The organism is Mesorhizobium sp. f-mel (assembly GCF_053850215.1).
Genome location: NZ_JBSPTO010000029.1, coordinates 1 through 56,972, shown reverse-complemented (window position 1 = coordinate 56,972; position 56,972 = coordinate 1). Strand labels below are relative to the sequence as shown.

Below are 56,972 nucleotides of genomic sequence, written 5' to 3'. Positions count from 1 at the left end.
CGCGAGGAGACGCCGCAACAGAGCCCGTGGTGGCTGACGCTGCTCAGGCTGCTGATGGCGGCTCTTATCGTTACGGCGCTGGCCGAACCCGTCTTCAACCCGCGTGAAAGACTGCCGGCCGAGGGTGCCGCTCTTGCGCTGGTCATCGACAATGACTGGGCAAGTGCCGCCGACTGGGGCCAGCGCGTCGCCACTGCCGAACGGCTGATCACCGATGCCAGCTCCAACGACGTGCCCGTTATCATCGCCTTCACCGCCGAGATGCCGAACGCCGAGATCGGTCCCTTCGACGCCGCCACCGCGCTCGACCGGCTGCGCGCGGCAAAGCCGCGGCCGATCCCGACCGACCGCCCTGCTGTCTACGCCCGCGTCGCGGCAACCCTGGAGACCTTGCCGGGCGCCAGTGTCGCGGTGCTCGCCGACGGTCTGGCGGCGGAAGGCGACGAGGCCGCCTTCAACACGCTTTTGTCGAAGAACGCCGCCCGTGTCGTCTGGGCCGCCTCCGACCGGCCTAGCTTGATCGGCCTGACCGGCGCCGACAACCAGGTGGACGGCTTCGAGCTGACCGCCATCCGCGCGCTGAGCGATCCGACCCCGGCTCAGGTGACCGCCGGCGCCTTCGACGACAAGGGCCGCCGCATCGCCGACGCCACGCTGACCTTCTCGCCGGGCGAATCCACCGCCACCGGCACGATGGCGGTGCCGTTCGAACTGCGCAACGACTTCGCCTCAATCGCGCTCGACGGTCAGCGGCAGGCCGGCGCCGTCCGCGTGCTCGATGAGAATTCCAAGCGCCGTCGCGTCGGACTGCTGTCGCAGGCCGAAGCCGACCAGGCGCAGCCGCTTTTGTCGCCGCTGTACTACATCCGCCGCGCGCTGCAGCCCTTCGCCGATCTGGCCGAAGCGTCGAGCGCCGACCTTGCCGACGCCATCCCGCAACTCCTCGACCAGAAGCCGGCGATGATTGTCATGGCCGATGTCGGCACCATTCCGGAGCAGGTGCGGCAGAGGCTGGTCGACTGGGTCGACAATGGCGGCACGCTGGTGCGGTTCGCCGGCTCGCGGCTGGTGGCCGCCGGCAATGACGACGACCTGCTGCCGGTCAGGCTGCGTACCGGCGAGCGTTCGCTCGGCGGCGCGCTGTCATGGACGACGCCGCAGCCGGTCACCGACTTCCCGAAGACCGGTCCCTTCTCCGACCTCGCTCCGCCCGCCGAAGTCACCGTCACCAGGCAGGTGCTGGCCGAGCCGACGCCCGACATCGTCGAGCGCACCTGGGCCACGCTTGCCGACGGCACGCCGCTGGTGACCGGGATGAAGAAGGACAAGGGCACGCTCGTCCTGTTCCATGTCACGCCGGAGGCGACCTGGTCGAACCTGCCGATCTCCGGCAGCTTCGTCGAGATGCTGCGCCGCATCGTGCAACTGTCACGCAATCAGGGTGCAGCGGTCGCCAATGCCGAAGCCGCCGCCACCTCGCTGGCGCCCTACCGCATGATATCAGCCGACGGCACGCTGGTGCCGCCGACGCCGGATGCACGGCCGCTGGTGCCGGGCGCCGGCCCGCTGCCGGTGACGTTCGAGAACCCGCCTGGTCTCTACGGCTCCGAAACCGGCGTCCTCGCCCACAATCTGCTCAATGCTGAAAGCAGATTCGCACCGCTGGTCCGTCCTCAGATCACCGTGCCGGTCACCACCATCCAGTACGCCTTCGACGAATCGCACAATTTGAAGGGCTCGCTGGTGGCGACAGCCCTTTTGCTGATGGTGCTCGACACGCTGGCCGTGTTCTGGATGGGCGGCCTGTTCTCGCGCCGGCCGCGCCGCGCCGGCACGGCTGCTGCAACCACAGCCGCTCTGCTGATTGCGCTCGGCGCACTGGTCGGCCACACCGACATCGCCCGCGCCGACGATTCCAAACCCGGCGACGAGCGGGCGATCGAGGACATTTCGAAGACCCGGATCGCCTATGTGCAGACCGGCGAACGGAGCGTCGATTCGATCAGCCAAGCCGGGTTGGAGGGCCTGACCCGCTTCCTGATCGAGAAGACCGCGCTCGAGCCGGGGGCGCCGGCGAGCGTCGATATCTCGAAGGACCAGCTGTCCTTCTATCCCCTGATTTACTGGCCGATCGACCCTGCCGCACCGATGCCGAGCCAGGCCGCGATCGGCCGCGTCGACGCCTATATGCAGCAGGGCGGCACGGTGCTGTTCGACACGCGCGACCAGTTCGCCACCGGCATCGGCGCGGACTCGGCTAGTCCGGCGACCGAGCGGCTGCGCGACATCCTCGGCAATCTCAACGTGCCGCCGCTGGAACCGGTGCCGTCGGATCACGTACTGACGAAATCCTTCTACATCCTGCCTGAGTTTCCCGGACGTTTCGCCGGCGGCCCGCTCTGGGTCGCGGCGTCGCTCGAAGCCACCAACACCGAGAACCGCCCGGTGCGTACGGGCGACGGCGTCTCGCCGATCATGATCACCGCCAATGATTTCGCCGGCGCCTGGGCGGTCGACGAGAATGGCGACCCGCTTTTGCCGACCGTGCCGTCAGACCCGATGCAGCGCATTTATGCGCTACGCGCCGGCGTCAACATCATGATGTACATGCTGACCGGCAACTATAAATCCGATCAGGTGCACGTGCCGGTGCTGCTCGAACGGCTGGGGCAGTAAGCCATGAACTGGTCGCTCGCCTTCGAACCGCTCATCTCCTGGCCGCTGCTTGGCTTGGTGCTGGCGCCGCTGTTGCTGCTGGCATTGGTCGGCCTTTGGTTTCGCCAGCGCGGCGCGGTCTTCCGTCTCGCCGGCCTGCTCGCGCTGGGTGCGGCCCTGCTCAACCCGGTGTTCCTCGACGAAGAGCGCGAGGCGCTGAAAAGCGTCGTCGCCGTCGTTGTCGACCGCAGCCAGAGCCAGGACATTGGCGAGCGCACCAAGCAGACCGACGAAGCGCTGGCCGGGCTTCAGCAGCGCCTTGGCCGCTTCAAGCAGTTCGACGTCCGCGTCGTCGAGGCGGGCAAGTCGGAAGCCGCCGAGGAGCGCACCGAAACGCGGCTTTTCGGCGCGCTTGAAAGCGCTTTCCGCGACGTGCCGCCTTCGCGCATCGGCGGCGCCATCATGATCACCGATGGCGAGGTGCATGACGCCCCCGCCGGCACACCCGACTTCAACGCCCCGCTGCACGCGCTGATCACCGGCAACGACCAGGAAAAGGATCGCCGCATCCGCTTCGAGAATGCGCCGCGCTTCGGTCTGGTCGGCAAGCCGCTCGAAATGACCTATCGCGTCATCGGCACCAACAATGAGGCCGGCTCGGTCGACGTGCGCGTGTCGGTCAATGGCGAGCAGGTTTCGGTCGAGCGCGCCACCATCGGTCAGGCCATGCCGCTGCAGGTGACCATTCCCGGCGCCGGCCGCAACATCGTCGAACTCGCTATCGATCCCGAGCCCGACGAACTCACCGACACCAACAACCGCGCTATCGCGCTGATCGACGGCATCCGCGAGAATTTGCGCGTGCTGCTGGTCTCCGGCGAGCCGCATGCCGGTGAGCGCACCTGGCGCAACCTTCTGAAATCTGACGCCTCGGTCGATCTGGTCCACTTCACCATTCTGCGGCCGCCGGAAAAGCAGGACGGCACACCGATCAACGAATTGTCGCTGATCGCCTTCCCGACGCGCGAGCTGTTCGTCGAGAAGATCAAGGATTTCGACCTGATCATCTTCGACCGCTATCAGCACCGCGACGTGCTGCCCATCCTCTATTACGACTACATCGCCGAATATGTCGAAAAGGGCGGCGCGCTGCTGATCGCGGCAGGCCCCGAATATGCCGGCGAAAGTTCCATCGCCCGCACGCCTTTGATGTCGGCGCTGCCGGCGATGCCGACTGGAGAAGTCGTCGACAAGGCCTTCTATCCGCGCCTCACCGAGCTCGGCCAGCGCCATCCGGTGACGCGCGGGCTCGACGGTTCCGCCACCGAGCCGCCGCACTGGAGCCGCTGGTTCCGCACCATCGGCGTCGAGAACCCCGAGGGCGAGGCGGTGATGAAGGGCGCCGACAACCGTCCGCTGCTCCTGCTCGACCGCAAGGGCGAAGGCCGCGTCGGCATGTTTCTGTCCGACCAGGGCTGGTTATGGGCGCGCGGCTTCGAGGGCGGCGGCCCGCATGTCCAGCTCTATCGCCGCATCGCCCACTGGCTGATGAAGGAGCCTGAACTCGAGGAGGAGCGGCTGACCGCCGACGGCCGCGGCATGATGCTGGAAATCCGCCGCCAGACGATGAGCGACGATCCCGGCCCGGCGCAGATCATCACCCCGTCCGGCAAGGCGATGACCGTCAAGCTAGAGAGAGCCGAACCCGGCGTCTTCCTGGGCAGCATCGAAACCAGCGAGATCGGCCTCTATCAGGTCGGAAATGGCGATCTGAAGGCGCTTGCCCATGTCGGCCCGGTCAATGCGCCGGAATTCACCGACGTCGTCTCCACCGAGAACCGGCTGAAAGCGCCGGCCGAGGCCACCGGCGGCAGCGTGCGCCGGCTGGCGCAATCGTCGGCCCTTGGCAACCTCACCGGCGGCGTGACGCTGCCGTCGGTCGTCCCGGTCCGCCCCACGGGCGCGGCCGCCGGCGACGACTGGATCGGCCTGCGCACCACCGACGACAGCGTGCTGAAGGCCGTCTCGCGCGTGCCGCTGTTCGGCGGGTTCCTCGGCCTCGGCCTGCTGCTTCTGGCATTAGGCTCGATGTGGTACCGCGAGGGGCGGTAGCGCAGCGGTTTATCCTTCTCCCCTTGTTGGGGGAGAAGGAGAAAACGGCACTACTCCTCCGGTTCCGTCGTGAACATCAGCGGGTAGCCCTTGGCCTTGCCGGCATCGGTCGCCCGCATCGCCTTGGTCTCGGCGACGTCCCTGGTGAAGACGGCGACGACGCAGACGCCGCGCTGGTGCGCGGTGATCATCACCCGCCGCGCCTGGTCTTCGCTCAGCTTGAATTCGCCCTTGAGCACCGTCACCACGAACTCGCGCGGCGTGAAATCGTCATTGAGAAGGATGACCTTGTAGAGCTTCGGCCGTTCGATTTGCGGCTTCGTTTTGGTGCGGGGTTTGGTGACGATCTCAGGCATCGGAACCGGCAACTGCGCGCAAGAAACTTCGCGTTTATTCTGGCATAGGGAAAAGCGGGCGTCCATTTGAGCCGCGCACAAACCGCCTTTCCGGCGGGCGCGCCGTTCACAAGTCTGAGATTGCCGCTGGCGGCTTAGGGTCGACCTCCCTCCGATGAGAAAAGCTTACCTTCTCAACACCGCCGACAGCACGTCCCTGATGCCGATGGCGCCGACGAAGCGCGACTGGTCGTCGAACAGCGCCACGGGTGCGGTCTGCGAGCGGTGCATGGCCAGCATCACGGTCTTCAGTGAGGTGCCGGGATTGGCCCAGAACACCTGCGCCGTCTCCTCCGGCTGCGCCTCGACATCGGCGCAGGACACCCAGAACGCCGGCTTGCCGTCGCGCTCGGCAGCCGCCACCAGCCCGTGCTCGTCGATCTTGAAACGCGTCGTCTTGCGGCGGTCGAGCCACACCCAGCCGTCCTCGCCGTGCTCGAGGTCGCGGCGGTCGCGCATCACGTTCCAGGCGGTCAGCACCGAGAGCGGATTCACATTGGCGATGAAGTCGCGGACATAGTCGTTGGCGGGGCGCAGCACGATGTCTTCCGGCGCGCCGGTCTGCACAATGCGCCCGCCTTCCATGATGGTGATGTGACTGCCGATCTTCAGCGCCTCCTCGAGGTCGTGGCTGACGAAGATGATGGTCTTTTTCAGTTCTGCCTGAAGCTGCAGCAACTCGTCCTGCAGCTTGGTCCGGATCAGCGGGTCGAGCGCCGAGAACGGCTCGTCCATCAGCAGGATCGGCGCTTCGGTGGCAAACGCACGCGCCAGCCCGACGCGCTGCTGCATGCCGCCGGAAAGTTCGTGGGCGTATTTCGACGCCCACTGGTCGAGGCCGACGAGCTTCAACTGGCGCTCGACGCGCGCCTTGCGCTCGGCGTCGGGCACGCCGGACAGCTCGAGGCCGAAGCCGACATTTTCCGCGACGGTGCGCCAGGGCAGAAGGCCGAACTGCTGGAACACCATGGCGACCCGCGTCTGTCGGATGTGGCGCAGCGTGGCGGCGTCGCAGGTCGCGACATCGACCATGCGGTCGCCGTCCTTGACCATGACATTGCCCCGCGCCGGCACGTTGAGCAAGTTGACGGCGCGGAGCAGCGTCGATTTGCCGGAGCCGGAGAGGCCCATCAGGACGGAAATCTCGCCCTCGTTGACGGTCAAATTGGCGCCGGCGCAGCCGAGCACGGCGCCGGTCTTCTCCAGGATTTCCTGACGCGTCGCGCCGCTGTCTACGAGCGCCAGCGCTTCCTTGCGCGCTGCGCCGAAGACGATGTCGACATTCTTGAAATCGACCGCGGCGCTCATTTGGCGGCTCCCGTGCCGATGCGGCTGATGCGGTCAAGGATGATGGCGAGCACGACGATGGCGAGGCCGGCCTCGAGCCCGAGCGGGATGTTGACCGAGTTCAGCGCGCGCACCACCGGCTTGCCAAGGCCGTTGGCGCCGATGAGCGCAGCGATCACGACCATGGAGAGGCAGAGCATGATGCACTGCGTCAGCCCCGCCATGATGGTCGGCAGCGCCGCCGGCAGCTCTACTTTCCACAGGAGCTGGCGTTTTGTCGCGCCGAAGGCCTCGCCGGCCTCGATCATCGGTTTCGGCACCGAAGTGATGCCGAGATGGGTCAGGCGGATCGGCGCGGGAGCGGCGAAGATGACGGTGACGATGAGGCCGGGAGCGATGCCGAGGCCGAAGAGAATTAGCACCGGGATCAGGTAAACGAAGGTCGGCATAGTCTGCATCAGGTCGAGGATTGGCTGGAGATAGCGGTAGCCACGCTCGTTATGCGCCGCCCAGATGCCGATCGGCACGCCGATGGCCATGGAGGCCGCAGCGGCGGCCACGACCAACACCAGCGTCTCGACCGTTTCCTGCCAGAGATCCTGGTTGACGATAAAGAGGAGGCCGAGCGCGACGGCAAGCGCCAGCTTCCATGATTTCTGCAGGTACCAGGCAAGCCCGGCTATGGCGGCAACCAGGAGAACCGGCGGGACGAGCAGCAAAAGATCGACCAACCCGTCGAGAACGACGGTGAGCCCGTCGGCGATACTGTCGAAAAACCATTCGAAATTGGTGGTCAGAAAGTCGAAGAAGGTCTTGCCCCACCGCCCGATCGGGATCTTGAAGCTCGAAATCAGTTGCGAAACCGGATCCATGGCAAATGTCCCCTCATTCTACTTCGCCCTCCCCCTGGCGGAGTGGGTCGAACCGCGCAGCGGAGTGGGGTGGTCACGGTTATGCTCCGTTCTGCACCACCCCCACCGCGGCGCGTGCCGCGCCGACCCTCCCCTCAAGGGGGAGGGTGTATAAATCTGCTACGAACCCAGCGCAGTTTTCACGGCGGCCGCCGCGTCGCCGCCGTCGAAGGTCGTCACACCGGCGAGCCATGGGGTAATCGCGTCCGGATTGGCCTTGAGCCATTCGGTAGCCGCGACCTTCGGGTCGGCGCCATCATTGAGGATCGCACCCATGATCTCGTTTTCCATCTTGAGCGAGAACACCATGTTCTTGAGCAGCGCGCCGACGTTCGGGCATTCGGTGGTGTAGCCGGCCCGGACATTGGTGGCGACGGTCGCGCCGCCGAAATTCGGGCCGAACACCTCGTCGCCACCCGACAGATAGGCCATCTTGATGTTGGCGTTCATCGGATGCGGCTCCCAGCCGAGGAAGACCACGTCTTCGCCTGATGCGGCAGCCTTCTGCACCGCCGACAGCATGCCGGCCTCCGAGCTTTCGACGAGCTCGAAATCCTTCAGGCCGAACTTGTTGGTGGCGATCATGTCGAGGATCAGGCGGTTGCCGTCATTGCCGGCTTCGATGCCGTAAATCTTGTTGTCGAGCTTGTCCTTGAACTTGGCGATATCAGCGAAATCCTTGAGACCGGCGTCATAGGTGTGCTGCGGCACGGCAAGCGTATACTTCGCGCCTTCGAGGTTGGTCACGACCGTCTCGACCGACTTGTCTTCGAGATAGGGCTTTATGTCGGCTTCCATGGTCGGCATCCAATTGCCGAGGAAGACGTCGACGTCCTTGTTCTTCAGCGAGGTGTAGGTGACCGGAACCGACAGCACCTGCACGTCGGGCTCGTAGCCGAGCGCTTCGAGGATGACGCTGGCGGTAGCGGTGGTGGCGGTAATGTCGGTCCAGCCGACATCGGCAAAACGCACCGGCTTGCAGCTTTCCGGCTCGGCGGCGAATGCGCCGGCCGCGGAAAGAAATGCCGCCAGACCGAAGCCGGCGGCGAATAGTTTCATACGCGACATTATGTATTCTCCCATTGTGATCTATCGGCGAAGCGAAGTTGCGGTTTTGTCTCCGCCTTGTTTCGTCAGCCAAACACCATTCTGGTGCGGTTTCAAGCGATAAGACAATCGCGGTCAACGGCGCTGGCTGGCCGATCAGCGACACGTTCGCCGCTTTTCCGGTGGAATGTAGGGACGCCCCTCCCCGCGCCGGGACAACTCGGCTTAAAAGGGCGGCATGGCCAAGCTGTACTTCCACTACGCGACGATGAATGCCGGCAAGACGACGATGCTGCTGCAGGCCTCGTACAATTACCGCGAGCGCGGCATGACGACGATGCTGTTCGTCGCCGGCCACTACCGCAAGGGCGATACCGGGCTGATCTCGTCGCGCATCGGCCTGGAGACGGAGGCCGAGATGTTCCGCGACGGCGATGATCTGTTCGCCCGGGTCGCCGAGCATCACGACCACACGACCGTGCATTGCGTCTTCGTCGACGAGGCGCAATTCCTCGAGGAGGAGCAGGTGTGGCAGCTTGCCCGCATTGCCGACCGGCTGAACATCCCGGTCATGTGCTACGGCCTGCGCACGGATTTCCAGGGCAAGCTGTTTTCCGGCTCGCGCGCGCTTCTGGCGATAGCCGACGATCTGCGCGAGGTGCGCACAATCTGCCGCTGCGGCCGAAAGGCGACGATGGTCGTGCGCCTCGGCGCGGACGGCAAGGTGGCGAGACAGGGCGAACAGGTGGCGATCGGCAAGGATGTCTATGTCTCGCTCTGCCGCCGCCATTGGGAAGAAGAAATGGGCCGCGTCGCGCCCGACGATTTCATCGGCTTCACCAAAGCCTGACCAGCGCTATTCCGCGTTGCGTGCGCATGGATCGAACGGTGCCAGGACAGAGGGGGAAGAACTGCGGCGAGAAAAACTGCGATCGGTGAGCTTCGTTGCTTTGCGACGGCAGTTATGCTATTAGTTTGAGTATGGTGCTGACCGCGCCAACGACCCGCCGCCGAGGCGGGTTTTTTGTGTCGGGTTTCGGCGCTGTCCTTCGCAAACTCCTAATCTTCCGCCTTCCCTTCCCCCTATGCCGCACATATATTCGCGGCGGTATCGCGACACGAACAAATGCCGAAGCGGGAGGCCCCAATGGCGACATTGCAGAATTTCGATGCCGAAATTGCCAAGACCAAGCAGGTCGTGCAGGACATGCGCACCAAAATCGAGCAGTCCGGCACGGTGCTCGACACGCTCGCCAAGACCGACAAGAAGATCGGCGACGCCAATTTCGACCTCGAGAACGCCCGCATCGAGGATGTGCTGAAGCAGCAGAAGGTGATGGAAGGCAACATCGCCGACCTGATCATCGGGCTGGAGGACGCCACCAACGTCTTCGGCGCCGAATTCGAGAGCATGAAGAACTACACCGGCTGGGAAAGCTTCGTCGGTATATTTTCCGACCAGAGCAAGCAGCGCATGCGCACCGACCGCGTCCGCAACATGTCGCTGGCCGGCAATCTGCAGGAGCTGCTGGCGAAATCCGACACCATTGTCGGCATCCTCAAGGCGCAGAAGCAGATCCTCGACCAGCGTTACAAGACCTCCGAGGCCAGCCTGTCGCAGGTGATCGAGCGCCGCAAGGCAACCATGTCCAATCTGGAGACCGTGCAGAAGCGCATCGAGGAGCTCAATCCGATGCTGCTCGACATCGAGAACAAGATCGCCGCCTCGACCAGCCAGAAGGAGCGCACCGAGCTCGAAGGCGAACGTTCGAAACTGGCCACGGAGTACAACGAGAAGCAGGCCAAGGAGCAGGAACTGCTGGCCGAAAGCCAGACGCTGGAGCGCTACACCTCGATGTTCCAGACCTTCGTCGATTCGCTCAACAACCAGATCGCGGCGCAGTCGACGCTGATCAACAAGCTGACCATCGATACCGAGCAGCGCATCGTCCTCTACAAGGCGTTGGAAGACTCGCTGAAGACCGCCGCCCAGCAGGACGTCGCCCACAAGATCAACACGCTGGGCAGCCAGGTCGACAACACCGCCGAGGAGACCATGGCCGGCATCGGCGCGGCCTCGCAGAAGCACATCGGCGATCTCCTCGAAATGCACGAGAAGAACATGGTTGCGACCGCCGACATCCAGCGCCGCAAGAAGCTGGCCGACGATGCCTTTGCCCGCCGCTTCGACGACGTGCTGAAGAAGCACAATGCGGCAAACTACGTGCAGTCGTAATTGCTGCACTCGCATCGCTCCGAAGGGCTGGCTGCATGACCCCCGAAAACGAAGCGGCAACGCGCTATTTCTCGGCGATCACGGCGGCACTCAGCGGCCTCGAAGTGTTCATGCGCGACGACCGCTCGCCGCTCTACCGGCACGGCATCGTCGCCAAGATCGTCGCCGAATATATTGCGCGGCTCGACAACTCCTTTTCCTGCTGGCGCAACCGGCTGGGCTTCATGGAGACGTTCCGAATTTCGCGCGCCGAAAGCGGCTTTCCGGTCTTCCAGAACGTGCTCGAGCTGGAGAACGATCGCCGCCAGGCCGATACGCGTCTCGCCAACATACCGCTGGCCGACGAGCTGCGCGAGGAAATGGCCGACTTCATCCTGCGCCACAAGGAATTCCCCGAAGCGCTGCAGAAGTCGATGGCTGAGCGGCTCTATCTGGAGGGTGTCAGGAGCGAGACGACCTTCGGGCCGTTCACCTTGGCGCAGACGGCAAAAGTCTCGGTCAATCCGAAGACCGGGCGGCCCTACTACCTCGTCCACTGGGCCGCCTTCGACGGCAGCGCCAACCTGCCGCTGGTCTACATGGTGACGGTCGAGGATTCCTCCGAAGAGATGATCGGGCAGCTTGTCGACCGCAACGGCAAGCTCAACGACAAGGTCGACATTCCGCTCCCCGTCGAAGGCCTGCTCAATCCCGAGCTAGCCCACCGCTTCGACGACTTCACCGAGAAGAATTCCGCCTATACGCTATCGCCGGCCACGATCGCCGTCAACCTCGACAAGGATTTCGACGAACTCCACCCCAAGCAACTGCGCCGCGTCGTGCTCGGCCCGTTTTATTCGGCCGGGATTACCGACAACAATTCGACGGTCAGCGACGTTCTGGACAAGGTGCGCAAACCGGAAAACGCCTGGCTGCTGACCTGGACCATCCAGGAGGTCTACTCCAAGGCCGAAAAGCCCGGCCGCAAGGGGTTGTTTTCGAGCGAGAAGACGACGCAGGAATTCTTCATCGACACCGACGATCTCGAGGCCGCGCGGCAGGGCGTGTCGAGCTACGAGAAGCATGCGCTGATCCCGCATGAGGCCTATCAGGCGCTCTACGCCGCCGGCGAGGCGCAGAAGATCTTTTCCGGCTACAAGGTCCACATCCTGTCCAAAGGACAGGTCATCAGTGACGTCTGACCGTCAAACCGCGGAGCATCCTTCATGGACACCGGCCTGACCACGATTTCGGAAGCGGCAATCGAAAAGCACCGCGCCACCGCGCAGAGCTTCATCACCCGCATCGTCGTGCTCGAGGACCCGTCGCGGGAATCCGGGACCGCGCTGGCCGGCACCAACCGCCGCTTCGTCTCGACCGTCTCGGTCGGCTCGGTTCGCCGCACGCGCGAGGTCGAGCTTTCCAAGACCGTCGCCGCCGTCCATCCCGACGACCAGCTGCTGAGCATTGCTCAGCACATGCTGCTGTTTCGCACCCGGCGCGGGCTGGCGATCGCACTGGCCATTTCAGACGTCTTCGCCGAAGGCTCCGACCTCGAAAGCCTGCAAGCGAAAAACGCCCGCGCGCCGCTCGAAGGCGACGAAGCTGCCACCTTCAAGAAACTGCTGTCGGCTTCGGCCTATATTTCGGCCTTCAGCCTCGCCTCCTATCTGTTCCAGCTGATCGACAGCGACGGCGAGGCCCCGAACGACACGCCGGAGCCGGACTTCTTGTTCGACACGCCGCAGGATGCGGTGAAGTCGATCGTGGCCGGCCTCGACAGGGCGATATCAGGCGCGAAGGACGACGCCGATCTGATGACCCGGGCGCGCGCCTTCGCCCGTGTCGCCATCGACGGGCTTTTGGCGCGAAAGGGCCGCTTCGACGGCATAGGTCCGTTCGAGAACGCGCATATCCGCATCGACGTCGACGACTTCACCCTTGACGGCTTCGACGTCGCGCCGGGCAAGCGGTCGAAGCCGCTGGTAATGACCTTCAAAAAGCCGGAAGAGGTCGTCGGCAACCACATCGCCAAGTACCAGTCGGTGAAGCTCGCCAAGATGCTGATGGCTTACGATTTCGAGCGCGAGCTGAACCCGTTCGTCGAGCTCGGCGGCTTCCTGTTCACCTTCATCGGCGACGGCGCGCCCGGCACCGGAAAAACGACCCTGATCCAGATGATCGCCGGTCTCGTCAACGGCTACTGCCAGGTCGCCGGCTATCCCTTCGCCTACGAGAATTTCGGCGTCGACCAGATCTCCTCCTACCAGGGCAAGTCGGGCCAGAACTGCCGCCAGTTCATCAACAATGTGCTTAACCCGCGCGTCATCGGCTTCGGCACCATCGACGATATCGATCAGGTGGCGGCACGCCGCTCCGACGATCGCGCCTCGGCAGGCCAGCAGGAAATCACCGGTGTCCTGATGGACGCGTTTGCGGGTGCCGGCACCGTGGTGCGCGGCAACTGCTCCTTCGGCATGTTCTCCAACTATCCCGAAAACGTCGACGACGCGCTGCGCCAGCGCGCCGGCGCCCGCTGGCTGGTCGATGGGCCACAAACGCGCGACGACTACATCGACATTTTCGTGCTGCTCGCCGGCAAGAACCACAAGATCCCGCTCGGCGACCACAAGCTTTATGCCGCCCAGGAAATCCAGCGCGCGGTGATGGAAGCATATGAAGAGCATGAACAGCCCAAAGAAGACGGGCTGATGAAGGTCTATGAGCGCTACATGAAGGAGAACGGCGCACCGAAATCGATGGCCGACATCGGCACCTATCTGCACATGATCAAGGAGGCCGAGCCGCGCTTCACCGGCCGCGCCATCAAGAACGTCACCGATGCGATCAAGATGCGCGCCATGGATATCGAACTGCCGGACGAATGGTTCGAGAAGCCGGAAGTCTTCATGCACAAGGGCTACGACGACAAGAAGGCGATGATCGAGGAACTGCGCGGTCCGTTCTCGATGGATATGGTCATGCAGGAGGTCAACCGCTATGCCGACTCGGAGTTCCGCTATTCCGACAAGTCCGACGACGCGGCGGTGACCAAGATGATCCGCGACACCCGCCTGCGCGACCGCGCGGTGCGCGAGATCGAGGAATTGAAGAAGAAGGGCCTGTGGAATGCTTGAGTTTGGCTGTCCTTCCTTCTCCCCGTTCACGGGGAGAAGGTGCCCGAAGGGCGGATGAGGGGCAGCGCGATGCGTGGTGGAAACGAGCCCAAAGTAGCAAGAGCCCGGCAACTTCGGAAGGTTGAGAACGATGCCGAGGAAAAGCTCTGGAGCGAACTGCGTGGACGGCGATTGAATGGCCATAAATTTGTCCGCCAACTGCCGGTCGGTCCATATTTCGCAGACTTCGCCTGCCGTGAAGCCAATCTTGTCGTGGAAGTTGATGGAAGCCAGCACGTAAATCGATCGCAGGATCGGTACAGGGACGAAACCATGAATAGGAATGGCTGGTCGGTTTTGAGAGTGTGGCATGCCGATGTCCTGGCAAGCCGTAAGAGCGTGCTGGACACGATCGTGGCGGTACTTGATGGTCGGCTGAATCGGAAGATGATCGGCACCGACGCGAAGTTTCTGCCCTCATCAATCGTAGAGAAAAGATGATGAGCGTTTGCGCCGCCCCTCATCCGCCCTTCGGGCACCTTCTCCCCGTGAACGGGGAGAAGGAAGCGTGAGCCCCGCCAGGAAATCCGATCTGCTGCGCGAGAACGAGCTGATCTATGGCCGGCTGCTGACCATCGACGAGCCGCATCTCATCCAGCGCTACAACAAGGCTTTGGTCGCCTTCGGCCTGAAGCCGACGAAGCTGAAGAGTTTCGAGATCGACCGCACCGGCTTCTCGCCGCAGGTGGCCGAGGAATGCGGCGACTACAACTATCTCGATCCCAACGAGATCAACCGCCGTTTCATCATCCTGACGCCGTCGCAGATCGACCTGCCGGTGGTCCACACCGCCTTTTCCAATACCTCGCAACTGATGTTCGAGTTCATGTCGACGAACCAGCGCGCCATCGACGCGCTGACCATCAAGGATGTCATCTATGGCGAGATCGAGGATTCGGTCCCCAAGGTCGACGACATCGAGGATCTGCTGTCGATTAACCAGGTCGAGTTCAAGGTGCTGTCGGCGGAAGACGTGCTCGGCAAGGCCGCCGAACTCGGCAAGCTCGTCGACCAGCTGAAGCAGGAGCCGAACGCCTGGCGTGACAACGCCATGCTCACCCACATGGTGGAGCTGGCCAAGATCTGCGGCGACATCCGCGAGAACGCGCTGGTGCCGGATCAGGTGATCTTTCGTCACAGCGCCTATTGGACCAGCCATTTCGGCGGGCTCTATGTGTTCATCGACCCGGACATGACGACAGTGATCAGCGACCCGGCAGCCCCAGGCTTCCGTCGCTCGCGACCGTGGCAAGTGAGCTACCTCTCGATCAATGATGCCGACCGGGTGTTCAAGTTCCTCGCCGCGACCGGCCGCATCGAACTGCCGCGTGCCTCATGGATCGAAACATCAGGCTATCTCGAACATCGCGCCGAAATGGTGGTGCGCGCGCTGATCCGCGATGCCGAGCCCGACCGTAATCTGACCGATGTCGACAAAGTCTGGCTGCAGACCTGGATCCACGGCCATGCCGACCTAATCACCAGGGACGGCAATTTTCCCTTCCTCAACGCCGCCAAGCGCGAGATCGCTCACCTTGGCTATCTAAAGATCGAAGACGTGTTCCCGCACCAGCGCTTCCTGGTGATCCGGGCCAAGCCCGGCCATCCCGACGCCTGGCTGACCAACCAGCTGATCTCGGATTTCGTGCCGCAGGACTTCGTCTCTCGCTACGTCTTCAACAAACCGGGATTCTACAGGGACTATGACGGCTTCAGCGACGCCTGGAGATCACATGTTGTGGACGTTCTGAAAACCACATATCTGAAAGACAAGGTGGCGTTTCGCACACGCCTCTACGGCCTTACCGATTGAGTGACCGGCTGACTGACGAGGGGGTGACATCGCCATGCTTGATCCGATCGTGAATTTCTTCACACGGATTTTCCAGTGGACCGGCCGCGGCATCGGCTTCGCCGTCGGCGTCATCCTGTGGCCGTTCATGTGGGCCGGGCACTGGTATACGCAGCGCGGCTGGATCCTGAAGGCGGTGCTCGGCCTCGCTCTGCTCATGCTGATCGGCCTCTACGGCTACTTCATCTGGAACACGCAGGTCTGGAGCAATTTCAATCCCGCGTATGCGGAGGCATATAATTTCACGCAGCCGGCCGGAACCGCCCCGGCGCAGCCCGCTCCTTCCGCCACCGGGGAAACCGCCGGTGTCGAGGGAGAGGTCAAGACCTGCACCAACTCGGCCATTGTCCAGGTCGCGGCCGATCTCATCGATTTCAACGTCAACGAGAACGCCTGGATCTCGTCGATGATACTCTACAAGCTCGGGTTCTTCGGCATGGACTGGGACCGCACGCCGTTTCTCGACAACAAGGCCTCCTTCCAGCGCGGGGTCAATCAGGCCATCCGGCGCACCGCTGTCGAGCTTGTCGACACGCTGGGCCGCGTCCGCGGCACCAGCCAGATAGATCAGAACCTGCAGGATGCGCGCGGCGCGATCACCTTCGACGAGGAAACCTGGTATTTCGGCCTCAGGCCCTTTGGTCCGAAAACCCCGACGCCGAGTTTCTATCGCACGGCGGCGAGCAGCCTTCGCGCCTTCAACGACCGGCTCATGAAATGCGAGGTTGTCTTCAACGCGCGCGCCGACAATCTGTTGCAGTTCGTCGACCGGATCGCGAGTGACATAGGCTCGACGTCGGACCTGATCCGCGACCGTTCGCAGAATTTCAACAGCGGCTGGTTCGACACGCGGGCTGACGACCGCTTCTGGTTCGCCTACGGCCAGCTCTACGGCTATTACGGCATCCTGACGGCGGCGCATCACGACTTCCAGCAGATCCTCGACAATCGCGGCCTCACACCACTTTGGAACAGCGTGGAAGGCCAGCTCAAGGCGGCGCTCGCCATCCAGCCTTTGATAATCTCGAACGGCCGCGAGGATGGCTGGATCATGCCCACCCACCTCACCACGATGGGTTTCTATGTGCTTAGGGTGCGATCGAACCTCGTCGAGGTCAGGTCCGTTCTGGATCGGTGAAGGGCCAATAGTGAAAGACGTCCTGGCTTGAAATCACCGCTGTCCCTGGTCGAAATCGGCTACTTGTCGAGGCAATAGCTCGGCCGCATGTCGCGGAGAGCGGAACCTGACTGCCTCGTCGTCGTTCAACCGCTGGGCGGCGGCCAGCGAGGACACGAGATGGATATCCAGGAAGTTGCTCGAAATTTCTACGCTACGGTCGACACGCAAGACTGGGACAAACTGGCCAGTCTGGTCTCTCCAGATCTCGCCGTTCATCTCGGCAGTGCCAACCCGATCGGCTTCGATGACTGGCGCAAATCGCTGACCGAGTTCTTTGTTGGATTTCCGGACGGACATCACGTCGTCGACGACTGTGTCAGCGACGCCGACAAGGTGGTCACGCGCGGCCGCTTTCAGGGCACGCACACCGGCGTCTTCCATGGTGTCGAGCCGAGCGGAAAATGCGTATCGGTTGGTGTGATTCACATCGATCGCGTTGAGAACGGCATCGTAGTCGAACATTTCGGCCAGCTTGACGGCTTGGGGCTGATGCACCAGATCGGCGCATTCTAACGCGGCCGTTCGAAGCGCCGACCGGGGCTCGAAACCCTGTCGCATTCCGTGCATTCCGCGGCTGTTTTGAGACGGCAGGACGGCGCGTGCTCTGGCTTTTATACGGCGCGACAACCGGGCGCGAAGATCCGGGAAAGGTCGACCGGGAAACAGAGAGCTGCCTTTCTTCATAGGAAACATAGTTGCATGCAAGTTGACGCCACGGCAGCGACAGGGTTAGAACGTGCCCTCGCCTGAAGTGCCAGGCTGTTTCGAACAGGCTTGCGACCGACCACACTGATCAAACCCGTCCCCTCCACCGTCCAATCCAGAGGAAAGCCGCCATGGCCGAAGTGAAGTCCGACATCGAGATCGCGCGCGCCGCCGACAAGAAGCAGATCCAGGCTATCGGCCAGAAGATCGGCATTCCAAGCGAGCACCTTTTGCCTTACGGCCACGACAAGGCGAAGATCTCGGCCGAGTTCATCAAGTCGGTGAAGACAAACAAGGACGGCAGGCTGATCCTCGTTACCGCCATCAACCCAACGCCGGCCGGCGAAGGCAAGACGACAACGACGGTGGGCCTCGGTGACGGTCTCAACCGCATTGGCAAGAAGGCCATCGTCTGCATCCGAGAGGCCTCGCTCGGGCCGAATTTCGGCGTCAAGGGCGGTGCTGCCGGCGGCGGCTATGCGCAGGTCGTGCCGATGGAGGATATGAACCTCCACTTCACCGGCGATTTCCATGCCATCACCACGGCGCATAATCTGCTTTCGGCGCTGATCGACAACCATATCTACTGGGGCAACGAGCTCGGCATCGACATCCGCCGCGTCGTCTGGCGCCGCGTCATGGACATGAACGACCGCGCACTGCGCGAGATCATCTGCTCGCTCGGCGGCGTCGCCAACGGCTTTCCGCGCGAGGGGGGCTTCGACATCACCGTCGCCTCGGAAGTCATGGCGATCCTGTGCCTTGCCACCGACCTGAAGGACCTGGAAAAGCGCCTCGGCGACATCATCGTCGCCTATCGCCGAGACAAGTCGGCCGTCTACGCCCGCGACCTCAAGGCCGACGGCGCCATGGCCGTGTTGCTCAAGGACGCCATGCAGCCCAACCTCGTTCAGACGCTGGAGAACAACCCGGCCTTCGTCCATGGCGGCCCCTTCGCCAACATCGCGCATGGCTGCAACTCGGTCGTCGCCACCACGACGGCGCTGAAGCTCGCCGATTATGTCGTCACCGAAGCCGGTTTTGGCGCCGATCTCGGTGCGGAAAAGTTCTTCGACATCAAGTGCCGCAAGGCCGGCCTGAAGCCCGCGGCCACGGTTATCGTCGCCACCGTGCGCGCCATGAAGATGAACGGCGGCGTCAAGAAGGAAGACCTCGGCAAGGAAAACGTCGAGGCGGTCAAGAAGGGCTGCGCCAATCTCGGCCGTCACATCGAGAATATCAGGCAGTTCGGCGTGCCGGCCGTGGTCGCCATCAACCATTTCTATTCCGACACCGACGCTGAAATCAGGGCGATGAAGGACTACGTCGCCTCGATGGGCGAAGAGGCGATCCTGTGCAAGCACTGGGCCCACGGCTCGGCCGGCATCGAGGAACTCGCCAACAAGGTGGTGGCGCTGGCCGAATCCGGCTCCTCGCAGTTTGCGCCGCTCTATCCCGACGCGATGCCGCTGTTCGAGAAGATCAACACCATCGTCCAGCGCATCTATCGCGGTTCCGAAGCGATCGCCGACAAATCGGTGCGCGACCAGCTCCACGCCTGGGAGCACGCCGGCTACGGACACCTGCCGGTCTGCATGGCCAAGACGCAGTACTCGTTCTCGACCGACCCGAACCTGCGCGGCGCGCCGACCGGCCACACCGTGCCGGTGCGCGAGGTCAGGCTATCTGCCGGCGCCGGCTTCATCGTCGTCATCTGCGGCGAGGTCATGACCATGCCTGGCTTGCCCAAGGCGCCGTCCTCGGAGAAGATCTTCCTGAACGAAATGGGCCAGATCGAAGGTCTGTTCTGAGATTTTGAAGGCCGGAATGATAAAGGCGCCGCATCGCGGCGGCGCCTTTTGCTTATCCACGACAGACTTCTAAGCGGCGTTCCGTGCCAGCGCGCGCTGGTTGGAAGCGTGGATCGTGTCGCGTTCGGGCAGCGTGCCGGTCTTCAGACAGTCGATCCATTCGGCGGTCTTGAGAACGGCAGCGAAGCGCGACTGCAGTATGATAGTCACCACGCGGTGGATGTCCTCGGCCGAAGCATAGCCGGCGCTGTTGGCATAGGGCACCGAGCCGGTGGCGTCGGACAGGAACTCCACCGCAAAACCCATATGGACTGCGTGGATAACGGTCGAGAGATCGCAATTATGCGTCATGTAGCCAACGACGGTGATCGTATCGATGGCGTTGGCGCGCAACCAGTCCTCGAGGTCCGTACCGGTGAAGGCGCTCGGCAAGGTCTTTTCGACGTAATGATCGCGGCTACGCCTTGATATCTCGGGATGCAATTCGGCGCCGTGGCTCCCTTTGGCGAAAATCGGCGAGGTTTCGGGCGCCAGCTGCTTGATGACCACGACCTTGACGCCTGCCTCGGCGGCTGCGTCCATCGCTCGTGCTGCGTTGACGACGCTGTCGCGAAACGGCGGATATTGGATGGCCAGGTTGCCGCCATCATAGTCGTTCTGGATGTCGACGACGATGAGGGCGCGGCGTGGCGCCTTGCCTTTGACTGGTTCAGACACTGAGCTTTCCTTTCCCGTTTGGCTTTGATTGGTCGAGGATACGCCTGCTGCCGGATTGCAAAAGTGTCCCAATTGACATTATTCAAAAGGATTGGGACAATTCGGATCTAACCCTTATTGGTGCTCAGGATGGTCGATCCGATCGTTGCCGCCATCGCCTTCGATGGCATCAGTCCGTTCCACCTTTCCGTGCCGTGCCTTGTATTCGGCGAAGACCGCGCCGCGCTCGGCCTGCCGCGCTTCGACTTCCGCATCTGTGCAATCGAAAGCGGGCCTATCCATACCGAAGCAGGATTGACCGTGACTGCGCCGCAAGGGCTTGGCAGCCTCGATGGCGCGGACATCGTCATCGTCCCAAGCTGGCGAGATCTCGAAAATCCGCCACCTGCGGTTCTGGTAGAGGCGCTGCTGCGAGCGCACCGCAACGGCGCATTGATTGTCGGACTGTGCCTCGGCACCTTCGCTGTTGCGGCGACCGGACTGCTTTCGGGGCGGCGAGCCGCGACGCACTGGGCCTATACCGGGCAGCTGCAGGCGCTTTATCCCGACATGATCGTCGATCCGGACGTGCTCTACATCGACAATGGCGATGTCATGACATCTGCCGGCGTCGCCGCCGGGCTTGACTGCTGTCTCCACATCGTGCGAGCCCGCTACGGCGCCGAGGCGGCTCTTCGACTTGCCCGGCAGATCGTGCTTTCTCCCCATCGGCAAGGTGGGCAGGCGCAGTTCATAGAACGTCCGATCGCCAGGACCGGCAACGCGGATCGCTTCACACAGGCCCTCGACACGGTGCGCAAAACGCTTGGCGATCTGCACAGTCTGGACAGCGTCGCCGACGCCGCCGGTCTCACCCGCCGGACGTTCACGCGCCGCTTCCAGAAAACGATCGGCACCAGTTTCGGCGACTGGCTGATCGATCAGCGCGTCGCGCTGGCGCAGCGGCTGCTGGAAGCAACGGAAAAATCGATGGACACGGTTGCCTTCGAGGCCGGGTTCGGTAGCGCCACATCGCTGCGCCAGCACTTCGCGGCACGGCTCAGGACCTCGCCCGCGCAGTACCGTCGCGAATTCTCGAAGAGCGCTGATCAGGACGCGCACGCCGCCTCGCGTTGATCCGGATGCTCAGCCGCGCCTGACCGGCCGCGCCGGGTTGCCCACAACCGTGGTGTTTGGCGGCACATTGCGCGTCACCACAGCACCCGCTCCGACAATAGCGCCAGCGCCGATGCTGATCCCAGCGAGGATGACCGCACTGCCGCCGATCCAGGCATTGTCGCCGATCTCGACCGGCTTGGCGATCTCCAGCCCGGCCTGTCGCCCCGCTGCCTCTTTGTGATGCTCGGCGCAGTAGATCTGCACGTTGGGGCCGAGTAGCGTTCCCTTGCCGATGCGGACTGGCGCCGTATCGAGGATGATGCAGCCGGCATTGAGGAAGACGCCGTCGCCGAGAAAGATGTTGAAGCCGTAGGCGCAGTGGAACGGCGCTTCGATCCGGGCGCGCTCGCTCGCAGCGCCGAGCAGCGACTTCAAGGCAGGTCCGACGTCGCCACGTTGCCGGGGCGGCAAGCTGTTGTGTTCGAACACCGCGTCGCGAGCAAGGATGCGCAGCGCCTCCAGCTCTGAGTCGAGGCAAGCATACCACTCGCCCGCGGCCATTTTTATGCGCTCGCTTCCGTTCAAGGCGATGCCCTCCTGTCTTACCCTGCTGTTTCAACGTGGTGTCAAGGCACAGTCCATAAAAAAACGGGTAACGCAGAGATCGCAGGCCTCTGGTCAAATGCCGATCCTATGCTAGCCTGCCCCGGCTGGGCCATCCCATGCCGTGTGATCGAGGGGGATCAATCATGCTGTACATCCTTGCACTTCTGATCGGCGTCGTTGCCGGCCTTCGCGCCATGACCGCGCCCGCCGCCGTCGCCTGGGGCGCTTATCTCGGCTGGCTGCCGGTCGCCGTAACCTGGGCTGGTTTCATGGGCCATTGGATCACCGTCGGCATCTTCACCATCCTGGCCGTCGCCGAGCTCGTCACCGACCAGCTGCCGTCGACCCCGAGCCGCAAGGTCCCACAGCAGTTCGGCGCACGCATCGTCATGGGCGCCTTCACCGGCGCAGTGATCGGCGCGACCGGCGGCGCCACGATCGGCGGCCTGATCGCCGGTGCCATCGGCGCGGTGATCGGCACGCTGGGCGGCGCCGAGCTGCGCAAACGCCTGGCGATCGCTTTCGGCAAGGACCTGCCAGCCGCCCTTATCGAGGACGCGGTGGCGATCATCGGTGGCCTGCTGATCGTGGCGGCGGTGGCATGACGGCAAAGACATTCGACGCCATCATCATCGGCGCCGGACAGGCCGGCCCGTCGCTCGCCGGCCGGCTGACGGCGGCCGGCATGAGCGTGGCGCTGATCGAGCGAAAACTGGTTGGCGGCACCTGCGTCAATACCGGCTGCATGCCGACCAAGGCCATGGTGGCAAGCGCCTATGCCGCGCATCTTGCCCGCCGCGCCGCCGACTACGGCGTGACGCTCTCCGGCCCGGTCGGCGTCGACTACAAGGCGATCAAGGCGCGCAAGGACAAGGTGTCGAACGACGCCCGAGGCAACCTCGAAAGCTGGATCGCCGGCATGGACAAATGCACGCTTTATCGCGGCCATGCGCGCTTCGAATCGGCCAATTCCGTGCGTGTCGGCGACGACCTGCTGAGCGCCGAGAAGATATTCCTCAACACCGGCGGCCGCGCCTCGGTGCCCGACCTGCCCGGTGTCAACGACATTTCGTACCTGACCAATTCGTCGATGATGGATCTCGACGAGTTGCCGCGCCATCTCGTCGTCGTCGGCGGCAGCTACGTCTCGCTCGAATTCGCGCAGATGTTCCGCCGTTTCGGATCAGAGGTCACGGTGATCGAAAAGAGCCCGCGGTTGATCGGCCGCGAGGATGAGGATGTCTCAGCCGCCATCCTGTCCATCTTCGAAAACGAAGACATCACGGTCCATCTCGGCGCCGATGACATCGGCTTCGCCAGAAAGGGCAACGAAATTGCCGTGACCTTCTCCGCCGACAAGGCGCCGGCGGTCGGCTCGCATGTGCTGCTGGCGCTGGGCCGAACGCCCAACACCGACGATCTCGGCCTCGACAGAGCCGGCGTCGAGGTCGACAAACGCGGCTTCATTGTCGTTGACGACCAGTTGCGCACCAGCGTGCCCGGCATCTGGGCGATGGGTGACTGCAACGGCAAAGGCGCCTTCACCCACACCTCCTACAATGACTACGAGATCGTCGCCGCCAATCTGCTCGACAACGATCCGCGCAAGGTGAGCGACCGCATCGAGGCCTATGCGCTCTATACCGATCCGCCGCTCGGCCGCTGTGGCATGACGGAGACAGCGGTAAGAAAGTCCGGGCGTCGCGCGCTGGTCGGCCAGCGGCCGATGACCCGCGTCGGCCGCGCCGTCGAGAAAGGCGAGACGCAAGGTTTCATGAGGATCCTGGTCGACGCCGGCACCAAAGAAATCCTCGGCTGTTCGGTGCTCGGCCCCGGCGGCGACGAGGCGATACACTGCGTGCTCGATCTGATGTACGCCAAGGCGCCGGTCAGCACGCTCGCGCGGGCAACCCATATCCACCCCAATGTCTCGGAACTTCTGCCCACCATTGCCCAGGAATTGAAGCCGCTGGCATAGGCCGGGCAGGCGTTTGGAACCAGTAGTGTCCACCGCACCCCTTCGGGAGCCGGCCGAGAGAGTCTTGCGCCCATAGCGCGAAAAGCTGGACCAATCGACAGCGTATCGGCGAAAGGGCATGTGTTCGGCCTCTTTCTTGGAGGAATATCATGCAAAAATCGATCGAGCGCATCGCCGGCGACAGCGAGGGCGTTTCCTATGAATTCCCGGTGTTCCGCTTCGAGGGAGCGGACAAATCGGCATCTTCGGCCTATCTGCAGGCAGCGCTGCATGCCGGCGAACTGCCGGGCGTCGTCACCATCGACGCGCTGATGCCGATGCTTGAAAAAGCCGAAGCGGAAGGCCGCATCAAGGGCAATATCACCGTCGTACCCCAAGCCAACCCGATTGGCCGCGCCCAGTATCATTTCGGCGAGCATCAGGGCCGCTTCCATCTGGGCACCCGCAACAACTTCAACCGCGGCTTTCCGCTGCTGGCCGCGCCCGACATCTCACTCCTGCCGAACACGACGCGTGGCACCGTCGACCAGCGGCTGAAGACCCGGCTGCTGCAGCTTTCCATCGGCCACGACATCGTGCTCGACCTGCATTGCGACGACGAGGGCCTCGCCTACCTCTATGTCCACACCAGCCTGTGGCCGGCGATGGCGGATTGCGCGGCCGCCATGGGCGTCGACGCGGTGGTGCTGTGGGATGAGGACACCGACGGCACCTTCGAGGGCGCCTCGATCATGCCGTACCAGAACGTTCCCGCCGACGTCGCGCGCCTCGATCGACGCGTCGCCACCACGGTCGAATATCGCGGCATACTCGATGTCGATGGCGCTCTGGCCGCCTCAGATGCCGAAGGGCTCTATCGGCTGCTCGTGGCACGCGGCGTGATCGTGGATCAGACCCTGCCCGAGCCCGGCGGCCTTGCCGGGCCTAATTTTTTCACCGGCATTGTCGCACCGCTCGAAAACATCGACATGATGCCGGCGCCCCGAGCGGGCGCGGTCCTTTACGAGGTGAAGCTCGGCGACCGTGTGGCAAAAGGCGCACTGCTTGCCACCATCGTCCATGCGCCAGGTGAGCCCGACGGCCGCACGCAAGTGTTCGCACCGCAGTCGGGCATCATCCTGACACGGCGTTCCCGGCGCATCATCCGTGCCGGCGAAGACCTGCTGAAGCTGGTCGGCGACAGGAAGAGCGCCGACGCAAGGTCGGGGACGCTGGAGGATTGAGGGCCTATGCCCTTCGCCAAGCGCTTCATTGAATCCAGTTGCGTGGCCGTTCAATCGCCGCTATTGGAATCGCCATGAACATGCGCTCGATCAAGACCGTTTGGTGGTGGGCTCGCTGACAGCGGCCTGTTCGAACGCGTGCGCGTGAAAATAGAAGGTGGCCGCAACGGAATGTCCGGGCGGCCATTTGTTTTTTCAAGCCATGCCCCGGGTCCGTTGCCCCAAGACGCTGATATACCCAAGACGCTGATGGAGACGGCAATGACGACGAAAATTCTGGAGAACGGGGCGGAGCGCTTCGTCACGGCGGGTGGCGTGACGATTACCCGCGAGCGCCATGACCGGCCTTATGAAGGCGCGATCGACGGCTATATCGACGGGCTGAATTCACGCCGTGGCGCCGTGTTTTCCTCCAATTACGAATACCCGGGCCGCTATACGCGCTGGGACACCGCCATCATCGACCCGCCGCTGGTGATCTCGGCGCGCGGCCGCGCCATGCGCATCGAGGCGCTGAACAGCCGTGGCGAGGTGCTTCTGCCGGTGATCGGCAAGGCACTCGGCGGGCTTGACGACGTGACGATCGCCGAGACCTCGAAAAAACTCATCCGCCTTGATGTAGCCAAGCCCGGCCGTGTCTTCACTGAAGAAGAACGCAGCCGCGTTCCCTCCGTTTTCACCGTGCTGCGCGCCATCACCGCTCTGTTCAAAACGGAGGAAGACGCCAATCTCGGCCTCTACGGCGCCTTCGGCTATGATCTCGCCTTCCAGTTCGATCCGGTCGACTACAAGCTTGAGCGCCAGCAAAGCCAGCGCGACCTTGTGCTGTTCCTGCCCGACGAGATCCTGGTCGTCGACCACTATTCGACCAAGGCCTGGACCGACCGCTACGACTATTCCGGCGACGAGTTTTCGACGGAGGGATTGCCCCGCGACGAGATCGTCGAGCCGTTCAAGACCGCCGACCGCATTCCGCCGCGCGGCGACCATGAGCCGGGCGAATATGCCAATCTGGTGCGCAAGGCGATGGAGAGCTTCAAACGCGGCGACCTGTTCGAGGTGGTGCCCGGCCAGATGTTCTACGAGCGCTGCGAGACACCGCCTTCCGACATTTCACGCAAGCTGAAGACCATCAACCCGTCGCCCTATTCCTTCTTCATCAATCTCGGCGAAGGCGAATACCTGATCGGCGCTTCGCCCGAAATGTTCGTGCGCGTCAACGGCCGCCGTGTCGAGACCTGCCCGATCTCCGGCACGATCAAGCGCGGCGACGACGCCATTTCCGATTCGGAGCAGATCCTGAAATTGCTCAATTCGAAGAAGGACGAATCCGAGCTGACCATGTGCTCGGACGTCGACCGCAACGATAAGTCGCGGGTTTGCGACCCAGGCTCGGTGCGCGTCATCGGCCGCCGCCAGATCGAGATGTATTCGCGGCTGATCCACACCGTCGATCACATCGAGGGGCGGCTGCGCGAAGGCATGGACGCCTTCGACGCGTTCTTGTCGCATGCCTGGGCGGTCACCGTCACCGGCGCGCCGAAATTATGGGCGATGCGCTTCATCGAGCAGAACGAGAAGAGCCCGCGCGCCTGGTATGGCGGGGCGATCGGCATGGTCAATTTCAACGGTGACATGAACACCGGCATGACGCTTCGCACCATCCGCATCAAGGATGGCATCGCCGAGGTGCGCGCCGGCGCCACGCTGCTCTTCGACAGCATTCCCGAGGAAGAAGAAGCCGAAACCGAATTGAAGGCATCCGCCATGATCTCCGCCATCCGCGACGCCAAGTCAGGCAATGCCGCCGACACCGAACGCGCCACCGCGCGCGTCGGCGACGGCGTCAACATCCTGCTGGTCGACCACGAGGACTCCTTCGTCCACACGCTGGCCAACTATTTTCGCCAGACCGGCGCCAATGTATCGACTGTGCGCACACCTGTGCCGGACGAGGTCTTCGACCGGCTGAAACCCAACCTGGTCGTGCTGTCGCCCGGTCCCGGCACGCCGAAGGACTTCGACTGCGCCGCCACCATCAAACGGGCCCGCGCGCGCGACCTGCCGATCTTCGGCGTCTGCCTCGGCCTGCAGGCGTTGGCCGAGGCCTATGGCGGAGAGCTGCGGCAGCTGCACGTGCCAATGCATGGCAAACCGTCGCGCATCCGCGTGTCGAAGCCGGGCATCATCTTTTCCGGCCTGCCCAAGGAGGTGACGGTCGGCCGCTATCACTCGATCTTCGCCGATCCGGTGCGGTTGCCCGATGGTTTCGTCGTCACGGCCGAGACGGAAGAAGGCGTCATCATGGCCTTCGAGCACAGCAAGGAGCCGATCGCTGCGGTGCAGTTCCACCCGGAATCGATCATGACTCTCGGACACAATGCCGGCATGCGCATCATCGAGAACATCGTTGCGCATCTGCCGCGCAAGGCCAAGGAAAAGGCGGCTTAGCTCCGGTTTCGGCGGCCGGAAGCAATCAATGACCGCTATCGATCCGAAAACCGCCGCCAAGCGCAAGGTCGCCAGCCTCGCCTTCTGGTCGATAGTCGTCGCTTTCGTCGTGCTCGGCCTGAAGCTGGCGGCCTGGCACGTCACCGGTTCCGTGGCGCTGTATTCGGACGCGCTGGAATCGATCGTCAACGTCATTGCCTCGGCCGCAGCCTACTGGGCGATCCAGGTCAGCTACAAGCCGGCCGACCAGGATCATCCATTCGGCCATCACAAGGCCGAGTATTTCTCGGCCGTGCTGGAAGGTGTGCTGATCGTTTTGGCAGCCCTGCTGATCCTCAACGAAGTGTGGTGGTCCTTGCGGCATCCCGCCCCACTCGAACAGCCCTGGACCGGCCTCGCCATCAACGGTGTCGCGACAGTGATCAACGCCTTCTGGGCCTTAACGCTGTTCCGTGCCGGCCGTGCCGAGAAGTCGCCGGCACTGGTTGCCGACGGCAGGCACATCATGACCGACGTGGCGACCTCCGTCGGCGTGTTCATTGGTCTGGTCGGTGCCGTGCTCACCGGCTGGCAAGTCCTCGATCCCGCTCTTGCCGTCATCGTCGCGCTGAACATCCTGTGGCAGGGCTGGCACGTCATCGGCTCGTCGATGAACGGGCTCATGGACCGCGCCGTCGATACACAGGAGCACATGCACATCCGCGACGTCATTTCGGCCAATTGCAAGGGCGCAATGGAAGTCCACGATCTGAAGACGCGGATTGCCGGCCGCGCCACGTTCATCGAGTTCCACCTGGTCGTCGATGCCGATATGTCGGTGGGCGCCAGTCACGTCATTTGCGACCGCATCGAGGATGCGCTGAAGGCCGAGATCCCCTCGGTGCGCGTCACCATTCATGTCGAGCCCGACGACGAGGCAAAGCTGCCCAAGGGCACGACGGCCGTGCCGTTCGCGTGAGGCGGTTCTGTAGGCCCTCAAAACTTCTCAAGGCGTGCAGGCGGATTGCGGCATCGGCTCCAGCCGGTAGACCTTGTCGTCGGATGCGGTCTCGCCTTCGGCCGTCTTCGAGCATAGGTCGATGATCGGCAGGCTGCTGTTGGGATTGGCCAGCATCATCGTGCCGTTGGCGCCGCGGCGCAGATAAATCTCCTTGGCCGCGATGTCGCAGGAAAAGTCGCTCGTCTTTCCGCTCGCGACACAGCGCCACTGGTCCGCTTCGCCGTCACAACTGTAGCTCTGCGTGACCTCGGCGGCGTTCCGACGCGTGGTTACGGAAACAGCTATGTCGCCGCCGCTTGGCCAGCTTGCCGGATCGCCGCCCTTGGCGAAGGAGGCCAGCTCGATCGGGCCCCGGAAAACCCTGATGGTGTGGGTAAGCTGATCGGGATGCGAGTCGAGATGCGCGGCATCGTAGTCGCGCCCGTAGCAGAACGGCTGGTCCGGTTTCAGCCGCTCACGCAGCGGTGCTCCCAGCGCCGGATCGACCGGATCGATGCGCGCGAATTCGGCCTTGCAGGTCTGCGTCGGCATACGGTCGAGCCGAAAGCCGTCGTCTTCTGTGCCGAGTGCCTGCTTGGCGTATTCCTTTTCACCCAGCTCATCCTCGGCGCCAGCATCGAGATAAAGGTTGCGATGCACGCCGGAGACGATCAGCCGGCCTTTTTCATCAACGTTCAGTAAGGCCATGGTGCGGTCGCATTCCATGCCGCAATGAAGCTCGCTCGACTGCGGATCATCCTTGCCGCACCAACCGCCAACCCACTCGGGTTTCTTGGCGCCGCGCACCGTCGTCGCCATGAAGCCGTTGTAGCCGGACGGACCGCTGCTCGGCTCCTCGTTGGGATGGCTGACCGGATCGCTGCCGTAGTAGAAGAAAATCCGTCCCACCTTCTGGTTCGGATGTACCTTGAGATGCCCGGCATCATAGACACGCCCGAAACAGGCATCCTTGCCGTCCGGGCTGAGTTCGGTGAGCTTAGGCGTATCCTCGGCAAGGGCGGTGCCGGCAACAGCGGCAAGCAAGGCGACACCAAGTCCGGCGGCCACAATGGTATTCGATGTCATCTGCCCCTCCTCGCCCGACAGGACGTGACTTCAATTTATGCTAGGATCGAGGCCGAAGCCACGCAATTTGCGAGGACGGCATTCTGGAGAACGACATGATGCGACGCCGCGATATTTTCGGCTTGAGCCTTGCCGGATCCGCCGGCCTTTTCGGGCTGCGCCCCGTCAAGGCAGCGGCCGTGGAAGAGGAAAGGCAGAAGGTCGCCTATCACCTCAGCGACCTCGACAAGGTCGGGTTCGTTTTGGGCAATATCAAGAACCATTATGAGGGCACCGGCGGCAAGGTCGACATCGTGCTGGTCGTGCATGGCCCGGCACTCGCCGCTTTCAAGTCGAAGAGCGCATCAGCTGCCATTTCCAGCCGTTTTTCCGGCCTGGTCCGCGACGGGCTGACCTCACATGCTTGCGCCAACACCATGCATGGCATGGATGTTGCGCTCACCGATCTGCTCGACGGCTTTCATGCCGCCGAGACCGGCGGTGTCGTCAAGCTCGCCGAATTGCAGCGCCAGGGCTACGCCTATTTGCGGCCCTGAACCGCTACTGACTTGAACATGAGGGCGGCGAAGCCCTACGAAGGGTGGGAGAGTCCCGGAGGAATAGACGTGCCATCCACCATAACCGCCATTGTCACCCCCACCCTGGTCATCCCCGACCTCGCCGGCAAGGCGGTGCTGATCACCGGCGCTTCGACCGGCATCGGGGCGGCACTTGCACTGGCCTACGCCGCGCAGAAATGCCGCGTCGCACTGCATTACAATTCCAGTCGGGCAGCTGCCGAAAACCTGGCCGGGACCATCCGCAACGGAGGCGGCGAGGTATTCCTGATCCAGGGCGATTTCTCGATCTCCGCCGATGTCGAGCGCGTCGTCGAGGACAGCGCGCAACACTTCGGCCGGCTCGATGGCCTGGTCAACAATGCCGGCGGCATGCTTGGGCGCGTACCCTATGCCGAGCAAACCGAGGCGCATTACGACGCGGTGATGGACCTCAACGCCCGCTCCGTGCTGACCGCCTCGCGCAAGGCGATGCCATGGCTGAAGCGCCAGGGCGGCTTCATCGTCAACACCTCGTCGATTGCGGCGCGCAATGGCGCCGGCGGCGGCGCCGGCCTTTATGGCTCGGCCAAGGCCTTCGTCTCCAATGTGACCCGCGGCATGGCCAAGGAACTGATCGGCTTCAACATCCGCGTCAACGCGGTGGCACCGGGCACCATCGCGACGCCTTTCCATGAGCGCTATTCGACCGAGGAGCAGATGAAGGGCATGGTCGCTACTATTCCGCAGGGCCGCGCCGGCACGCCCGAGGACTGCGTCGGCGCCTATCTGTTCCTCTCGTCCGCTCTGTTGAGCGGTTACATCACCGGCCAGGTGATCGAGGTGAATGGTGGCCAGTTGATGCCGTGAGCGGCGACCTGCATACTTGCCGCGGAAGCCAACGGAGAAAACGGCAATGTACGGTCTGATCGGCAAGATGCGAGCGACACGCGGCCAGCGCGACTCAATGATGGATGTCCTGCTTGCCAGCACCGGCGCCATGCCTGGCTGCCTGAGCTACATCATCGCCACCGATCCGGCCGATGCCGACGCGATCTGGGTGACCGAAGTGTGGATCGACCAGGCAAGCCACAAGGCTTCGCTGCAACTGCCGGAAGTCCAGGCGGCGATTGCCAAGGCGCGGCCGATCATCGCCGGCTTCGAATTCCAGGTCGAGACCCGGCCAGTAGGCGGCTTCGGCCTGCCGGCCGTCAAAACCGGCTGACGCATTTTCACCGCCGCGGGGGTTCGCATCTCCCCGCTTCGGGGCTAAGACCGAAAAATGGATTTCCTGCCAGACCAGCCGACCGTCGAACGCATGGCGCGGGTGCCCAAAGTCTGGCAGTGGCTGGCACTGCTGATCTTCTCGATCCTGTTTGCCGGCGCGCTTGAATTCGGCGCCTTGCCGGCAGCGCTGCTGATCGGACCGATGCTGGCGGCGATCCTGGCCGGCACCAACGGCGCCACGGTGCGCGTGCCGCGCCCTTTGTTCGGCGCCGCCCAGGCGATCGTTGGCTGCCTTGTCGCCGCTTCGATCTCCCCTGACATCTTTCCGGTCTTCTACAAGGAATGGCCGCTGTTCCTCGGCACCGTGGTGGCGACCGTTGCGGCGTCCAGCCTGCTCGGCTGGCTGATCAGCCGCTGGCGCATCCTGCCCGGCACCACCGCCGTCTGGGGCTCATCGCCGGGCGCGGCCACCGCCATGGTGCTGATGGCAGGCGCCTTCGGCGCCGATCAGCGCCTCGTCGCCTTCATGCAATATCTGCGCGTCATCTTCGTCTCGGTGACTGCCGCACTTGTTGCAAAGATGTGGGTCGACACATCAGGCATCGAGGTCCCGGCCGTCATCTGGTTCCCGCCGATCGATCCAACAGCCTTTGCCGGGACACTTGGCGTGGCGCTCGTCGGCAGCCTCATCGGAAAGCTGCTCAGGCTGCCGTCACCCTTCTTCCTCGGCACCTTCATTTTCGGCACTGCTGTGCATCTCGGACTAGGCGTGCCGATGCAGTTGCCGCCTTGGCTGCTTGCCCTCGGCTATACGATGATCGGCTGGACCATCGGCCTGAATTTCACCAGGGCAATTCTGCAGCACGCGACGCGGGCGCTGCCGCAGATCGTCGGTTCGATCATCATCCTCATCGCCTTCTGCGGCGGTCTCGGCTTCATGATCAGTCATGTGCTCGGCATCGATCCGCTGACCGCCTATCTGGCGACCAGCCCCGGCGGCATGGACAGCGTCGCCATCATCGCCGCCGCCGCACAGCACGTCGACATCTCCTTCGTCATGGCGCTGCAATCGGCCCGCTTCCTCGTCGTGCTGCTGGTCGGACCGAGCGTGGCGCGGCTGGTGGCGCGAAGTCTGAGGGAATAGAGGGTAATTTGCGGCTCCAGAAAGACCTGCGGCGCTGTCACCTAAATGGATCAGGCGCGACGCAATCTGCTCGCGGCCGCTGAAGGACCAGCCCAAGTCGCACAGGACTGCGTCGTTAGGTATAGGAAACGCCAGTCGTTCGGCCCCACTTGCCTCTCTTTGGCTGCTCCTGTATGAAAACCGCCATGATCAACCGCGCCACCTCCGTCGCTTCCCGTCAGACCGGCTTTGCTGGCGAGACCGTGCGCGCGCTTGCTTCCGCTCTGCTGCTTCTCGGCCTTATCGGCGATCGCCGGGTTCGCTGAAGGAGCGCCCGGCGGTCGAACCGCCGCTCACGCGCATGCTCCTTGGCCAGTCTCAAAATTGGCAAGTCACATCAAACGAATGAACATCTGGTAAAGGCGCCGCTCGGCACCAAATCCGCCTGAAGGCGGATCCCGCGAGCCGCCGGGAGAGACGACAATGAACGCACGAGAAGAGATCCGCGCAGACAGCGGGGAGATGGGCAAGGATGCAGCCCGGGGCATGCCGGAGGCAGCCCGGAAATACCAACCCTACCCGACGGTCGGTCTCACCGACCGCATTTGGCCTTCGAAGGTCATCGACAAGGCGCCGATCTGGTGCTCGGTCGACCTGCGCGACGGCAACCAGGCGCTGATCGACCCGATGGGCCACGAGCGCAAGGCGCGCATGTTCGCCCTGCTCCTCGACATGGGCTTCAAAGAGATCGAGATCGGCTTCCCGTCCGCCTCGCAGACCGATTTCGATTTCGCCCGCTGGTGCATCGAAGAGGGCAATGTCTCAGCCGATGTCTCGCTGCAGGTACTGGTGCAGTGCCGGCCGGAACTGATCACCCGCACCTTCGAGGCGCTGCAGGGCGCCACCAACCCGATAGTGCATTTCTATAATTCGACCAGCGAATTGCAGCGCCGCGTCGTCTTCGAGAAGGACGTTGCCGGCATCAGGCGGATCGCCACCGATGCGGCCAAGATGATCACCGACATGGCGGCGAAGGCCGGCGGCGGTTATCGTTTTGAATATTCGCCGGAGAGCTTTACCGGCACCGAGCTTGAAGTGGCGCTGGAAATCTGCAACGCCGTCACCGAAATCGTGAAGCCGACGGCGGAAAACAAGCTGATCATCAACCTGCCGTCCACGGTCGAGATGTCGACACCCAACATCTATGCCGATCGCATCGAATGGATGTGCCGCAATCTCGACAACCGCGAGAACCTGCTCATTTCGTTGCATCCGCACAACGACCGCGGCACCGGCGTTGCCACCACCGAACTCGGTCTGATGGCGGGCGCGGACCGCGTCGAAGGCACGCTGTTCGGCAATGGCGAGCGCACCGGCAATGTCGACATCGTCACGCTGGCGCTCAACATGTACACGCAAGGCGTCGATCCCGAGCTCGACTGCTCCGACATCAATCGGATGAAGGACGTCTATGAATATTCGAACCAGTTGAAGATCCCCGAGCGCCATCCCTATGTCGGCGAGCTCGTCTATACGGCCTTTTCCGGCTCGCACCAGGATGCCATCAACAAGGGCATGAAGGCGTTGCGCAAGGCCAACACGCCGTACTGGGAAGTGCCTTATCTGCCGATCGATCCCGCCGATGTCGGGCGCAATTACGAGGCGATCATCCGGATCAACTCGCAGTCCGGCAAGGGCGGCATCGCCTATGTGCTGCAGGCGGACTACGGCCTCAACCTGCCGCGCAACCTGCAGATCGAGTTCAGTCAAGCGATCCAGGCGATCACCGACGCCGAAGGCAAGGAGGTGCCGGCCAAGCGCATCTATGAGCGCTTTCTCGACACCTATGTCGATCAGCCCGGCGCGCGGCTGAAGTTCCTCGACCACCACACCTATCCGGACCTTGAGACCAAGGGCCGGCGTGCTGTGGAGGCGATCATCCTCGACAGGGGCAAGGAGGTGACGATTTCAGGCTCCGGAACCGGCCCGATTGACGGCTTTGTCGACGCGCTGTCGCGCCATGTCGGCGTGCCGATGTCGGTGCTCGACTATTCGGAGCACTCCATGCAGCGCGGCTCGAATGCCTCGGCCATCTCCTATGTCGAGATGGAGCATCCGGGCGGCAAGCTGTTCGGCGCCGGCATCAACACCAACATCGTGGCCGCTTCGCTGGAAGCCGTGGTTTCCGCCGCCAATCGCATTGTCGGCCGAAAGGTCGAGTAGAGCAATTCCAGGAAAAGTGTGTAGCGGTTTTCCGTCCGGAATTGCGTAAAAACAAATACTTAGAGCCGTTCGTCGGTTCTACCAAAGATGAACCGCTCTAGACAAGCTGTCGAAAGCTAACAGCGCTGGAGCAAGATGAACCCACATGGTATCTTCTTGCTCTGGCCTTCGCGCCATTAACCACCGGAAAATTATCCGGTGGGGTACGCGATCGCATAATGGATGCATGCTTGTATGGCAGTGCAGGCTCTATATGATTGCGTCTCAACCTGTGCCGACTTCGAAAGGATCGACACTTGCAGCATGCCACGCCTGCCGCCCCCGCAGTGCGCGAGACGTTGGAGCGATTGCTAGCCAGCGAAACGTTCGGGAGATCCGAACGAGCGCGTAAGCTGCTTCGCTATCTGGTCGAGCGCGAGCAGGCAGGCGAAGCCGACAAGCTCAAGGGCTTTTCCATCGCGATGGATGTTTTCGGCAAGGACGGCGATTTCGATCCGTCGACCGACGCCGTGGTCCGGGTGCAGGCGGGCAGGCTGCGCGAGCTTCTGCAGCATTACTTCGCCAACGAGGGCGTTGCCGAGCCGATCCGCATCGCCATTCCGCGTGGCGGCTATGTTCCATCCTATGAACTCAACGCGATCCGCCTGCCGGCCGAGCCGGCGCCGAAGGAACACACCGAGGCGGCTGCCACCTTGTCGGGATCGCTCGAAGAACCCCGCATGGCCGCACCTGCCGTATCGTTGATGTCCCCTGTCGTTCGCGAGCCGGCGCCGTCGCTGCTGCGCCATCTCCAGTTCTTCTGGTTGGCGATCGCTCTGGTCATCGCCATGCTGGCCGTGCTGATCCTTCGCCAGGGAAGCGGCGCATTGCTGGCGGGAAGCGATGCCGCGTCGACGATCGAAAACGCGGTGGCAACCGGCAGCATTGCGCCATGGGCTCCGATTGAAAGCCTTCCGCTCGTCTACATTGCGGTGAAAACCAACAGCGCCGAGGCTGCCCGCGTCGCGGCATCGCTGCGCGCCGGCCTCAGCGGCTTCGACACGGTCAACTTCATCGGTCGGGACGCCGACGGCCCGCCCGATCCGGTCACCGATGCAATCAGCTTCGTATTCGACGTCTTGCCGGGACCAACGGCGGGCGATGTCACTCTGGAGCTTCAAAGCGTGGCGACCGGACGGGTCCTGCTGTCACGCAACTTGACTGCCGCCGACAGCACACCCTCCACCGTCGAGGATAGTGTCGCCGGCATTTTGAGTTCGGCCGTTCCCGCCTCTGGCACGATCTACAACTACATCGAACAGAGCGGCCTTCAGACCGGCCTGACGGAATGTCTGCTGCTCAACGACAAATACTATCTCGATCAGGGCGCCAAAACCCATGAGGCTGCCTATCGCTGTCTCGAAAACCTGATCAACCGGGATGCGAAATCGTCACTCGTCTATTCGGAGCTCGCGACCCTGCATCTCGAGGCGGCCACAGATCACTACGCCTATCCGGCCGGCGCAACGATTGAACAGGCGATGTCGCTTGCCCGTCGCGCCGTGCAGATGGGGCCGACCAGTCCCTATGCCCACCGTGCCTATGGCTATCTCAATTCCCGCCTCGGCAATTCGGAGGAATCGATCCGCTGGATGCACAAGGCCTACGAACTCAACCCTTACGACCTCAGCATGGCGGCAGCTTACGCCTATGGGCTGATTTTTGCCGGCAGGTATAGGGAGGGAACACCGATCCTAGCTCATGCCGCCGAAACTTCCAGCGCCCATCCGACCTGGTGGGACTACGGGCTTTTCGTCGGGCAGTTCATGGCGGGCGATATGAATAAGGCCGCGCTTGCCAGTGATGCGTTGCAAGCGACGCCCACGAAATCGCACTATCTGGCTGCGCGGCTGATCGGCGCGAAGGCAACCGGCCGCAATCAACTGGCGCACGAACTCGCGGACGAGATGACTGTCAAATTCCCGAAATTCGCTGCAGATCCGCGCGCAACCTTTGTCGAGCGGAGATACCCCGCCGATCTGATCGACCGGCTGGTCGAGGCCTTGCGTGCCGCCGGGCTCGGCAATGCTAGCTAGCGCTTCTAACGCACGGCTGATCGCGGAAATCTTACTGGCCATCGGCTTGGACAAGGCGCAGTCGAGCCACAATCTGGAATCTCGCGTCCTGTTTGATATTGCAATAAAACCATAAAATTCATGATTTCATCCCTTTACGCTGCCGAACAGGGCGCCGGCCCGAAGACGGTTGTCTTCCTGCATGGCTTCGGCGGTTGTCACGGCGACTGGCAGGAGGTGATTTCGACACTGGCACTTGGTTCACGGACGCTGGCCTATGATCTTCCGGGCCATGGGCTATCCCTCGATTTCCCGGGTGGTGGCCCGGCCAAGGCGGCCGCTCGGGCCGTTCTTGCAGACCTCGCCGCACGCAGAATTAGGAGGGTGCATCTCGTCGGCCATTCGATGGGCGGTGCGGCGGCAGTGCTGATGGCATTGGCCGAGCCCGAAAGGATAGCCTCGCTGACGCTTCTGGCGCCGGGCGGTTTTGGGACTGAGATCAACGGGCCGCTGTTGCGCCGTTACGCCGCCGCTGCCGGCAAGAGTGAAATTCGCGCCTGCCTGGCCGCCATGTCCGGACCGCAAAGCCTGCCCTCGGAGCGCATCGTGGATATGCTTGGCGAAATGCGTGCGCGTCTCGGCCAGTTGCAGAAACTTGTCGAGATCGCGGCCTCTATGACCAGGGGTGATCGGCAGGGCGTCATCTCGCGCGAACGGCTCGAAACACTTGATATGCCGGTGATGGTGGTTTGGGGGATAGATGACGCGGTGCTGCCCTTCACACAGGCCGATAGTCTGCCGGCGCATTTCCACCTGCACCACGTATTGGAGGCCGGCCATATGCTGGTCGAGGAAGCGCCCGGTCTTATCGCCGAGATCGTCCGCCGCAACATGAAACGCCGCAGCAGGCCGCGTCGTCCAAAATCCGCCGCCGCGGCGGATCGATCCCTGCCTGCCAAAGACTGATGGTGCGGCTTCGGGCTGGCCTTTTGGTCTGGTAAGCCGCTTAACGGCTTATCGATCTCGCAAGTGCATTTTGCCAACGGCTGTGTTAATTCGGTGTTAACCAAACCCGCGAGGCAACGCCGATGAAGGATGCAGGCGAGAACATCACCCAGATCGATCAGTCGCGAAAACTGTCCGACGCCATACGCGACGTGAAAAACGCCTTCGCCGACCGCGACGACGTCGTAGTCGACATGCGCGAGGCGCATCGCATGCGGCTCGATTTGCTTGCCGCCGAACTCGCGCCCATCTTCGCCGACGTGCCCGCCGACATGGACAATTTCGACTTCGCCGTCTCGTCCGGGCTGCAGCCGCGCCTATGGATCGACGCCGTCAGCCATGTCGCCATGGGGCGCGACCGCCGCACCTATCGCTTCCTCAAGGACACACGCATCGGCCGGGTGGTGCTCGCCGAATCAACCGAGATGAAACCGGTTGCCGATCAGGTGACGCGCTACGTCGCGGAGCGCGTCGTCGAACGCCAGCGAATGATGGAAGGCGGGGTCGAGCAGGCTGTCGCCAGCCTGAAACGTGCCTTGGTCCCGGAAGCCGAGCCGCCACTGCGATCCGTGCGGCGCGGCAAGGGTTGGTCGGCGTTTCTCTCCGGTCTTGGCCTGATCGCCGCCGGCGCCCTGGTCGGGCTGGCTGTATCGATCGTGTTGTTCTGGGACCGCCTTGTTGCGATGGGACTGGTTTTTAGACCATGACCCTGAACCGAAGGTCCGCGTAGCGAATAGTGGAATCCGGTTTTCGGAAAAGCTCATGGTCAAACAAGAAGATAGAACCCCATCCCGATTCCATCGGGATGGAATAGGCTCTAGGCCATAGCGTCCGCGCCAAGCTCCAGAATCTCCAGATCGGAAGGCGGGATGGCCGGGCCGGTCAGGCCACGTCGCGTCAGCCTGATCCGCCAATTGTCCTTGTCGCCATCGATCTCCAACAGATTATATTGCGCCGCCGGACGCCTGCCGCCTGGCGCCTGCCCTGCAGCGGCGACGCCGACCACCGGAATTTTGGCGCCGCGCCCTTTGATGGAGAACAGCGTCGGCTCGTGCGAATGGCCGTGCAGCACAAGCTCGGCCCCGTGCCGCTGAACGACCTTGTGGAAGCGGGCAATGCCGAACAGCCGCTTGGGCTGCGAAACGGCGCCGCGCACTGGCGGATGGTGGATCATGATCACCCGGAACAGTCCGAGCTTGGCCGTAGCATCGAGCACTTCGCGCAGCCTTTCCGCCTGGTCTTCCAGAAAGAAGCCGTTGGCCATGAACGGAGCCGTGGCTCGCGCCGTCGTCACACCGATCAGCGCGACGTTGCGACGCACGCGCAGATACGGAAAGGCGTCGCGATCGATCGGCGTATTGATGCCGTCGCCGGTCATCCATGCCGTCCACGACCGGCAGGCCTTGTCGAAGGCGCCAGGCACATAGGCGTCGTGGTTTCCTGGAACAACCGACACATCATCGGGAGAACCCAGCGTCTCCAGCCAGTGCTTGCCCATCTCGATCTCGCCGTCGAGCGCCAGATTGACCAGATCACCGGTGACAGCAAGGTGATCCGGTGCGCTCGCCTTGATATCGGCGACGATCGTGTCGATGACGGCATCGCGCATGTGGCGGCGGCGATTGCGCTGCCAGTTGACGTAACCGACCACCCGCTTGGAGGCGAGATCGCGATAGGTTACACCGGGAAGCGGTCCCAGATGGATATCGGAAATATGCGCGAGCCTGAACATCCCCTCTTCATAAGCGACGCGCGCGCTGCTTTCCACCCACGGTTTCGTGGGTGATGACGCAGCCCGATCTGGAACAAGTTTTCCGCCAGGCCGGCTGGCCGGGTCTCAGGGCAAGGCTGTTTCATCTGTATTTCGTGCTGCGGCGGCCGATGACGCTCGGGGTGCGCGGCTTGATCCACGACCGCACGTCCAATTCCGTGTTCCTCATTCGCCACACCTATGTACCGGGCTGGCAGCTTCCCGGCGGTGGCGTCGAGCTGGGCGAGACGATGATCGAGGCGCTGGCGCGCGAGCTCTCCGAGGAGGGCAATATTGCATTGACCGCGCCGCCGGTGCTGAAATCGATGCATTTCAACCGTCGGGCCAGCCGCCGCGACCATGTCGGGCTCTATTTGGTCGAGCAGTTCAATCAGACGGCGCCGAAGCTGCCGGACCGCGAGATCGCCGCAGCTGGTTTCTTTCCTCTCGACCGCCTGCCGGAGGCAACGACGCCGGCCACACTGCGACGGATTGCCGAGATTTTTGGCGGCGCGGCGGCGTCGCCCTACTGGTAGGTCACGCCGCCTTCCTGAACCGATTGCGATCATGCGGCGCCGCGTAGTCCAGTTCCGGCCCGACCGGCACGATGTGCGTCGGGTTGATCGCTTCGTGGCTGCCGTAATAGTGCGCCTTGATGTGGTGCAGGCTCACCGTGCCTGCGACCCCTGGGACCTGATAGAGGTCGCGCAGATAGTTCGACAGGTTCGGATAATCGGCGATGCGGCGCAGGTTGCACTTGAAATGGCCGACATAGACCGGGTCGAAGCGGACCAGCGTGGTGAACAGCCGCCAATCGGCCTCGGTGATGCGGTCACCGACGAGATAACGCTGGCGAGATAAGCGATCCTCGAGTTGGTCGAGCGCCGAGAACAGTTCGCCAAACGCTTTCTCATAGGCCGTTTGCGTGGTGGCGAAGCCGGCGCGGTAGACGCCGTTGTTGACTGAGGGATAGACCAGCGCATTGACCGCGTCGATTTCGCCGCGCAGTGCTTTCGGATAGAAATCGAGGCTGGCATCGCCCCATTTGTCGAAGACTGAATTGAGCATCCGGATGATCTCTGAGGACTCATTGGAGACGATTGTTTGTTCTCGCCTGTCCCACAGAACCGGGACCGTCACGCGGCCGGAATAGGCGTGATCGGCCTTGGTGTAGATCTGATGCAGGAAATCGAAATGGTAGAGCGTGTCACCGGTGGCGCCGTCCTTGGCCAGGAAGGTCCAGCCGTTGGCGCCCATGAAATGATGGACGACCGAGACGGAAATCACGTCCTCGAGCTTCTTCAGTGCTCGAATGATCAGCGTCCGGTGCGCCCAGGGACAGGCAAGCGAGACATAGAGGTGGTAGCGGCCCGGCTCGGCCTTGAAGCCGCGCTTGCGGCCTTCGGCCGGCGTACCGTCAACCGTGACCCAGTCGCGCCATTGCGACTGCGCCCGCACGAACTCGCCGTCGCTGCCCTTGGTGTCGTACCCGCTGTCCTGCCATTTGCCGCCGACCAGCAATCCCATGCGATGTCCTTTCGTCTTTCGTAGGGATGTAGGCACAAACCAACGATGCGGAAATCGCCAGGCGTTGAACAGTTCGTCAATCGCCAGGGCGGCAACCGAAGGGCGGCAAGCAAACGGCCGATTGCAGTGGCTGAAGATTGGTGCTAGCGGAAAATCCGCATGTTCGACTTCGCTTTGATCCGGTTCGACCGACGACGAAAGGGCGCCCGCGCTTGATGAAGCGCTGATTGGCGAACGCTGCCGTTTGCAGCAAACCTTTTCCCGTATACCGGAACGCAAAGACCATGAGCCTTGCCGACGTGAAATACCTGCCGGAAAATCCGGCGCATGACCCCGAAATCGAAGCCATAAACGACGAAGCCTTCGGGCCGGGCCGTTTCGTGCTGGGCGCCTACAAGATCCGTGAGGGCGGCCCGCACGAACGCGCCCTGTCCTTCGTGGCCGTCGATGGCGATATCGTTGTCGCTTCGGTGCGCATGACGCGCATCGCGGCCGGCGCCGGTCGCGCGCTGATGCTCGGACCGCTTGCCGTGCGGCCGGCCTTCAAGAATCTCGGTATCGGCCGCCGGCTGGTGGCAATCGCGCTGGAGGCCGCCGCCAAGGCCGGCACGCCGGCCGTGATGCTTGTCGGCGACGAGCCCTATTACGGCCCGCTCGGCTTCAAGAGAATCCCGCGTGGGCAAATCTCCATGCCGCGCCCGGTCGATCTCGACCGGCTTTTGTCGCACGAGATCGTGCCGGGCGCGGTGGCAAGGCTGGTGGGGGAGGTTTGCCACGCCGATCAGGCAAGGATTGCCGCGAACGTCGCCGCGATGGCGTGACCATCCGGATGCGGTTGCGCCGTCCTGTCGGGCTTCGTAGCATGTGGCCGATGGTGCATGTCGCCCAAAAGTGCGCAGCGGTTTTGGGGTAACGACATGCTTAAAAACAGAGATTTAAAGCGCGTCGATTGAATCCGTTCAACGCGACGCGCTTTAGATAACGCGAGCGCTTTAGGTGGGGGACGCCGACATGAACCCGAACGGCCAGATTGCGATCGTCACCGGCGGCGGCTCCGGCCTCGGCGAAGCGACGGCACGTGCACTGGCCGCGAAGGGCGCGGACGTTGCCATCCTCGACCTCGGCATCGAGCGTGCGGCGAAGATTGCGGCCGATATCGGCGGCATCGCCATCCAATGCGACGTAAGCAGCGCCGACGGCGGTGCTGCTTCAGTGGCGGAAGTGGTAAAAAAGTTCGGCGAACCCCGTATCCTGGTCAATTGCGCCGGCATCGCCATCGGCATGAAAACGATCGGCAAGGACGGCCCGCACCCGCTCGATCAGTACCGCAAGGTGATCGAGGTCAATTTGATCGGCACCTTCAACATGATCCGCCTCGTCGCCGACCGGGCCGCGAAACTTGAGCCGCTGGAGGGCGGCGAGCGCGGCGTCATCGTCAACACGGCATCGGTCGCCGCCTATGACGGTCAAATTGGCCAGGCGGCCTACTCAGCCTCCAAGGGCGGCGTCGTCGGCATGACGCTGCCGGTGGCGCGCGACCTTGCCCGGTCGGGCATTCGCGTCTGCACCATCGCGCCCGGCATCTTCAAGACACCGATGATGGCCGGCATGCCGCAAGAGGTGCAGGATTCGCTTGGCGCTGCGGTACCCTTCCCGTCCCGTCTCGGCGAGCCTTCCGAATATGCAGCCCTTGTGCTGCACATCATCGAAAACCAGATGCTCAACGGCGAGACCATCCGCCTCGATGGCGCCATCCGCATGGCGCCGAAGTAGCCGTCCATGAGTGCCTAAGTCGCCCCGCAGGCGAAGACCGGCCCGCTCGCCGGCCTGACGGTGATCGAGATGGCCGGGATTGGACCGGTGCCGTTAGCCGGCCTGATGCTGTCGGAGATGGGAGCCGAGGTGCTGCGCATCGAGCGGGCTGGGTCGACCCGGCCGTTTCTGACGCTACCGGATGAATACGACATCGACCGTCACGGCCGCTCCATCCTGCGGATTGACCTGAAGCACTGGGAAGGCGCCGAACTGGTGCTGCGCCTTGCCGAAAAGGCCGACATGCTGAGCGAAGGGATTCGTCACGATATCATGGAGCAGCTTGGTCTTGGGCCGGACGCGGTACTGGCACGCAACTCGGCGCTGATCTACGGCCGCACGACGGGATTCGGCCATAACGGACCGCTATCGGATCGTGCCGGCCACGACATCACCTACCTCGCCTATTCGGGTGTGCTGCACGCCAGCGGCCAGGAAGGAGGCCGGCCAGTCCCACCGCTCAACCTCGTCGCCGACTATGGCGGCGGCGCCGTGATGCTGGTTGCCGGCGCACTGGCCGCCCTGTTTGAGCGTTCGCGCTCCGGCAGGGGCCAGGTGATCGACGCCGCGATGACCGAGGGCGCTTCGATGCTGACGACACCTGTGCACGCCTTGATGGCAGCGGGCCTGTGGAGTGACATGCGCGGCGCGAACCTGCTCGATTCCGGCGCCTTCTACGATACCTATGAGACGGCGGACGCACGCCACGTCGCCGTCGGCTGCTTTGAACCCCGGTTCTTCGCCGAATTCGCAAGACTGCTGCCGCTCGACGAACGTTTTGTACGCGGCCAATACGACAGGACATTGTGGCCGCAGATGCGCGCCGCCATTGTCGATCGAGTCGGGCAGAAGACACGGGACGACTGGGACCGTGCTGCGACCGATGCTTGTGTTGCACCGGTCCTGTCGCTGCGGGAAGCCAGGGAACATCCCCACAATCGCGCTCGCAACGCCTTTGTGACGTCTGGTGCGCTTGAGCGCCCCGCCCCGGCGCCGCGTTTTTCGCGCTCCCGGCCGACGCTTGCCGCTATGCCGGCCGATCACGATTGTCAGGCGGCGACCGTGCTGGCACGCTTCGGCCTTCCCGAAATCGAAACTGAAGCCCTTGTCAAATCCGGTGTGATAGGTTGATAACCAGAGACTAAACATCAGCTTAAGACGGTGTGGATTTTGGCCGACCGAAGGAAGGACGTGATCCGCGAGACCGACGCCGAATCGATCAGGCTGGCAAAGACGCTGATCCGCAGTGCCCGTTTCGGCGCGCTGGCGGTGATCGAACCCGGGACCGGTTCGCCGCTGGCCAGCAGGGTTGGCGTCGCCACCGATCTCGACGGCACGCCGCTGATCCTTGTATCGATGCTGTCCGCCCATACCGGTGCAATCCTTGCCGACCCGCGCTGTTCGCTGCTTGTCGGCGAGCCCGGCAAGGGCGACCCGCTGGCGCACCCGCGGTTGACCCTCGTCTGTCGGGCAGCACGGCTTGAGCGTGGATCCGGCGAGCACGCCCGCGCCGACCGGCGCTATCTCAACCGCAACCCCAAGGCGAAGCTCTATGCCGGTCTTGGCGACTTCTCGATCTTCCGCCTCGAGCCAGAGCGCGCCAGTCTCAACGGCGGCTTTGGCAAGGCCTACCTGCTCGAACGCGCCGATCTGGTCACGACCGCACCGATCGTCGAAGAGCTTGCCGCTGGCGAACAATCCGCCCTCGACCACATGAATGCCGACCATAGCGACGCAATCGCCGTCTACGCGCGCCACTTCGCCAAGGCGGTGGGCGACGGCTGGGTCGTCACCGGCTTCGACGCCGACGGCATGGACCTGGCGCTGGGCGACGATGTCTGCCGGGTGTTCTTTCCCGAGCCATTGAGGACGGCGCGAGAGCTCAGGCATGTTCTGGTCGACATGGCAAAAACCGGCCGAGTGGCGGATTAAACACAGTCCGACAGTTAATCGCGTCGGGCCGAAAGCAAGTCTTGAGGTTTGAGCGAGATGTTCTACGCTTTCCCGGTAGCGTTGAATTTCCAGCGCACATTCGCGAGTGAGCCTATGGAATCAGACGCTATTGCCCCCATAGCGCCGGATGAGCAGGAAGGCATGGGGGATCGATGGTCTCGAAAAAGCTAATTGCCAATGCCGAATCAGCGGCTGCGTTTCTGACGCTGATGGGCAACGAGAAACGACTGTTGATCATGAACTATCTGGCCGACGGTGAAATGTCGGTCGGCGCTATCGCCGAGAAGGTTCTGCTCAGCCAATCCGCCCTGTCACAGCATCTGGCCAAACTGCGGGCGCTCGATCTCGTCGAAACCCGGCGCGACCGGCAGATGATCTACTATTCCTGTAAATCCGATGCCGTGCGCGAACTTCTCAACACGCTGGACGGGATTTTCGGCGAGGGTGAGCTATCGCAGATGGCATACCGCCCGCGTCGCTCCGGGACGTAACCGGCCAATGCATGTCGCCCAAAAGCCTGCCCTTGGGTTGACCGAGGGTGCGAAGCGGTTTTGGGATAACGATATCCAATAAATGCAAGAACTGGCCCGGGCACCCTTACCTCGCTTACGATTCTAAGAGCGACTTGCGTCCAGTTGGACGCAGAAAGTACGCTCTAACACTTTGGATCCACGCGTCGTGCTGTCGGAAAGCTCACCATGATCGGGCCGATGCGAGTCAGCTGAGGCAAGCATGCGCCCCATTCGTATCGACGACCCGCAAGACCCGCGCGTCGCCGCTTATCTCGACATCCGCGAGCGCGATCTTGCCGGCCGGCAGGGCCGTTTCGTTGCCGAAGGAAAGGTGGTGCTCGAAATGCTGCTCGGGGCCAAACGCTTTGCGGCCGAATCGGTGCTGGTACTCGAAAATCGGCTGGCAGGCCTCGACGGAACCCTGCGCAAAGCACCCGTGGACCTTCCGGTCTACGTGGCTGCCAGCGAGGTCATGGACAGGATTGCCGGCTTTCACATGCATCGCGGCATATTGGCGATTGGCCGCAAAGGCGCGGCGCAGCCTGCAGAGGCCTTGCTGGATACCCTGCCCGCCCGGGCGTTGATCGTCGTGCTGGTCGGCATCGCCAACCATGACAATATGGGCTCGATCTTTCGCAACGCCGCCGCCTTCCGCGCCGATGCCGTGTTTTTAGACTCGACCTGCTGCGATCCGCTGTACCGCAAGGCGATCCGCGTTTCGGTCGGCGCCGCGCTGAAAGTTCCCTTCGCCTCCTTCACTGAGACCATCGGCTTCACTACAGCGCTCGACCGGCTGGGCTTCGGCCAGTTCGCTTTGTCGCCGCGCGGGCGAACCGGCATCCGCGATACAAAAAGGACTGAACGGCTGGCGCTCTATCTCGGCACCGAAGGCGAAGGCCTGCCCGAAAGCCTGCTCGCCCGTCTGCGGACGGTGCGGATCGATATGGCAGAAGGCTTCGACAGCCTGAATGTCGCCGCCGCGTCAGCCATCGCCTTACATCATTTTTCGGCAAGCAGCACCTGAGCCGCAGAGACAGCATCACTGCCTGGGTTCAATGCGTCGATTCGGCCTTCTGCAGCGCCCGCACGCGATCGGCAAGGCTGCGTTCGCCGCTTCCCGGTTGGTTGGGTGCCGCAAGAACCTTTGCGAGCGGCGACTCCGGCCCGTCGAGCTTCGCCGTCAGGGCGACGACTTGCGCCGCCAGGTCGCTCATCTGCTCACGCAATGCAGCGCTGGCGCGGCGCGCATCGTCGCCGTCTTCGGATTTGGATGCCTCGAAGGCGGCAAGCTCCGTTTTCAGTTTCTTGTTCTCGCGGGCCAGTTCCGTCAGCCTCGCCTCCAACCGCTCTCGGTCGCTGTCGAGCTTGGCGATGGCGTTTTGGATGTCGTCGTCGTCCTTGACGGCCGCATCGCCCTGACTACCTTGCACTCCGACGAGACGCACCGCCGAGGCGTTTTCCACGCTTTCGCTTTTCGACTTTTGGCGAAGCCGCGCGATTTCCTTTTCGCGGCGGTCAAGCTTGTCCTCGCGATCGGCAAGCGTGGCGAGCAGGCGCTCGACCTTCTTGTCCAGTTCGCCGGTCCTTTTCTTCTCGGCCTTCAACGCGTCTCGTGCGGCCTTGCTCTCGGCCGCGCTCTCCTGTTGGCGCCTGTCCGCCTCCTTGCGCTGGCCACGCAGCACCGAAATGTCGTCGGCCAGCTTTTGCAGTTCGGACTCGCGCGCCACAAGTTCGATCTGACGGCTGCTGGAAGAAAAGCTGGCGTCGTCATACATATGCTCCAGTTTTTTCAGCTCGAGCACACGCTTTGCCAGGGCATGTTCGGTTTGAGCAAGCCGATCCGACAAAAGCTGCAGCTGGTCGTCGCGCTGTCGAAGGTCTTCGCCCTTGGCCTCGAGTTCGGAAAGGGCCTGTTTCTTGTCCTTCCGCTCGAGCGCCAGCTCCTTCAGGGCCTCGCGGCCGCGGCTGATCTCGACAAGCTGTTCGGCCGCCTTTTCGCGCAACGACTTGACGCTCATTTCGAGCCGGCGCGTCGACATGGCGAACTCGGCGCGGATGCGATCCTTCTCCGCCTGAATCTCGGCCAGCGTCAGCGGCATTGAGCCCTCGACGCGTTTGCGCGTCAGCATCACGGCCCGCCGCCAGATGGCCGGGGCAATCATCAGCGCCACAAAGCCGGCGCAGAGAAAGCCGAGGACAAAGAACAGAACCGACTGAACCAAGGTGACTATCCGTTATGGACCGTTAGGGACTGTGCCACGTTCGCATGACGGAATTCCAGTGCTGCGGCAAGGGTCTGCCGCAGCACTGTTCAAGTCTTCGACCCTGGAACCAATCGGGATGACGAGGCAACCGCCTGCTCAGAACGGATTCCAGGTGGCACGCTGGGTAAGCTTGAGATAACCGAGATTGACGCCAAGCCGGGCGCCGACGCCGGTACGGATCGGCACCAGCAGCACATTGTTGTTCTTCATCACGTTGAAGCCGACGCCAGCCACGAGATAGGCGGAGCCGGCAACGCCGCCGAAACGATTGTAGAGGCTGTTCACATCGTCGAGATTGTAGACCAGCATCATTACCCGCGAGCCCTCGCCGCCAAAATCCCAGCCGAGCGACGGGCCCTGCCAGAACACTTTGTGATCGCCGGCATTCTTGGTGTAGAGCGTGCCTTCGCCATAGGTCAGGCCACCGATCAGCGCGCCCGAGCCCTCCTCGCCAAGCAAATAGCCATTAGGCAGGCCGTAGGAGGCGAAAATCTTCTCGACGACGGTGGCGAGCCCGCCCGATGTTGCGCCGAAGAATTTATGCCCGGAATCGACGATCTCCTGAGCGGTGTATTCCTGGGCCCGCGAAGGCGAGGTTGAAAAGACGACGACAAGGCCCATCAGAGCGATCGCCATTGAGGTGACACGGGAAAAACTCCGGTCAGAGATGACACGGGCAACCCGGTCAGAGACGACACGGAGAAAACTCCGGTCGGTGATGACACGGAAAAAGCTCCGGTCGTAGTATCGGGAAAACATGCTTCCAATCTCCGTCAGGGAGCACTTTCGCCGACGCCTCGCATCCGTGCGGCTCTTTGGCGGCCGCTAAGGATGACTGTTATGGACAAACTATGCCGTAATCCTTTTTCAACCATTAAGCTTTCACATGAAGATGGCGGTTAGAAGGCTGGTTTCGAGCCGGATTCGCGTCGCCCGCGCAGTATCCGCACCCTGCGTGAACACACCATTTTCGATAACGGCAATTCCGGATTTGTTGCTGCACGCTCAGGCGCTGTGTATTCAGTAGGCCTTGGGAGAGAGCGTGATTCGTGTGGACAGGCGTGACCATTGATCGCCCGGCCATTTTTAGTGAAATTTTGCAGGGACTTTCGCCGATGGCCGAGCTTTTCACCCTTTCCGCACCCGATCTCGCAGCGCTTTTGTGCAGCCGGGTCTGCCACGACATCATTTCGCCGGTCGGCGCCATTAACAACGGGCTTGAGCTGCTCGACGAAGGCGGCGCCGATGAAGACGCCATGAAATTGATTCGCCAGAGCGCCAGAAACGCTTCGGCCCGCCTGCAATTCGCCCGCATCGCCTTCGGCGCAGCCGGTTCTGCCGGCATGATGATCGACACGGGGGACGCCGAGGCCGTTGCGATCGCCTTCTTGAAGAACGAAAAGCCGGAACTGGTCTGGAACGGAACCCGTGCGCTGCTGCCCAAGAACAAGGTGAAGCTGCTGCTCAACCTAATTCTCGTCGCCAACGCAGCCATTCCGCGTGGCGGTAAGCTTACGGTTACGCTTGAAAACCTCGACACAGAACCACGCTTTGCGCTCGCCGCGAGCGGTCCGATGCTGCGCGTGCCGCCCAAATTCCTGGAACTCCATTCCGGCAACAAGCCTGAAGAACCGATCGACGCGCATTCGGTGCAGCCCTACTACACGCTGCTTCTGGCGCGCGAGGCGAACATGACGATATCGATACACGCAACCGCAGAAGAAATCGTGCTATCGGCCGCTTGAAGTTACTAAGGTGAGTGACAAGAATAGACAACTATTTTTAGACAATGTTTACTACGCCTTCACGGATGAATGAAATGAACCTTCCAGGCTAGTTCGACCGAAGCATCGTCAAGAAGTTTCCGTAAAAGCTGGTCTTGCAAAAATTTTATCTATTGGCTTTTCAGCTTCTTTACCGGATTGATCCTACCGTGCCTTTCAGTACCGCGACGCTGCCGGATTGCCGCATGGCACAGAGGGCCCGGAAATGAAACGCTGCATGTTCATCGACGATTCGAGCGTCATCAGGAAGGTCGCAAAGCGCATCCTGGGTGGTTCCGACATGCTGGTCATCGAAGCTGCGCGCGGTTTTGACGCGGTCGAGATGTGCACTGCTGACATGCCGGATATCATCGTCGTCGACGGCGCCTTGCCGGACATGCAGGCGGAGGACGTCATTCGCCGCGTACGCGCCATCGAAAGTCCGATACAGCCCCAGATCCTGATTTCGCTGGTTGAGGTCGACGTCGCTTCGATCATGCGGGCAAAGCGCGCCGGCGCTCAAGGCTATCTGCTGAAGCCGTTCAATCGGCCGCAACTTCTCGAGTGCTTCCGCACCCTGAGAATTGCAGCCTGATTCGCCGACCCCTGGCACATGGCCCCGGAGGTCGGCGCTCTAATGTCTGCGCTACAATCGCAAAAGTCCGGCCGAAGCCGGATTTTGTCGGAAAATCGATCGGATCGGCGTCGTCAGCTCAGGCGCTGACGCGGATATCTTCCGGCTCGCGCAGCACATAGCCGCGACCCCAAACCGTCTCGATGTAGTTCTGGCCGCCGGAAGCGGCGTCGAGCTTCTTGCGCAGCTTGCAGATGAAGACGTCGATGATCTTCAGTTCCGGTTCGTCCATGCCGCCGTAAAGGTGGTTGAGGAACATTTCCTTCGTGAGCGTAGTGCCCTTGCGCAGCGAGAGCAGCTCCAGCATCTGGTATTCCTTGCCGGTCAGATGCACGCGCTGCCCACCGACCTCAACGGTCTTGGCATCGAGATTGACCACCAGGTCGCCGGTGGTGATCACCGACTGGGCATGGCCCTTGGAACGCCGCACGATGGCGTGGATGCGGGCAACCAGTTCGTCCTTGTGGAACGGCTTGGTCATATAGTCGTCTGCGCCGAAGCCGAGGCCACGTACCTTGTCCTCGATGCCGGCCATGCCGGAGAGGATAAGGATCGGGGTCTTCACCTTGGAAAGGCGAAGTGTTCTCAAGACCTCGTATCCCGACATGTCGGGCAGATTGAGATCGAGAAGGATGATGTCGTAGTCGTAGAGCTTGCCTAGATCGACACCTTCTTCGCCAAGATCGGTCGTGTACACATTGAAACTTTCCGATTTCAGCATCAGCTCGATGCTTTGTGCGGTCGCACTGTCATCTTCTATCAGCAGAACACGCATTTCATTCCCCTTTTCTGCTGCCGGACCATTTCACGACCCGTCCAGGACCGGAGCAGTGATTGCCTGAGCAGAGGCTGCCATCGAATGGTTAACAAAACCTAATTCCGTGCCGTTGACGGTATCAGATTTTTTAACCCCTTTCTACACCTTGTTGAATCTAATAGTGAATCATAGAACCCAAACGCTAATGCAAAACATTAATGAGTCAGGCTAAGTGACTCCAGAGACTCGCTGGCCGTGCTTCCGCATCGAGAGCCGGAATTTTTACCCGGCCTTAAGTCCTGAGCCGTATGATTAACAATGCCCGTAAACGAATGGTTACCGCCGGCAAAAAACTTTAGGAATTTGTTTCCCATAGTTCCGGTAAAGTCGGTGGAGACGGGTGAAGCCTGAGTTTGCCAGGTGGATTGGACGATATGTGCAGGTGTGCGTTTCCAGGAGTACCGAATCATGAAGTCACGTGAAAACCTCGTTCGGCTGAAGCAGTTTCAGGTGAACGAGAAGCGGCGGCAATTGCTGCAACTCGACATGATGATCGCCGAATTCGAGCGCATGGCTGTCGAACTGGAGCTTCAGATCACTGCCGAAGAAAAGAAAGCCGGCATCACCGACATCAACCATTTTGCCTATCCGACCTTCGCCAAGGCAGCGCGCCTGCGCCGCGACAATCTCAGAAATTCGCAAAGCGACCTCGCCCAGCAGCGAAGCGTTGCCGAATCACTGCTCGGCGAAGCCGAAGCGGAGCTTTCCAAAGCGGAAATGCTCGAATCACGCGACACCAAGATTCGCGACGCCGAGACCGGCGGCCGCAGCGCCATGATCGGCTGAAAACACGGCTTTAAGGCCAGTCAAACACCCAGCGATCAGGGCGTTGCTCATCTGGAACGTCGCCGCTCATCGGTCGAGCAGCCGCCAGTTTCAGGCCTATGCTACCAAATCCCCTTCATATTCCGCGACCGGCCGCATCTGGGCATCCCTAATGTCGGGCGTATGCGGTTCCGACCAGGACCTTATCTGATTGAGCAGCCCATCAGGTTCTGGCCGAGTTCGGCGCGTCGAGCGGATGTCCAGCGGGCCCGATCGCGCAGGCCTTATGGAACTTGGCAAGGTCGATGCGAAAGAGCTTGCCGCCTATTGTGGCGAAGACCTGCTCGATGACGCAGGCGCAATCCATGCCTTTCCCGCCGCCATGCCGATCGGCAATATGGTGCTGACGCTCTGAAGCAGAGAGAGCCGTTGCGGCAAAGCAAAAAAGGGCGCGGATTGTCGCGCCTTTTGACTTACTTGGACCAGCCCTAATGCCGATATTGCTGGATGCGCGTCGTGCGCAGCCCGGCAAGGCCATATTCGTCTATCGACGCTTGCCAGGACAGGAATTCCTCGGTGGTCAGCTTATAGCGCTGGCATGCCTCTTCGAGGCTCAGAAGCCCGCCGCGCACCGCCGCCACCACTTCGGCCTTGCGCCGGATAACCCAGCGACGTGTGTTCGTCGGCGGCAGATCTGCAATCGTAAGGGGGCTGCCGTCGGGCCCGATAACATATTTGACGCGCGGTCTAACAAGATCGGTCATCGTACTCTCTACTAAAAACTCAAAGACCCAATCCCCACCACATTACCGCCACAGCTTTAAAAATTGCCTAAGCGAACCCTAATAGCTAGGTAAGGATCATGAACGGCGCGTTAGTCTTTTCGTCGGCATTTGAGGCATCTGCCCGCAAGCGCCGTATCCATTAGAAAAAATCGGCCGGCTCGCGAAGCTGGCGCACCCGGAAAGCTTGACCTATATTCCGGCCATTGGCATTCAAGCGCCGTCATCCAGGGCGCCGTGCAGAACGAAAGAACCATGAACAGCCTCGACCTTCCCGGACGCCCCGAAGATACCCGCATTGTTGTTGCCATGTCGGGCGGCGTCGATTCGTCGGTCGTTGCCGGCCTATTGAAGCATGAAGGCTATGACGTCGTCGGCGTCACGCTGCAGCTCTACGACCACGGCGCGGCAACGCACCGGGCCGGCTCATGCTGCGCCGGCCAGGATATCGACGATGCTCGCCGCGTCTCAGAGACGCTCGGCATTCCGCACTATGTGCTCAATTACGAGGAGCGCTTCCGCAAGGCGGTGATCGACCCCTTCGCCGAGAGTTATGTGGCCGGCGAAACGCCGATCCCTTGCGTTTCCTGCAACCAGACGGTGAAATTCGCCGACCTTCTGGCGACCGCCAAGGAGCTCGGTGCCGACGCGCTGGCCACCGGCCATTACATCCGCTCTGGAGCCAACGGCGCCCATCGCGCACTGTACCGGCCTGTCGACGCGGACCGCGACCAGAGCTATTTCCTTTTCGCCACCACGCAGGCGCAGATCGACTATCTGCGCTTTCCGCTCGGCGGCCTGTCGAAGCCGCAGGTTCGCGCCATCGCCGAGCAAATGGGGCTAACGGTCGCCGCTAAGCAGGACAGCCAGGACATCTGCTTCGTCCCGCAGGGAAAATATTCCGACATCATCGCCAAGCTGAAGCCGACTGCTGCCAATCCGGGCGACATCGTCCATATCGACGGCCGCGTGCTCGGCCGCCATGAAGGCATTTTGCGCTACACGATCGGTCAGCGCCGCGGCATCGGCATCGCCTCGGGCGAGCCGCTCTACGTCGTCCATCTCGACGCCGATCGGGCCCGCGTCGTCGTTGGTCCGCGCGAGGCGCTGGAGACGCATAAGATCTATTTGCGCGACATGAACTGGCTGGGCGACGCTGCACTGTCAGATATCCCGACGGCTGGGCAGGAGCTTTTCGCAAAGGTCCGCTCGACACGCCCGCCGCGCCCGGCCGTGCTGCATCACAACGCCGGGATCACTTCGGTTGAACTGGTCGACGGCGAGTCCGGCATCGCGCCCGGCCAGGCCTGCGTGCTCTATTCCGACGACGGCAGCGAAGCCCGCGTGTTCGGCGGCGGCTTCATCGAGCGTTCCGAGCGTGGCGCCGAGGCCGAGGCGATGCTGACGCGGCTGGCAGCCCGCCCGGCGCAGATTCCCGCCGAATAGACGAAGATCCCGATTTTGTCGGGATAGATCAGCCTCTGATACAGCCGCATTTTTCTCTCAGGAAGACGATCCGGTGTGGATAACCGTGCCAGCGGTCAGGATACGCAGCACCCTGATGGCTTCCTCGCCGCTGGTACGCGGTTCTGCCCGCGTCTCGATGCACTGGAGGAAATGCTCGAGCTCTCGCGTCAGCGGCATGCCCTCGCCCACCGCCACATAGGACGGCTCGTTGGTGGTGAAGGCCCATTGGCCGCTGTCTTGCCACACCGCGTGGCGGTAGACGGCGAGCTTGCGCTCCCACGGCTCGACATCGTCGAACACCGCCATCGCCTTGGTGCCGACCACGGTCAGCCGCCGCTCGCGGTAAGGGTTGAGCCGCGACGCGAAGAGATGGCTGCGCAGACCATTGGGAAAGCGCATGTGCAAATGCGCGAAATCGCTGAGATTGTCGAGGAGCGCTGCCCCCTCACCACGCACCTCGATCGGTTCCGTGCCGGTGATGGCCAGGATCATCGACAGATCGTGCGGCGCAAGGTCCCACAGCGCATCGTTCTCGGTATGAAACTTGCCGAGCCCGAGGCGGTGCGAATGGATATAACGGACCTCGCCGAGCTCGCCACTGTCGATCAGCGCCTTCAACGTCTCGAAGGCTGGATGAAAGCGCAGCACATGACCGACCATGAAGACGCGGCCATTGTCGGCCGCCGCCTTCACCGAGCGCTCGGCATCCGCCACCGTCAGCGCGATCGGCTTCTCCACCAGCACGTCCTTGCCGCCCCGGACTGCGCGCACTGCCATATCGGCGTGGAACTGCGGCGGCAGCGCCATTACGATGGCATCGACGTCGCTGCGGACAAACAGCGCCTCCGGCTCGATCGCCAGGCAATCCTGCTCACTGGCGAAGCCTTCGGCGCGGGCAGGGTTGACGTCCGAGACCGCGTGCAGCGCGCCGAGCGCCTTGAGGGTGCGGATGTGGTTGCTGCCCCAGTATCCGCAACCGAGGACTGCAATGCGCGGTTTCATCAATTCCAACTCTAGAATTTCGTGGCCGAGACATAGCGGCGGGCCCCGCCGAACTCAACCCCGGCATTTCTGTGCGCAATTATCTGCCCGGCAAAGCTTTTCGGCCATCAGAGCGACGCGTGTCCGATTGGGACGCACAAAGTACGCGTCTCAAGACCGTAAAACCTTCGCATCGCGCTTTCCGAAAATCGATTCCGGTTTTCGGACCACGATGCGATAGAATGTGCCGGCATGCCGGCTGCATCGATGCTTGACAGGCTTGGCATCCCAATCTTATATCCGCCCGACCTTGGCGAACGCTTCGACATGCCTTCTGATTTAAGGAGGATTTCGGACCTTCGCCGCCCTGGCGGGGTAGCTCAGTTGGTTAGAGCACGGGAATCATAATCCTGGGGTCGGGGGTTCAAGTCCCTCTCCCGCTACCAAAACTTTCTGAAATAGCTTAATAATTTTGATCCGCTTAGCGGCGGGAACGCTAAGCAGCATTCGTCTGCTTGCGCTTTCGCGCGTTCTGCCGGCGAGGCGGACGCGATTGAAAAGCTCGCGCCTCTGGGAGAGGTCGCGGGCAACGGTCTGTTGAGATCAGAGGAGGCCCGCGCCCCGGGGAGAAGGACGCGGGCTGTGATCGGCGGGAGGATCCGATCTGGCAGCATGTGTCTGCGGCTGCAGAAGCCGAACTTTCGTCGCTGGCCTGTGTTCCACACGAAAACAAAAAACCGCCGCACAAGGATCGGTGAAATAGGTGGCGTTGCTGCTCGGCAAGACGCAGCAATCTTGCTAAGATCCGCAGTGGGAGGAGACGGACATGCAATCGCTGCCGATAGCCCATCCAAGCGTAGCCAAGGCGACTGCCGGCGTATCGCTTCCTCTCGCCTATTCCACCGCGACGCTCTGCTGGCTCCTGTCCGCCGGCGTCTACATCGCAGCCAAGTGGGTTGCCCCCGAAATGCCGCCTTGGGCGCTCTGCTTCTGGCGGCTGGCGCTCGCCTGCGCGATCCTGCTGCCTATCGTCCATCGTCATCACGGGGCGATGCTCGTGCTGGTCCAGTCCCGGGCGATCGAGGTGCTGGCCATCGGCGCGATCGGGCTGACCCTCTGTCAGGGCATGATCTACACGGGCCTCAGTTACACCGACGCGACGACCGCCGGCATCATCATGGCGCTGTCGCCGATCATGACCATGGTGCTTGCCCGCTACGTGCTCGGCGAGCCCCTCGGCGTCTGGAAGGCTCTTGGCGCGCTGCTCGCTCTGGTCGGGATGGTGGTGATCGTGGCGCGCGGCGACCTTACCGCGCTGATGCGGCTCCAGTTCAATCCCGGCGAGTTGTGGATCGTCGGCAGCGCGTTTTGCTGGGGCCTCTACACCGTGCTGCTCCGTCGCTCCAAATTCGCTATCGAGCTTCTGCCGATGGTGGTCCTGCTGCTAGGAGCCGGCGCGCTGGCCGCACTGCCCCTTTATCTCTGGGAGCTGTTTTCCGGCGAGCGTTCGGCGCTGCATGCGAACGGCCTTCTGGCACTCGCCTATGTCGCTGGTCCGGGCGGCGCACTGATGTATTACCTCTACAACCGCAGCGTCGAGACGCTTGGTGCCGGGCGCGCCAGCATGCTGCTCTATCTGCAGACTGTTTTCGTCGCCGTGCTCGCTTATCTTTTCCTTGGGGAAAGCTTGCACGACTACGACCTCGCCGGCGCTGCCTTTATCGTCGCCGGCCTCCTGCTGGCCACCGCGATCAAGCCGAGGCAGCGCACGGTGCATGTCGCGTAGGGGAACATCCGCACAGCCGAACCCAAGACGGCGCTTAGCGATCAAGAGCCGAGGCGCACATCACGCCAGATAACGTTCGACGGTTTCGCTTGGATCGGCGGTCCGTCTGCGGCATGGGCAGAACCAATTTCACCGCCGGCGTGACACAAATGAAACCGTGGCGTGGAAATCCGACAAAGCAGTGAAACATTTCACCGCCAATGGTAGCGCCAGAAAACGACTGGGATTTCTGACGCCATGCAAGTCGAACCGATATCGAAGGTCCGCCCAAGGGCAAGACCAGGGCCGAGCGCACCGCCGGCATTGCGGTGCTCGCCGACGCTCCCGGCCTCCTGCGAGGCGGTGAGTGACTCCGAGGTTTGTACAAGGTTCCAAACTTGAAATTGGCGCAACCGCGACTGCCGCCATGTGGTCGCCGGCCAAGCGGTGGCAAAGCTGACCTAGAGCGGGATGAGATTAGTTTCGGTCATAGCCGGAGTTTTTGAAGTAGTGCGAGCACTCGGCGGA

At 62.5% G+C, this 56,972-nt stretch carries 52 protein-coding genes and 1 tRNA gene (1 of these 53 running past the window's edge); 39 read left to right on the top strand and 14 right to left on the bottom strand.

What is annotated here, in order from left to right:
- A protein-coding gene (locus tag ACWUKX_RS25965; protein WP_456009631.1) for a DUF4159 domain-containing protein crosses the window boundary here: on the top strand, positions 1-2,676 show its 3' portion. It extends 150 nt beyond the left edge of the window; 2,676 of the gene's 2,826 nt are visible here — the last part of the coding sequence; its start codon lies off the left edge, out of view; the stop codon is at positions 2,674-2,676.
- Positions 2,677-2,679: 3 nt separating this feature from the next.
- Entirely contained in the window at positions 2,680-4,767 is a 2,088-nt protein-coding gene (locus tag ACWUKX_RS25960; RefSeq protein ID WP_456009630.1) for a hypothetical protein, read from the top strand.
- A 50-nt stretch (positions 4,768-4,817) separates the two neighbouring features.
- Here the strand turns inward: ACWUKX_RS25960 and clpS are convergent, their stop codons facing one another.
- From clpS to ACWUKX_RS25940, 4 genes are all read right to left on the bottom strand, one after another.
- On the bottom strand, positions 4,818-5,123 hold the full coding sequence (clpS, locus tag ACWUKX_RS25955; RefSeq protein WP_095519215.1) for an ATP-dependent Clp protease adapter ClpS: 306 nt from the start codon (positions 5,121-5,123) through the stop codon (positions 4,818-4,820).
- 165 nt (positions 5,124-5,288) lie between these two features.
- Positions 5,289-6,470, bottom strand: a complete 1,182-nt coding sequence (gene choV / locus ACWUKX_RS25950) for a choline ABC transporter ATP-binding protein (RefSeq protein ID WP_287087260.1) — start codon at positions 6,468-6,470, stop codon at positions 5,289-5,291.
- A complete protein-coding gene (gene choW / locus ACWUKX_RS25945; protein ID WP_065011919.1) occupies positions 6,467-7,321 on the bottom strand; it encodes a choline ABC transporter permease subunit in 855 nt (284 codons plus the stop codon). Before choW ends, choV begins: the two co-directional genes overlap by 4 nt.
- Before the next feature lie 159 nt (positions 7,322-7,480).
- Positions 7,481-8,428 carry a choline ABC transporter substrate-binding protein gene (locus ACWUKX_RS25940; RefSeq protein WP_456009629.1) on the bottom strand — a complete coding sequence of 316 codons (948 nt, stop codon included), beginning with the start codon at positions 8,426-8,428 and terminating at the stop codon, positions 7,481-7,483.
- Between the two features lie 217 nt (positions 8,429-8,645).
- Here ACWUKX_RS25940 and ACWUKX_RS25935 point away from each other — a divergent pair, with 217 nt between their 5' ends.
- From ACWUKX_RS25935 to ACWUKX_RS25895, 9 genes are all read left to right on the top strand, one after another.
- A complete protein-coding gene (locus tag ACWUKX_RS25935; RefSeq protein ID WP_456009628.1) occupies positions 8,646-9,257 on the top strand; it encodes a thymidine kinase in 612 nt (203 codons plus the stop codon).
- 297 nt (positions 9,258-9,554) lie between these two features.
- A complete protein-coding gene (locus tag ACWUKX_RS25930) occupies positions 9,555-10,643 on the top strand; it encodes a hypothetical protein (RefSeq protein WP_065011917.1) in 1,089 nt (362 codons plus the stop codon).
- Positions 10,644-10,678: 35 nt separating this feature from the next.
- Positions 10,679-11,824 (top strand): hypothetical protein, encoded by a 1,146-nt coding sequence (locus ACWUKX_RS25925; protein ID WP_456009627.1) that lies wholly within the window; start codon positions 10,679-10,681, stop codon positions 11,822-11,824.
- 24 nt (positions 11,825-11,848) lie between these two features.
- The gene (locus ACWUKX_RS25920; RefSeq protein WP_456009626.1) at positions 11,849-13,759 is read left to right on the top strand and encodes an ATP-binding protein; all 1,911 of its coding nucleotides are present in this window, start codon (positions 11,849-11,851) and stop codon (positions 13,757-13,759) included.
- Between the two features lie 69 nt (positions 13,760-13,828).
- Entirely contained in the window at positions 13,829-14,239 is a 411-nt protein-coding gene (locus ACWUKX_RS25915) for an endonuclease domain-containing protein (protein WP_456009625.1), read from the top strand.
- Positions 14,240-14,306: 67 nt separating this feature from the next.
- A complete protein-coding gene (locus ACWUKX_RS25910) occupies positions 14,307-15,611 on the top strand; it encodes a DUF6638 family protein (RefSeq protein ID WP_456009624.1) in 1,305 nt (434 codons plus the stop codon).
- Positions 15,612-15,645: 34 nt separating this feature from the next.
- The gene (locus ACWUKX_RS25905) at positions 15,646-16,788 is read left to right on the top strand and encodes a DUF2333 family protein (RefSeq protein WP_456009623.1); all 1,143 of its coding nucleotides are present in this window, start codon (positions 15,646-15,648) and stop codon (positions 16,786-16,788) included.
- Positions 16,789-16,947: 159 nt separating this feature from the next.
- A complete protein-coding gene (locus ACWUKX_RS25900; protein WP_455837958.1) occupies positions 16,948-17,343 on the top strand; it encodes an ester cyclase in 396 nt (131 codons plus the stop codon).
- Between the two features lie 323 nt (positions 17,344-17,666).
- Positions 17,667-19,346 carry a formate--tetrahydrofolate ligase gene (locus ACWUKX_RS25895; RefSeq protein ID WP_095519225.1) on the top strand — a complete coding sequence of 560 codons (1,680 nt, stop codon included), beginning with the start codon at positions 17,667-17,669 and terminating at the stop codon, positions 19,344-19,346.
- A gap of 69 nt (positions 19,347-19,415) precedes the next feature.
- Here ACWUKX_RS25895 and ACWUKX_RS25890 read toward each other — a convergent pair whose 3' ends face one another.
- Positions 19,416-20,063 (bottom strand): cysteine hydrolase family protein, encoded by a 648-nt coding sequence (locus ACWUKX_RS25890; RefSeq protein WP_455846676.1) that lies wholly within the window; start codon positions 20,061-20,063, stop codon positions 19,416-19,418.
- Between the two features lie 129 nt (positions 20,064-20,192).
- On the opposite strand from ACWUKX_RS25890, the gene ACWUKX_RS25885 reads away from it, so the two are divergent.
- Complete coding sequence (locus ACWUKX_RS25885; protein WP_456009622.1) at positions 20,193-21,179, top strand: helix-turn-helix domain-containing protein; 987 nt, start codon at positions 20,193-20,195, stop codon at positions 21,177-21,179.
- A gap of 9 nt (positions 21,180-21,188) precedes the next feature.
- Here ACWUKX_RS25885 and ACWUKX_RS25880 read toward each other — a convergent pair whose 3' ends face one another.
- Positions 21,189-21,746 carry a sugar O-acetyltransferase gene (locus ACWUKX_RS25880; protein WP_456009620.1) on the bottom strand — a complete coding sequence of 186 codons (558 nt, stop codon included), beginning with the start codon at positions 21,744-21,746 and terminating at the stop codon, positions 21,189-21,191.
- A gap of 164 nt (positions 21,747-21,910) precedes the next feature.
- On the opposite strand from ACWUKX_RS25880, the gene ACWUKX_RS25875 reads away from it, so the two are divergent.
- The 5 genes from ACWUKX_RS25875 to ACWUKX_RS25855 all read left to right on the top strand — a co-directional run bounded on the left by ACWUKX_RS25875 (position 21,911) and on the right by ACWUKX_RS25855 (position 28,377).
- A complete protein-coding gene (locus ACWUKX_RS25875) occupies positions 21,911-22,372 on the top strand; it encodes a membrane protein (RefSeq protein ID WP_029349849.1) in 462 nt (153 codons plus the stop codon).
- Positions 22,369-23,745: an FAD-containing oxidoreductase gene (locus tag ACWUKX_RS25870; protein ID WP_095519227.1), complete on the top strand. Its 1,377-nt coding sequence runs from the start codon at positions 22,369-22,371 to the stop codon at positions 23,743-23,745. Before ACWUKX_RS25875 ends, ACWUKX_RS25870 begins: the two co-directional genes overlap by 4 nt.
- Positions 23,746-23,894: 149 nt before the next feature.
- Positions 23,895-24,968: a peptidase M14 gene (locus ACWUKX_RS25865; RefSeq protein ID WP_456009619.1), complete on the top strand. Its 1,074-nt coding sequence runs from the start codon at positions 23,895-23,897 to the stop codon at positions 24,966-24,968.
- Positions 24,969-25,229: 261 nt separating this feature from the next.
- Positions 25,230-27,419, top strand: a complete 2,190-nt coding sequence (locus tag ACWUKX_RS25860; protein ID WP_456009618.1) for an anthranilate synthase — start codon at positions 25,230-25,232, stop codon at positions 27,417-27,419.
- Positions 27,420-27,447: 28 nt separating this feature from the next.
- Positions 27,448-28,377 (top strand): cation diffusion facilitator family transporter, encoded by a 930-nt coding sequence (locus tag ACWUKX_RS25855; protein ID WP_456009617.1) that lies wholly within the window; start codon positions 27,448-27,450, stop codon positions 28,375-28,377.
- Positions 28,378-28,404: 27 nt separating this feature from the next.
- On the opposite strand, the gene ACWUKX_RS25850 is transcribed toward ACWUKX_RS25855, so the two are convergent.
- Positions 28,405-29,484 carry a hypothetical protein gene (locus ACWUKX_RS25850; RefSeq protein ID WP_456009616.1) on the bottom strand — a complete coding sequence of 360 codons (1,080 nt, stop codon included), beginning with the start codon at positions 29,482-29,484 and terminating at the stop codon, positions 28,405-28,407.
- Between the two features lie 98 nt (positions 29,485-29,582).
- Between ACWUKX_RS25850 and ACWUKX_RS25845 the strand changes: the two genes are divergently transcribed.
- From ACWUKX_RS25845 to ACWUKX_RS25810, 8 genes are all read left to right on the top strand, one after another.
- Positions 29,583-30,020, top strand: a complete 438-nt coding sequence (locus tag ACWUKX_RS25845) for a DsrE family protein (RefSeq protein WP_456009644.1) — start codon at positions 29,583-29,585, stop codon at positions 30,018-30,020.
- A gap of 69 nt (positions 30,021-30,089) precedes the next feature.
- A complete protein-coding gene (locus ACWUKX_RS25840; protein WP_456009615.1) occupies positions 30,090-30,890 on the top strand; it encodes an SDR family NAD(P)-dependent oxidoreductase in 801 nt (266 codons plus the stop codon).
- Positions 30,891-30,936: 46 nt separating this feature from the next.
- Positions 30,937-31,245: a putative quinol monooxygenase gene (locus ACWUKX_RS25835; protein ID WP_456009614.1), complete on the top strand. Its 309-nt coding sequence runs from the start codon at positions 30,937-30,939 to the stop codon at positions 31,243-31,245.
- 57 nt (positions 31,246-31,302) lie between these two features.
- Positions 31,303-32,391: an AbrB family transcriptional regulator gene (locus tag ACWUKX_RS25830; RefSeq protein WP_456009613.1), complete on the top strand. Its 1,089-nt coding sequence runs from the start codon at positions 31,303-31,305 to the stop codon at positions 32,389-32,391.
- A gap of 462 nt (positions 32,392-32,853) precedes the next feature.
- Positions 32,854-34,593 carry a 2-isopropylmalate synthase gene (leuA, locus tag ACWUKX_RS25825; protein WP_051694970.1) on the top strand — a complete coding sequence of 580 codons (1,740 nt, stop codon included), beginning with the start codon at positions 32,854-32,856 and terminating at the stop codon, positions 34,591-34,593.
- A 296-nt stretch (positions 34,594-34,889) separates the two neighbouring features.
- Positions 34,890-36,668: a tetratricopeptide repeat protein gene (locus ACWUKX_RS25820; RefSeq protein WP_456009612.1), complete on the top strand. Its 1,779-nt coding sequence runs from the start codon at positions 34,890-34,892 to the stop codon at positions 36,666-36,668.
- 120 nt (positions 36,669-36,788) lie between these two features.
- Positions 36,789-37,613 carry an alpha/beta fold hydrolase gene (locus ACWUKX_RS25815; RefSeq protein WP_456009611.1) on the top strand — a complete coding sequence of 275 codons (825 nt, stop codon included), beginning with the start codon at positions 36,789-36,791 and terminating at the stop codon, positions 37,611-37,613.
- Positions 37,614-37,735: 122 nt separating this feature from the next.
- Positions 37,736-38,359 carry a hypothetical protein gene (locus ACWUKX_RS25810; protein WP_095519236.1) on the top strand — a complete coding sequence of 208 codons (624 nt, stop codon included), beginning with the start codon at positions 37,736-37,738 and terminating at the stop codon, positions 38,357-38,359.
- Between the two features lie 110 nt (positions 38,360-38,469).
- Here ACWUKX_RS25810 and ACWUKX_RS25805 read toward each other — a convergent pair whose 3' ends face one another.
- Entirely contained in the window at positions 38,470-39,384 is a 915-nt protein-coding gene (locus ACWUKX_RS25805; RefSeq protein WP_029349821.1) for a metallophosphoesterase family protein, read from the bottom strand.
- A gap of 53 nt (positions 39,385-39,437) precedes the next feature.
- Between ACWUKX_RS25805 and ACWUKX_RS25800 the strand changes: the two genes are divergently transcribed.
- A complete protein-coding gene (locus ACWUKX_RS25800) occupies positions 39,438-39,938 on the top strand; it encodes an NUDIX domain-containing protein (protein WP_095519237.1) in 501 nt (166 codons plus the stop codon).
- Position 39,939: 1 nt separating this feature from the next.
- Here ACWUKX_RS25800 and ACWUKX_RS25795 read toward each other — a convergent pair whose 3' ends face one another.
- A complete protein-coding gene (locus tag ACWUKX_RS25795; RefSeq protein WP_456009610.1) occupies positions 39,940-40,929 on the bottom strand; it encodes a glutathione S-transferase family protein in 990 nt (329 codons plus the stop codon).
- 284 nt (positions 40,930-41,213) lie between these two features.
- Between ACWUKX_RS25795 and ACWUKX_RS25790 the strand changes: the two genes are divergently transcribed.
- The 6 genes from ACWUKX_RS25790 (at position 41,214) to ACWUKX_RS25765 (ending at position 46,230) form a co-directional block, all read left to right on the top strand.
- Positions 41,214-41,750 (top strand): GNAT family N-acetyltransferase, encoded by a 537-nt coding sequence (locus ACWUKX_RS25790; protein WP_127316792.1) that lies wholly within the window; start codon positions 41,214-41,216, stop codon positions 41,748-41,750.
- Positions 41,751-41,940: 190 nt separating this feature from the next.
- Positions 41,941-42,702 carry a 3-hydroxyacyl-CoA dehydrogenase gene (locus tag ACWUKX_RS25785; RefSeq protein ID WP_455837974.1) on the top strand — a complete coding sequence of 254 codons (762 nt, stop codon included), beginning with the start codon at positions 41,941-41,943 and terminating at the stop codon, positions 42,700-42,702.
- Between the two features lie 54 nt (positions 42,703-42,756).
- Positions 42,757-43,872, top strand: a complete 1,116-nt coding sequence (locus ACWUKX_RS25780) for a CaiB/BaiF CoA transferase family protein (protein ID WP_456009643.1) — start codon at positions 42,757-42,759, stop codon at positions 43,870-43,872.
- A gap of 39 nt (positions 43,873-43,911) precedes the next feature.
- The gene (locus ACWUKX_RS25775) at positions 43,912-44,673 is read left to right on the top strand and encodes a HugZ family pyridoxamine 5'-phosphate oxidase (RefSeq protein WP_456009609.1); all 762 of its coding nucleotides are present in this window, start codon (positions 43,912-43,914) and stop codon (positions 44,671-44,673) included.
- Between the two features lie 173 nt (positions 44,674-44,846).
- Positions 44,847-45,185: an ArsR/SmtB family transcription factor gene (locus ACWUKX_RS25770; RefSeq protein ID WP_065011891.1), complete on the top strand. Its 339-nt coding sequence runs from the start codon at positions 44,847-44,849 to the stop codon at positions 45,183-45,185.
- Between the two features lie 241 nt (positions 45,186-45,426).
- Entirely contained in the window at positions 45,427-46,230 is an 804-nt protein-coding gene (locus tag ACWUKX_RS25765) for a TrmH family RNA methyltransferase (RefSeq protein WP_456009608.1), read from the top strand.
- A gap of 28 nt (positions 46,231-46,258) precedes the next feature.
- Here ACWUKX_RS25765 and ACWUKX_RS25760 read toward each other — a convergent pair whose 3' ends face one another.
- Entirely contained in the window at positions 46,259-47,428 is a 1,170-nt protein-coding gene (locus ACWUKX_RS25760) for a hypothetical protein (protein ID WP_456009607.1), read from the bottom strand.
- Positions 47,429-47,566: 138 nt separating this feature from the next.
- Positions 47,567-48,106 carry a DUF1134 domain-containing protein gene (locus ACWUKX_RS25755; RefSeq protein ID WP_051694969.1) on the bottom strand — a complete coding sequence of 180 codons (540 nt, stop codon included), beginning with the start codon at positions 48,104-48,106 and terminating at the stop codon, positions 47,567-47,569.
- Positions 48,107-48,585: 479 nt separating this feature from the next.
- On the opposite strand from ACWUKX_RS25755, the gene chpT reads away from it, so the two are divergent.
- Both chpT and ACWUKX_RS25745 read left to right on the top strand, forming a co-directional pair.
- Positions 48,586-49,215 carry a histidine phosphotransferase ChpT gene (gene chpT / locus ACWUKX_RS25750; RefSeq protein WP_127316798.1) on the top strand — a complete coding sequence of 210 codons (630 nt, stop codon included), beginning with the start codon at positions 48,586-48,588 and terminating at the stop codon, positions 49,213-49,215.
- 244 nt (positions 49,216-49,459) lie between these two features.
- Entirely contained in the window at positions 49,460-49,828 is a 369-nt protein-coding gene (locus ACWUKX_RS25745) for a response regulator (protein WP_065011886.1), read from the top strand.
- Positions 49,829-49,946: 118 nt separating this feature from the next.
- On the opposite strand, the gene ctrA is transcribed toward ACWUKX_RS25745, so the two are convergent.
- Entirely contained in the window at positions 49,947-50,642 is a 696-nt protein-coding gene (ctrA, locus tag ACWUKX_RS25740) for a response regulator transcription factor CtrA (RefSeq protein WP_006203583.1), read from the bottom strand.
- Positions 50,643-51,092: 450 nt separating this feature from the next.
- Between ctrA and ACWUKX_RS25735 the strand changes: the two genes are divergently transcribed.
- Positions 51,093-51,470 carry a flagellar export protein FliJ gene (locus ACWUKX_RS25735; protein WP_029349790.1) on the top strand — a complete coding sequence of 126 codons (378 nt, stop codon included), beginning with the start codon at positions 51,093-51,095 and terminating at the stop codon, positions 51,468-51,470.
- A 265-nt stretch (positions 51,471-51,735) separates the two neighbouring features.
- Positions 51,736-51,864 (top strand): hypothetical protein, encoded by a 129-nt coding sequence (locus tag ACWUKX_RS25730; protein ID WP_456009605.1) that lies wholly within the window; start codon positions 51,736-51,738, stop codon positions 51,862-51,864.
- A gap of 73 nt (positions 51,865-51,937) precedes the next feature.
- Here ACWUKX_RS25730 and sciP read toward each other — a convergent pair whose 3' ends face one another.
- Entirely contained in the window at positions 51,938-52,213 is a 276-nt protein-coding gene (gene sciP, locus ACWUKX_RS25725; protein ID WP_006203587.1) for a CtrA inhibitor SciP, read from the bottom strand.
- Positions 52,214-52,486: 273 nt separating this feature from the next.
- On the opposite strand from sciP, the gene mnmA reads away from it, so the two are divergent.
- Positions 52,487-53,677 (top strand): tRNA 2-thiouridine(34) synthase MnmA, encoded by a 1,191-nt coding sequence (mnmA, locus tag ACWUKX_RS25720; protein ID WP_456009604.1) that lies wholly within the window; start codon positions 52,487-52,489, stop codon positions 53,675-53,677.
- Positions 53,678-53,734: 57 nt separating this feature from the next.
- Here the strand turns inward: mnmA and ACWUKX_RS25715 are convergent, their stop codons facing one another.
- Positions 53,735-54,700 carry a Gfo/Idh/MocA family protein gene (locus ACWUKX_RS25715; RefSeq protein WP_029349781.1) on the bottom strand — a complete coding sequence of 322 codons (966 nt, stop codon included), beginning with the start codon at positions 54,698-54,700 and terminating at the stop codon, positions 53,735-53,737.
- A gap of 348 nt (positions 54,701-55,048) precedes the next feature.
- Between ACWUKX_RS25715 and ACWUKX_RS25710 the strand changes: the two genes are divergently transcribed.
- Positions 55,049-55,125, top strand: a tRNA-Met gene (locus ACWUKX_RS25710).
- Between the two features lie 380 nt (positions 55,126-55,505).
- Positions 55,506-56,465, top strand: a complete 960-nt coding sequence (locus ACWUKX_RS25705; protein WP_456009603.1) for a DMT family transporter — start codon at positions 55,506-55,508, stop codon at positions 56,463-56,465.
- Positions 56,466-56,972: the final 507 nt, after the last annotated feature.

Excerpts from the sequence above, each read along its gene's own strand:
- ACWUKX_RS25960 (WP_456009630.1), top strand. The coding sequence starts at position 2,680 with ATGAACTGGTCGCTCGCCTTCGAACCGCTCATCTCCTGGCCGCTGCTT.
- clpS (WP_095519215.1), bottom strand. The coding sequence starts at position 5,123 with ATGCCTGAGATCGTCACCAAACCCCGCACCAAAACGAAGCCGCAAATC.
- choV (WP_287087260.1), bottom strand. The coding sequence starts at position 6,470 with ATGAGCGCCGCGGTCGATTTCAAGAATGTCGACATCGTCTTCGGCGCA.
- choW (WP_065011919.1), bottom strand. The coding sequence starts at position 7,321 with ATGGATCCGGTTTCGCAACTGATTTCGAGCTTCAAGATCCCGATCGGG.
- ACWUKX_RS25940 (WP_456009629.1), bottom strand. The coding sequence starts at position 8,428 with ATGTCGCGTATGAAACTATTCGCCGCCGGCTTCGGTCTGGCGGCATTT.
- ACWUKX_RS25935 (WP_456009628.1), top strand. The coding sequence starts at position 8,646 with ATGGCCAAGCTGTACTTCCACTACGCGACGATGAATGCCGGCAAGACG.
- ACWUKX_RS25930 (WP_065011917.1), top strand. The coding sequence starts at position 9,555 with ATGGCGACATTGCAGAATTTCGATGCCGAAATTGCCAAGACCAAGCAG.
- ACWUKX_RS25925 (WP_456009627.1), top strand. The coding sequence starts at position 10,679 with ATGACCCCCGAAAACGAAGCGGCAACGCGCTATTTCTCGGCGATCACG.
- ACWUKX_RS25920 (WP_456009626.1), top strand. The coding sequence starts at position 11,849 with ATGGACACCGGCCTGACCACGATTTCGGAAGCGGCAATCGAAAAGCAC.
- ACWUKX_RS25915 (WP_456009625.1), top strand. The coding sequence starts at position 13,829 with ATGCGTGGTGGAAACGAGCCCAAAGTAGCAAGAGCCCGGCAACTTCGG.
- ACWUKX_RS25905 (WP_456009623.1), top strand. The coding sequence starts at position 15,646 with ATGCTTGATCCGATCGTGAATTTCTTCACACGGATTTTCCAGTGGACC.
- ACWUKX_RS25900 (WP_455837958.1), top strand. The coding sequence starts at position 16,948 with ATGGATATCCAGGAAGTTGCTCGAAATTTCTACGCTACGGTCGACACG.
- ACWUKX_RS25895 (WP_095519225.1), top strand. The coding sequence starts at position 17,667 with ATGGCCGAAGTGAAGTCCGACATCGAGATCGCGCGCGCCGCCGACAAG.
- ACWUKX_RS25885 (WP_456009622.1), top strand. The coding sequence starts at position 20,193 with ATGGTCGATCCGATCGTTGCCGCCATCGCCTTCGATGGCATCAGTCCG.
- ACWUKX_RS25875 (WP_029349849.1), top strand. The coding sequence starts at position 21,911 with ATGCTGTACATCCTTGCACTTCTGATCGGCGTCGTTGCCGGCCTTCGC.
- ACWUKX_RS25870 (WP_095519227.1), top strand. The coding sequence starts at position 22,369 with ATGACGGCAAAGACATTCGACGCCATCATCATCGGCGCCGGACAGGCC.
- ACWUKX_RS25865 (WP_456009619.1), top strand. The coding sequence starts at position 23,895 with ATGCAAAAATCGATCGAGCGCATCGCCGGCGACAGCGAGGGCGTTTCC.
- ACWUKX_RS25860 (WP_456009618.1), top strand. The coding sequence starts at position 25,230 with ATGACGACGAAAATTCTGGAGAACGGGGCGGAGCGCTTCGTCACGGCG.
- ACWUKX_RS25855 (WP_456009617.1), top strand. The coding sequence starts at position 27,448 with ATGACCGCTATCGATCCGAAAACCGCCGCCAAGCGCAAGGTCGCCAGC.
- ACWUKX_RS25850 (WP_456009616.1), bottom strand. The coding sequence starts at position 29,484 with ATGACATCGAATACCATTGTGGCCGCCGGACTTGGTGTCGCCTTGCTT.
- ACWUKX_RS25845 (WP_456009644.1), top strand. The coding sequence starts at position 29,583 with ATGCGACGCCGCGATATTTTCGGCTTGAGCCTTGCCGGATCCGCCGGC.
- ACWUKX_RS25835 (WP_456009614.1), top strand. The coding sequence starts at position 30,937 with ATGTACGGTCTGATCGGCAAGATGCGAGCGACACGCGGCCAGCGCGAC.
- ACWUKX_RS25830 (WP_456009613.1), top strand. The coding sequence starts at position 31,303 with ATGGATTTCCTGCCAGACCAGCCGACCGTCGAACGCATGGCGCGGGTG.
- leuA (WP_051694970.1), top strand. The coding sequence starts at position 32,854 with ATGAACGCACGAGAAGAGATCCGCGCAGACAGCGGGGAGATGGGCAAG.
- ACWUKX_RS25815 (WP_456009611.1), top strand. The coding sequence starts at position 36,789 with ATGATTTCATCCCTTTACGCTGCCGAACAGGGCGCCGGCCCGAAGACG.
- ACWUKX_RS25810 (WP_095519236.1), top strand. The coding sequence starts at position 37,736 with ATGAAGGATGCAGGCGAGAACATCACCCAGATCGATCAGTCGCGAAAA.
- ACWUKX_RS25805 (WP_029349821.1), bottom strand. The coding sequence starts at position 39,384 with ATGTTCAGGCTCGCGCATATTTCCGATATCCATCTGGGACCGCTTCCC.
- ACWUKX_RS25800 (WP_095519237.1), top strand. The coding sequence starts at position 39,438 with ATGACGCAGCCCGATCTGGAACAAGTTTTCCGCCAGGCCGGCTGGCCG.
- ACWUKX_RS25795 (WP_456009610.1), bottom strand. The coding sequence starts at position 40,929 with ATGGGATTGCTGGTCGGCGGCAAATGGCAGGACAGCGGGTACGACACC.
- ACWUKX_RS25790 (WP_127316792.1), top strand. The coding sequence starts at position 41,214 with ATGAGCCTTGCCGACGTGAAATACCTGCCGGAAAATCCGGCGCATGAC.
- ACWUKX_RS25785 (WP_455837974.1), top strand. The coding sequence starts at position 41,941 with ATGAACCCGAACGGCCAGATTGCGATCGTCACCGGCGGCGGCTCCGGC.
- ACWUKX_RS25770 (WP_065011891.1), top strand. The coding sequence starts at position 44,847 with ATGGTCTCGAAAAAGCTAATTGCCAATGCCGAATCAGCGGCTGCGTTT.
- ACWUKX_RS25765 (WP_456009608.1), top strand. The coding sequence starts at position 45,427 with ATGCGCCCCATTCGTATCGACGACCCGCAAGACCCGCGCGTCGCCGCT.
- ACWUKX_RS25755 (WP_051694969.1), bottom strand. The coding sequence starts at position 48,106 with ATGGCGATCGCTCTGATGGGCCTTGTCGTCGTCTTTTCAACCTCGCCT.
- chpT (WP_127316798.1), top strand. The coding sequence starts at position 48,586 with ATGGCCGAGCTTTTCACCCTTTCCGCACCCGATCTCGCAGCGCTTTTG.
- ACWUKX_RS25745 (WP_065011886.1), top strand. The coding sequence starts at position 49,460 with ATGAAACGCTGCATGTTCATCGACGATTCGAGCGTCATCAGGAAGGTC.
- ctrA (WP_006203583.1), bottom strand. The coding sequence starts at position 50,642 with ATGCGTGTTCTGCTGATAGAAGATGACAGTGCGACCGCACAAAGCATC.
- ACWUKX_RS25735 (WP_029349790.1), top strand. The coding sequence starts at position 51,093 with ATGAAGTCACGTGAAAACCTCGTTCGGCTGAAGCAGTTTCAGGTGAAC.
- ACWUKX_RS25730 (WP_456009605.1), top strand. The coding sequence starts at position 51,736 with ATGGAACTTGGCAAGGTCGATGCGAAAGAGCTTGCCGCCTATTGTGGC.
- sciP (WP_006203587.1), bottom strand. The coding sequence starts at position 52,213 with ATGACCGATCTTGTTAGACCGCGCGTCAAATATGTTATCGGGCCCGAC.
- mnmA (WP_456009604.1), top strand. The coding sequence starts at position 52,487 with ATGAACAGCCTCGACCTTCCCGGACGCCCCGAAGATACCCGCATTGTT.
- ACWUKX_RS25715 (WP_029349781.1), bottom strand. The coding sequence starts at position 54,700 with ATGAAACCGCGCATTGCAGTCCTCGGTTGCGGATACTGGGGCAGCAAC.
- ACWUKX_RS25705 (WP_456009603.1), top strand. The coding sequence starts at position 55,506 with ATGCAATCGCTGCCGATAGCCCATCCAAGCGTAGCCAAGGCGACTGCC.